At 64.0% G+C, this 55,629-nt stretch carries 56 protein-coding genes and 2 pseudogenes (2 of these 58 running past the window's edge); 25 read left to right on the top strand and 33 right to left on the bottom strand.

Annotation, left to right across the window (positions count from 1 at the left end; all coding sequences use genetic code 11):
- Positions 1–86, top strand: the 3' portion of a protein-coding gene (locus tag AB3X99_RS27420) for a nuclear transport factor 2 family protein (RefSeq protein ID WP_368618684.1). It extends 277 nt beyond the left edge of the window; only the last 86 of its 363 coding nucleotides appear in the window; the start codon falls outside the window, past its left edge; it ends in the stop codon at positions 84–86.
- A 66-nt stretch (positions 87–152) separates the two neighbouring features.
- Here AB3X99_RS27420 and AB3X99_RS27415 read toward each other — a convergent pair whose 3' ends face one another.
- Positions 153–860, bottom strand: coding sequence for an SDR family oxidoreductase (locus AB3X99_RS27415; protein ID WP_342948920.1), 708 nt, complete (start codon positions 858–860; stop codon positions 153–155).
- Positions 861–1,032: 172 nt separating this feature from the next.
- Entirely contained in the window at positions 1,033–1,995 is a 963-nt protein-coding gene (locus AB3X99_RS27410) for a GlxA family transcriptional regulator (RefSeq protein WP_368618683.1), read from the bottom strand.
- Positions 1,996–2,324: 329 nt separating this feature from the next.
- Here AB3X99_RS27410 and AB3X99_RS27405 point away from each other — a divergent pair, with 329 nt between their 5' ends.
- From AB3X99_RS27405 to AB3X99_RS27390, 4 genes are all read left to right on the top strand, one after another.
- Positions 2,325–2,984: a response regulator transcription factor gene (locus AB3X99_RS27405; RefSeq protein ID WP_069265964.1), complete on the top strand. Its 660-nt coding sequence runs from the start codon at positions 2,325–2,327 to the stop codon at positions 2,982–2,984.
- 206 nt (positions 2,985–3,190) lie between these two features.
- A complete protein-coding gene (locus AB3X99_RS27400) occupies positions 3,191–3,535 on the top strand; it encodes a response regulator (protein WP_176732913.1) in 345 nt (114 codons plus the stop codon).
- A gap of 201 nt (positions 3,536–3,736) precedes the next feature.
- Complete coding sequence (locus tag AB3X99_RS27395) at positions 3,737–4,711, top strand: LysR family transcriptional regulator (protein WP_368618682.1); 975 nt, start codon at positions 3,737–3,739, stop codon at positions 4,709–4,711.
- Positions 4,712–5,049: 338 nt separating this feature from the next.
- Positions 5,050–5,277 carry a hypothetical protein gene (locus AB3X99_RS27390; RefSeq protein ID WP_069265966.1) on the top strand — a complete coding sequence of 76 codons (228 nt, stop codon included), beginning with the start codon at positions 5,050–5,052 and terminating at the stop codon, positions 5,275–5,277.
- A 5-nt stretch (positions 5,278–5,282) separates the two neighbouring features.
- Here the strand turns inward: AB3X99_RS27390 and AB3X99_RS27385 are convergent, their stop codons facing one another.
- Positions 5,283–6,734 (bottom strand): PLP-dependent aminotransferase family protein, encoded by a 1,452-nt coding sequence (locus AB3X99_RS27385; protein ID WP_342948917.1) that lies wholly within the window; start codon positions 6,732–6,734, stop codon positions 5,283–5,285.
- A 435-nt stretch (positions 6,735–7,169) separates the two neighbouring features.
- On the opposite strand from AB3X99_RS27385, the gene AB3X99_RS27380 reads away from it, so the two are divergent.
- From AB3X99_RS27380 to AB3X99_RS27355, 6 genes are all read left to right on the top strand, one after another.
- The gene (locus AB3X99_RS27380) at positions 7,170–7,373 is read left to right on the top strand and encodes a DUF2970 domain-containing protein (protein ID WP_069263591.1); all 204 of its coding nucleotides are present in this window, start codon (positions 7,170–7,172) and stop codon (positions 7,371–7,373) included.
- Positions 7,374–7,561: 188 nt separating this feature from the next.
- The gene (locus AB3X99_RS27375) at positions 7,562–7,726 is read left to right on the top strand and encodes a hypothetical protein (protein WP_176732865.1); all 165 of its coding nucleotides are present in this window, start codon (positions 7,562–7,564) and stop codon (positions 7,724–7,726) included.
- Between the two features lie 184 nt (positions 7,727–7,910).
- The gene (locus AB3X99_RS27370; protein WP_069263593.1) at positions 7,911–8,222 is read left to right on the top strand and encodes a DUF485 domain-containing protein; all 312 of its coding nucleotides are present in this window, start codon (positions 7,911–7,913) and stop codon (positions 8,220–8,222) included.
- On the top strand, positions 8,219–9,889 hold the full coding sequence (gene actP / locus AB3X99_RS27365) for a cation/acetate symporter ActP (protein ID WP_368618681.1): 1,671 nt from the start codon (positions 8,219–8,221) through the stop codon (positions 9,887–9,889). The genes AB3X99_RS27370 and actP overlap by 4 nt, the downstream gene beginning before the upstream one ends.
- 23 nt (positions 9,890–9,912) lie before the next feature.
- Complete coding sequence (locus tag AB3X99_RS27360) at positions 9,913–10,467, top strand: cytochrome b (RefSeq protein WP_368618680.1); 555 nt, start codon at positions 9,913–9,915, stop codon at positions 10,465–10,467.
- 3 nt (positions 10,468–10,470) lie between these two features.
- Positions 10,471–11,514: an NAD(P)H-dependent flavin oxidoreductase gene (locus AB3X99_RS27355; protein ID WP_368618679.1), complete on the top strand. Its 1,044-nt coding sequence runs from the start codon at positions 10,471–10,473 to the stop codon at positions 11,512–11,514.
- 24 nt (positions 11,515–11,538) lie between these two features.
- On the opposite strand, the gene AB3X99_RS27350 is transcribed toward AB3X99_RS27355, so the two are convergent.
- Entirely contained in the window at positions 11,539–12,489 is a 951-nt protein-coding gene (locus tag AB3X99_RS27350; protein ID WP_368618678.1) for a LysR family transcriptional regulator, read from the bottom strand.
- Positions 12,490–12,590: 101 nt separating this feature from the next.
- Here AB3X99_RS27350 and AB3X99_RS27345 point away from each other — a divergent pair, with 101 nt between their 5' ends.
- From AB3X99_RS27345 to AB3X99_RS27335, 3 genes are all read left to right on the top strand, one after another.
- On the top strand, positions 12,591–13,268 hold the full coding sequence (locus AB3X99_RS27345; protein WP_368618677.1) for an MOSC domain-containing protein: 678 nt from the start codon (positions 12,591–12,593) through the stop codon (positions 13,266–13,268).
- Between the two features lie 1,158 nt (positions 13,269–14,426).
- A complete protein-coding gene (locus AB3X99_RS27340; RefSeq protein ID WP_368618676.1) occupies positions 14,427–14,879 on the top strand; it encodes a MarR family winged helix-turn-helix transcriptional regulator in 453 nt (150 codons plus the stop codon).
- Positions 14,880–14,893: 14 nt separating this feature from the next.
- A complete protein-coding gene (locus AB3X99_RS27335; RefSeq protein ID WP_368618675.1) occupies positions 14,894–16,117 on the top strand; it encodes an MFS transporter in 1,224 nt (407 codons plus the stop codon).
- Between the two features lie 42 nt (positions 16,118–16,159).
- On the opposite strand, the gene AB3X99_RS27330 is transcribed toward AB3X99_RS27335, so the two are convergent.
- Positions 16,160–17,515: an MFS transporter gene (locus AB3X99_RS27330; RefSeq protein WP_368618674.1), complete on the bottom strand. Its 1,356-nt coding sequence runs from the start codon at positions 17,513–17,515 to the stop codon at positions 16,160–16,162.
- A gap of 417 nt (positions 17,516–17,932) precedes the next feature.
- Here AB3X99_RS27330 and AB3X99_RS27325 point away from each other — a divergent pair, with 417 nt between their 5' ends.
- Both AB3X99_RS27325 and AB3X99_RS27320 read left to right on the top strand, forming a co-directional pair.
- A complete protein-coding gene (locus AB3X99_RS27325; RefSeq protein WP_368618673.1) occupies positions 17,933–19,492 on the top strand; it encodes a methyl-accepting chemotaxis protein in 1,560 nt (519 codons plus the stop codon).
- A 53-nt stretch (positions 19,493–19,545) separates the two neighbouring features.
- Positions 19,546–20,643 carry a lactonase family protein gene (locus AB3X99_RS27320; protein WP_368618672.1) on the top strand — a complete coding sequence of 366 codons (1,098 nt, stop codon included), beginning with the start codon at positions 19,546–19,548 and terminating at the stop codon, positions 20,641–20,643.
- Between the two features lie 25 nt (positions 20,644–20,668).
- Here the strand turns inward: AB3X99_RS27320 and AB3X99_RS27315 are convergent, their stop codons facing one another.
- The 13 genes from AB3X99_RS27315 to AB3X99_RS27255 all read right to left on the bottom strand — a co-directional run bounded on the left by AB3X99_RS27315 (position 20,669) and on the right by AB3X99_RS27255 (position 32,887).
- Positions 20,669–21,964, bottom strand: coding sequence for an MFS transporter (locus tag AB3X99_RS27315; RefSeq protein ID WP_069263616.1), 1,296 nt, complete (start codon positions 21,962–21,964; stop codon positions 20,669–20,671).
- Between the two features lie 134 nt (positions 21,965–22,098).
- Entirely contained in the window at positions 22,099–23,313 is a 1,215-nt protein-coding gene (locus AB3X99_RS27310) for an MFS transporter (protein WP_368618671.1), read from the bottom strand.
- Positions 23,310–24,101 (bottom strand): DeoR/GlpR family DNA-binding transcription regulator, encoded by a 792-nt coding sequence (locus tag AB3X99_RS27305; RefSeq protein ID WP_069263620.1) that lies wholly within the window; start codon positions 24,099–24,101, stop codon positions 23,310–23,312. The genes AB3X99_RS27310 and AB3X99_RS27305 overlap by 4 nt, the downstream gene beginning before the upstream one ends.
- A gap of 227 nt (positions 24,102–24,328) precedes the next feature.
- Positions 24,329–25,459, bottom strand: coding sequence for a patatin-like phospholipase family protein (locus AB3X99_RS27300; protein ID WP_342948903.1), 1,131 nt, complete (start codon positions 25,457–25,459; stop codon positions 24,329–24,331).
- 143 nt (positions 25,460–25,602) lie between these two features.
- Complete coding sequence (locus tag AB3X99_RS27295) at positions 25,603–26,316, bottom strand: GGDEF domain-containing protein (protein ID WP_368602602.1); 714 nt, start codon at positions 26,314–26,316, stop codon at positions 25,603–25,605.
- 49 nt (positions 26,317–26,365) lie between these two features.
- Complete coding sequence (locus tag AB3X99_RS27290) at positions 26,366–26,752, bottom strand: DUF1987 domain-containing protein (RefSeq protein ID WP_368618670.1); 387 nt, start codon at positions 26,750–26,752, stop codon at positions 26,366–26,368.
- A gap of 18 nt (positions 26,753–26,770) precedes the next feature.
- Complete coding sequence (locus AB3X99_RS27285) at positions 26,771–27,334, bottom strand: SiaB family protein kinase (protein WP_069263628.1); 564 nt, start codon at positions 27,332–27,334, stop codon at positions 26,771–26,773.
- Between the two features lie 14 nt (positions 27,335–27,348).
- Positions 27,349–28,581: a SpoIIE family protein phosphatase gene (locus tag AB3X99_RS27280; RefSeq protein ID WP_368618669.1), complete on the bottom strand. Its 1,233-nt coding sequence runs from the start codon at positions 28,579–28,581 to the stop codon at positions 27,349–27,351.
- Positions 28,582–28,758: 177 nt separating this feature from the next.
- Positions 28,759–29,067, bottom strand: coding sequence for a non-heme iron oxygenase ferredoxin subunit (locus tag AB3X99_RS27275; RefSeq protein WP_069263630.1), 309 nt, complete (start codon positions 29,065–29,067; stop codon positions 28,759–28,761).
- Positions 29,068–29,110: 43 nt separating this feature from the next.
- Entirely contained in the window at positions 29,111–30,181 is a 1,071-nt protein-coding gene (locus AB3X99_RS27270; RefSeq protein ID WP_368618668.1) for a fatty acid desaturase family protein, read from the bottom strand.
- Between the two features lie 140 nt (positions 30,182–30,321).
- Complete coding sequence (gene alr / locus AB3X99_RS27265; protein WP_368618667.1) at positions 30,322–31,443, bottom strand: alanine racemase; 1,122 nt, start codon at positions 31,441–31,443, stop codon at positions 30,322–30,324.
- Between the two features lie 134 nt (positions 31,444–31,577).
- Positions 31,578–31,937 carry an alpha/beta fold hydrolase gene (locus tag AB3X99_RS27260; RefSeq protein WP_368610299.1) on the bottom strand — a complete coding sequence of 120 codons (360 nt, stop codon included), beginning with the start codon at positions 31,935–31,937 and terminating at the stop codon, positions 31,578–31,580.
- Between the two features lie 56 nt (positions 31,938–31,993).
- A complete protein-coding gene (locus AB3X99_RS27255) occupies positions 31,994–32,887 on the bottom strand; it encodes a LysR family transcriptional regulator (protein WP_368618666.1) in 894 nt (297 codons plus the stop codon).
- A 102-nt stretch (positions 32,888–32,989) separates the two neighbouring features.
- On the opposite strand from AB3X99_RS27255, the gene AB3X99_RS27250 reads away from it, so the two are divergent.
- Positions 32,990–33,415: a VOC family protein gene (locus AB3X99_RS27250; RefSeq protein ID WP_069263638.1), complete on the top strand. Its 426-nt coding sequence runs from the start codon at positions 32,990–32,992 to the stop codon at positions 33,413–33,415.
- Between the two features lie 21 nt (positions 33,416–33,436).
- Here AB3X99_RS27250 and AB3X99_RS27245 read toward each other — a convergent pair whose 3' ends face one another.
- Positions 33,437–33,589: a hypothetical protein gene (locus tag AB3X99_RS27245; protein WP_342949108.1), complete on the bottom strand. Its 153-nt coding sequence runs from the start codon at positions 33,587–33,589 to the stop codon at positions 33,437–33,439.
- Here AB3X99_RS27245 and AB3X99_RS27240 point away from each other — a divergent pair.
- Positions 33,567–33,671: pseudogene (locus tag AB3X99_RS27240) on the top strand (choloylglycine hydrolase); the annotation flags it as partial. The gene AB3X99_RS27245 and the pseudogene AB3X99_RS27240 sit on opposite strands and share 23 nt — an antisense overlap.
- A 127-nt stretch (positions 33,672–33,798) precedes the next feature.
- Positions 33,799–34,281, top strand: coding sequence for a hypothetical protein (locus AB3X99_RS27235; protein ID WP_368618665.1), 483 nt, complete (start codon positions 33,799–33,801; stop codon positions 34,279–34,281).
- Between the two features lie 129 nt (positions 34,282–34,410).
- Here AB3X99_RS27235 and AB3X99_RS27230 read toward each other — a convergent pair whose 3' ends face one another.
- Positions 34,411–34,722 carry a hypothetical protein gene (locus tag AB3X99_RS27230; protein WP_342948895.1) on the bottom strand — a complete coding sequence of 104 codons (312 nt, stop codon included), beginning with the start codon at positions 34,720–34,722 and terminating at the stop codon, positions 34,411–34,413.
- A gap of 350 nt (positions 34,723–35,072) precedes the next feature.
- Here AB3X99_RS27230 and AB3X99_RS27225 point away from each other — a divergent pair, with 350 nt between their 5' ends.
- Positions 35,073–37,283 (top strand): TonB-dependent siderophore receptor, encoded by a 2,211-nt coding sequence (locus AB3X99_RS27225; protein WP_368618664.1) that lies wholly within the window; start codon positions 35,073–35,075, stop codon positions 37,281–37,283.
- A 63-nt stretch (positions 37,284–37,346) separates the two neighbouring features.
- On the opposite strand, the gene AB3X99_RS27220 is transcribed toward AB3X99_RS27225, so the two are convergent.
- From AB3X99_RS27220 to AB3X99_RS27175, 10 genes are all read right to left on the bottom strand, one after another.
- The gene (locus tag AB3X99_RS27220; protein ID WP_069263645.1) at positions 37,347–38,012 is read right to left on the bottom strand and encodes a DUF2278 family protein; all 666 of its coding nucleotides are present in this window, start codon (positions 38,010–38,012) and stop codon (positions 37,347–37,349) included.
- Positions 38,013–38,172: 160 nt separating this feature from the next.
- Positions 38,173–38,526 (bottom strand): RidA family protein, encoded by a 354-nt coding sequence (locus AB3X99_RS27215; protein WP_069263647.1) that lies wholly within the window; start codon positions 38,524–38,526, stop codon positions 38,173–38,175.
- Positions 38,527–38,581: 55 nt separating this feature from the next.
- Positions 38,582–39,763: an NAD(P)/FAD-dependent oxidoreductase gene (locus AB3X99_RS27210; RefSeq protein WP_368618663.1), complete on the bottom strand. Its 1,182-nt coding sequence runs from the start codon at positions 39,761–39,763 to the stop codon at positions 38,582–38,584.
- Positions 39,756–41,186, bottom strand: coding sequence for an FAD-dependent oxidoreductase (locus tag AB3X99_RS27205; protein ID WP_368618662.1), 1,431 nt, complete (start codon positions 41,184–41,186; stop codon positions 39,756–39,758). The genes AB3X99_RS27210 and AB3X99_RS27205 overlap by 8 nt, the downstream gene beginning before the upstream one ends.
- Complete coding sequence (locus tag AB3X99_RS27200) at positions 41,176–41,550, bottom strand: (2Fe-2S)-binding protein (protein ID WP_368618661.1); 375 nt, start codon at positions 41,548–41,550, stop codon at positions 41,176–41,178. Before AB3X99_RS27200 ends, AB3X99_RS27205 begins: the two co-directional genes overlap by 11 nt.
- 7 nt (positions 41,551–41,557) lie before the next feature.
- Complete coding sequence (locus AB3X99_RS27195; protein WP_368618660.1) at positions 41,558–42,700, bottom strand: NAD(P)/FAD-dependent oxidoreductase; 1,143 nt, start codon at positions 42,698–42,700, stop codon at positions 41,558–41,560.
- Positions 42,697–43,494: an ABC transporter permease gene (locus tag AB3X99_RS27190; protein WP_342948888.1), complete on the bottom strand. Its 798-nt coding sequence runs from the start codon at positions 43,492–43,494 to the stop codon at positions 42,697–42,699. The genes AB3X99_RS27195 and AB3X99_RS27190 overlap by 4 nt, the downstream gene beginning before the upstream one ends.
- A gap of 12 nt (positions 43,495–43,506) precedes the next feature.
- On the bottom strand, positions 43,507–44,379 hold the full coding sequence (locus tag AB3X99_RS27185; protein ID WP_368618659.1) for an ABC transporter permease: 873 nt from the start codon (positions 44,377–44,379) through the stop codon (positions 43,507–43,509).
- The gene (locus tag AB3X99_RS27180; RefSeq protein WP_368602571.1) at positions 44,366–45,436 is read right to left on the bottom strand and encodes an ABC transporter ATP-binding protein; all 1,071 of its coding nucleotides are present in this window, start codon (positions 45,434–45,436) and stop codon (positions 44,366–44,368) included. Before AB3X99_RS27180 ends, AB3X99_RS27185 begins: the two co-directional genes overlap by 14 nt.
- Before the next feature lie 49 nt (positions 45,437–45,485).
- On the bottom strand, positions 45,486–46,553 hold the full coding sequence (locus AB3X99_RS27175) for an ABC transporter substrate-binding protein (protein WP_368618658.1): 1,068 nt from the start codon (positions 46,551–46,553) through the stop codon (positions 45,486–45,488).
- A gap of 180 nt (positions 46,554–46,733) precedes the next feature.
- Between AB3X99_RS27175 and AB3X99_RS27170 the strand changes: the two genes are divergently transcribed.
- Positions 46,734–47,681, top strand: coding sequence for a LysR substrate-binding domain-containing protein (locus AB3X99_RS27170; protein ID WP_069263667.1), 948 nt, complete (start codon positions 46,734–46,736; stop codon positions 47,679–47,681).
- Positions 47,682–47,701: 20 nt separating this feature from the next.
- On the opposite strand, the gene AB3X99_RS27165 is transcribed toward AB3X99_RS27170, so the two are convergent.
- On the bottom strand, positions 47,702–48,631 hold the full coding sequence (locus AB3X99_RS27165; protein ID WP_368618657.1) for a LysR family transcriptional regulator: 930 nt from the start codon (positions 48,629–48,631) through the stop codon (positions 47,702–47,704).
- 127 nt (positions 48,632–48,758) lie between these two features.
- Here AB3X99_RS27165 and AB3X99_RS27160 point away from each other — a divergent pair, with 127 nt between their 5' ends.
- The 3 genes from AB3X99_RS27160 to AB3X99_RS27150 all read left to right on the top strand — a co-directional run bounded on the left by AB3X99_RS27160 (position 48,759) and on the right by AB3X99_RS27150 (position 52,479).
- A complete protein-coding gene (locus AB3X99_RS27160) occupies positions 48,759–49,709 on the top strand; it encodes a hydroxymethylglutaryl-CoA lyase (protein ID WP_368618656.1) in 951 nt (316 codons plus the stop codon).
- Positions 49,710–49,725: 16 nt separating this feature from the next.
- Positions 49,726–50,877, top strand: coding sequence for a CaiB/BaiF CoA transferase family protein (locus AB3X99_RS27155; protein WP_368618655.1), 1,152 nt, complete (start codon positions 49,726–49,728; stop codon positions 50,875–50,877).
- A 162-nt stretch (positions 50,878–51,039) separates the two neighbouring features.
- Entirely contained in the window at positions 51,040–52,479 is a 1,440-nt protein-coding gene (locus tag AB3X99_RS27150; protein WP_368618654.1) for an MFS transporter, read from the top strand.
- A gap of 49 nt (positions 52,480–52,528) precedes the next feature.
- Here AB3X99_RS27150 and AB3X99_RS27145 read toward each other — a convergent pair whose 3' ends face one another.
- Positions 52,529–52,948, bottom strand: coding sequence for a DUF2322 family protein (locus AB3X99_RS27145; RefSeq protein WP_083245219.1), 420 nt, complete (start codon positions 52,946–52,948; stop codon positions 52,529–52,531).
- 571 nt (positions 52,949–53,519) lie between these two features.
- Positions 53,520–54,178, bottom strand: a pseudogene (locus tag AB3X99_RS27140) (methyl-accepting chemotaxis protein); the annotation flags it as partial.
- Positions 54,179–55,436: 1,258 nt separating this feature from the next.
- Here AB3X99_RS27140 and AB3X99_RS27135 point away from each other — a divergent pair.
- On the top strand, positions 55,437–55,629 hold the 5' end (the start) of the coding sequence (locus tag AB3X99_RS27135) for a hypothetical protein (RefSeq protein ID WP_256094619.1). It continues 293 nt past the right edge of the window; 193 of the gene's 486 nt are visible here — the first part of the coding sequence; it begins with the start codon at positions 55,437–55,439; the stop codon falls past the right edge of the window.

Here is a 55,629-nt window from a genome sequence, read left to right as displayed (position 1 = left end):
GTTTCAATTACTACAATTATTTTTCGATCATGCGCCAGCGCGACAGATGGCTCGTCATCACGAAGACGCTGACCAACGTGCAATAAGCGGCCGCCACGCGCCCGCGCCCCGGCGAGCCATCGAGGCCGGGGGCGCGGACAATGCTCAACCGCTTAGTGACCTGCGCTCTGGCCGCCGTCCACGTGCAGGATCTCGCCGGTCACGAACGGTGCCGAGTCGAGATAGAGAATCGCATTGACGATGTCGCTCATTTCGCCCATGTGACCGACCGGATGCATCGCGCCGAGCGCGGCGTGCGTTTCGGGAGCGTGCATCGGCGACTTGATGATCCCAGGCGAAACCGCGTTGGCACGAATGCCCGCGCGCGCATATTCGATTGCGAGCGAGCGCGTTGCAGCGTTCAGGCCGCCCTTGGTGAGCGAGGCAAGAACGGACGGGACTTTGCTGTTCGCCTTGTCGGCAAGCGTGGTGGTGACGTTCACCACGTGGCCGCTGCCGTGCTTCTGCATCGCTTCGATCGCATATTGCGTGATGTGGAAGAAGCCGTTCAGGTTGACGTTCAGGATTGCGGCGTAGTCGTCGGCGGTGTACTGCGTGAAGGGCTTCGCAATGAAAATGCCCGCGTTGTTGACGAGCGTATCGACACGGCCGAAGTGCTCGATGGCGGCGTCCACCACGCGGCGAGCCGTGGCGGCGTCGCCGATGTCGCCGGCCACGGCGACATAGTCGGCCTCAGCGGCCGGCGTGATGGAGCGGGCCGTGGCGACCACGCGATGGCCCTGCGCGCGGAAGGCCTTGACGGTTTCGGCGCCGATGCCTTGCGATGCTCCGGTGACGATGACGACCTTGGAAGTGCTCATTGTGTGTCTCATAGTATGGGTAAGTCGGCCGGGTGGCCGTTCGAATCGATGGATCCGATGGAAAGCCACTGTAGGCGTATCCGTTGCGAGTGCGAACACACACCATGGACAAAGAGTCTTGCGCCGCGAGAACAAATCGCGGCGGGATGGCGATTGCGCCCGTGGCAATCACTCAGGCGGCGGCCTCGGTCGTGTGGGACTGTTGGCGGTATTGCCGGGGAGTGAGCTTGAGGCGCCGTTGAAACACCATGCGCATGTGCGCGGCGTTATGAAAGCCACAGTCGAACGCGACGGTTTTCATCGGCATGTTGCATTCCTCCAATAGCCGCTTTGCGGCACCGACACGGACCTGGTCCACGAATGCGGAAGGGGTCGTGTGGAGATACTTCGCGAAGATTCTCGATAACGTGCGCCGGCTCACGTAGACCGCCTCGGCGAGCTGCTCTATCGAAAGCACATCGGAAAGATGATCGTCGATATGGCGATGTACTTTTCCGATAATCGAACTTTCATCGCCTGGAGGCGCAACGTAAGGATGACGTTGGTAGGGCTCGCTTTGCAGATTGGCGCCAAGACGTCTTGCCACCTGTTCGGCGAGCTTCTGGCCCCAGTCTTGCGCGACGAGCGCGAGGCCAAGATCGAGCCCGGCGGTCGCGCCGGCAGAGGAAATCAGGCGTCCATCGCGGATCAGGTTTTTGTCGGGACGTACGCGGGCACGCGGGAATTCGCCGGCCATACGGCTCGCGTCGGTCCAGCGCGTGGCAATCTCCCTGCCATCGAGCAGACCGGCGCGCCCGAGCAGCCATGCGCCGTTGCAGACGCAGCCGTATCGCTTCGACTCGAGTGCGCGGCGCCGCAGCCAGTCCAGGAAATCCGGTTTCGGCCCGTCGTGCGTGGCGTGTGCGGAGCCTGTCACCAGCAGCACGTCGATGTTCGCGCGAAAGTCCCCATAGACCCACGGCACGCAAAGCTGCATCGCGTTCGAGCAGGCGACCGCGCCTGCGTGCTCGCCAACGAGGGGCACCTGATACTGGCGCGTCTCGCCGAGCAAACGGTTCGCTTCGCAGAACACGTCGAGCAGGCCTGCGATATCCATGGCCTGTACACCGTCAAGCACCACAATAGCGACTTTCATTTTGCACACCCAACCTGAGCAGTGATCCCGATAGCGCGATGGCCCACTGGAAAAAGGTTAGGCGTGCAGCGCCAGGCTGACCATTCTCCGAATGGCTGAAGCTGCATCTTGCCGGCATGTGGTCCCTCATACGCAGGGATGAGCCGCGTAGGTCCCAGGCGTGGTACGCGAAAAAGAGCGAGGCTGAAAAGTATGATTTATGTGGGTGCCTGCTTCAAAGGAAGTCATCGCCCACGGTGTGCAAGCGGTGGCGATAAGTCTTGCTATTGCTTACCATATGGCGAGCATCGGCACTTTTTCGCCATCACGAACTTTTCGAAGATCGAGCGATGAAACACGATAGCGTTGGGACGCGAAGTGAACAACTACCGGACTCGCTCGTGTACGTGATCGACGACGACGAGTCCATTCGTGGTGCGCTGACCAGTCTGCTCATGTCAGTGGGCATCGAGGTGCGGGCGTTCGAATCGGCTGACGAATTTCTCGCCGTGCAAATGCCGGACGTGCCGAGCTGCCTCATTCTCGACATCCGGTTACGCGGCGAGAGCGGCCTCACGCTTCAGCAGGAAGCCTTCAAGGAGAGCATTCGATTTCCCATCGTCTTCCTGACGGGACATGGCGATATCGGCATGACCGTCAAGGCGATGAAAGCGGGCGCTTTCGATTTCATGACGAAGCCATTCAAGGACCAGGATCTGCTCGACACGATCGCCGCCGCGCTCAAACGCGATGGCGAATTGCGGCGCCAGGCGAGGCTCGTCGCGGGTATTCGTCAAGCGTACGATTCGCTCACGGCGCGCGAGCGCGAAGTCATCGGTCTGGTCTCGGAAGGTCTGTTGAACAAGCAGATCGCGGACCTGCTGTGCCTGAGCGAGGTCACGGTCAAGATCCATCGGGCCCAGGCCATGCACAAACTCAATGCACGCTCCGTGGCCGAACTCATCAAGAAGTTGCAGCAGGTGCAGCCGGCTCCGCAGAGCGCCAGATAGGCATTTTGCATTCGCTGCGCCATGGCTGCCTGCGTCGGCGCACGGATCTCGCCCCGCTAATACGCACTGTCACAAGAATCATCCGATAGTGTGATTGCTGCCCCCTCGGCGCGCCTGTACTTTGCAGAAAGATTCTACCTTTCTGCCTCATTTCGATGGCCACCGGACCCCAGATAAAACCAGCGCGGCCGCCTGCGACGATCGGCATGGTGGACGACGATGAATCCGTCCGGATGGCGCTGTCCAGTTCGCTGCGTTCGGCAAGCTGGAACGTGATCGACTACGCATCCGCACACCATCTTCTGGACGATACGCGCCGCTCGACACTGAAACTCGTCGTCGCCGATATCCAGATGCCGGGCATGGACGGCTTTGCGCTGCTCGAGTCGATCAAGCGATGGAAGCGTCCCATCCCCGTCATTTTCGTGACGGCGTATGTGACCGAGGACGTGCGCGAGCGCGCAAAAAATAACGGCGCCGCCGGTTTCTTTTCGAAGCCCGTGGATGACGCAGGACTTCTCGCACGGATTAGTGAATTGCTGAAAAAGTGATGCGGCCGAACGCCTGAAATTCGGGCGCTGCCGGGCCTGGCGAAACGGCGGCTATGCCGGCCGCCCATGCAGGCCATCCGGATGTATTAGACGCGCACGCGGCTGCATAGGACATCACACCACATCGGACGATACCGTCGCGCGGCTTGCGCGCCTACGCTTTGAATCGTCGGGCAGGGCAAAACACTTGTGAGGTGCGAGATGGATCAGCTTTACATGTTGCGTGCATTCGTCGCCGCTGCGCGGTATCAGAGTTTCAGCAAGGCCGCCGAGTCATTGAATGTGACGACTGGGTCCGTGTCGAAAGCGATCGCAAAGCTCGAAGAATGCGTCCAGACGCGAGTCTTGCTCAGGACTACGCGGTCCGTTTCCTTGACGGACGCCGCGCAATCGTACTACCTGATTTGCTGCCGTCTGCTCGAAGAACTGGACGAAGCGAATCGGCGCATTGCGATGGAGCACGAGGTCAATGGCGGAAAGTTGCGGCTCGTCGTGCACCCCACACTGGTGAACGGCGCGTTTTCGCGGTTGATGCGGCGCTATCGCGCCATCGCTCCTCATGTGAGTCTGGTGGTTTCCGTTGAGGACCACGTCACGAATCTGTTCGACGGCCGTTTCGATATCGCCATTCTTCCGCCTCAGCTCGTCGAGCAGTCCACCGTGATTCGCCGCACGCTATTGCGCTCGCCACGCATTCTCGTAGCCGCGCCCGCGTATCTCGAGCAATACGGTGTGCCGGAATCCACTGCGGAGCTCCCCAACCATTTTCTGCTCGTCGATCCGGAAACGAGAAAGAAGAGTGCGGACTTCATCGAACTTCATGAGGGCGGCCGGAAAGTGAGTATTTCGCCCAATTCGTCGATGGAAGGCAACGACGTGCTGCTGCGCGCGGCAGCGCTCGACGGCACCGGCATTGCCACGCTGCCTGAAACCATGATTCGCGAAGATATCGATATGGGACATCTCGTGCACGTCCTGCCGGAATGCACGGCATCCGATAGCCGCGTTGAACTATGCCTTTTTTATGCTCACCGTGAACTGATCCCGGCACGGCTCAGAATGTTCGTCGACTTTTGCATCGAGTACTTTCGGGCGCCTGCGAAGGCGGGTACCGATGACGTCATACGCATACCGCAAACGATGAAGCGAAGTGAAGCTCTCGCGATGATGTCGTGACGGCTTGCCGCGAGAGGCAAACGAATTCGTTCTACGCCGAAGAGGTAGCGATGTCTTACGTATTGCACAACTGGATATTCGTTGGCAGTACTGCTTATGACGAATACACCTTCGTTCCCTGGCTCAACAGGAATGTCTATCGCCGCACGGTGGATTTGAGCCGTGTTTGTCTGCTGTGAGCGGCCGCGTGTTGTGCGCGAGCCGGATTCTCGATACTCCCATGGAATGGAAGGATCATTCCCGCGGTTGCAGGATTCTCTTGATTGGTGAAAGTGATTAATCTGGCCAGGCTGTTTCCCCGGAGGCGTCGCCTCCATCACCTTGCTAGAGAGATTGAAATGAAATTGCTTACTGCTGTCCTCTTCGCCTGTTCGCTGTCGGCCAGCTTCGCTGTCCACGCCGAATCCGTCGCTCCCGCGCAGACGGATGCTCAACAAACGGCCCAGACCAATACGTCCCGGGCGAATACGTATCAGGCGCCGCAGCGTCCGGCCAAGACGCAGGCACGGGACGCCAAGACCTGTGTGGGCCCGGCGAGTTTCTGCAACCTGTTCTTTGGCAGTTAAGGTCGCTATGGGTTGGTGCCGCGCGCATCGATCGAGCGCGATTGTGCACACACATCGGGATGAACGAGCAGTTCGCCCAGTGTGCGGATCGCTTCATCGATGCGCGCCGACCAGGGATGCCCGTAATTGAGCCGTATGCAGTTTTCGAATGCGCGTGACGCGGAAAAGAGCGGGCCGGGCGCGACACTGATCCCACGTTCGATCGCGAGACGATGGAGCGCCATGGCGTCGATGCGCTCGCGAAACGTGAGCCACAGAAAATAGCCGCCCTCGGGCCGCGTGTACTGTGTGCCTTCAGGCAGCCACCGGCGAATCGCCTCGATCATCGCATCGCGCTGCGTCTGCATGGCCAGCCGAATCTTCTTCAAATGACGCTCGTAGCCGCCATGCTCGAGGTAGTCGGCAATGCCGGCCTGGGCGGGAATGCTGGCCGAGATCGTCGTCATGAGCTTCAGGCGCTGCACGCGTTCCGCGAAGCGCCCAGCGCTCGCCCAGCCTACGCGATAACCCGGCGCCAGGTTCTTCGAGAACGAGCCGCAGTGCATGACGAGGCCACGCCGGTCGAACGCGATGGCCGGCGGCGGATAGTTCGGCGCGTAGTGCAACTCGCCGTACACATCGTCTTCGATGAGCGGGACCTCGTGTTTCGCGAGCAGCTCGACTAACGCTTCTTTCTTCGCCGCCGACAACGTGACGCCCGTGGGGTTCTGGAAATTCGTCATGAACCAGCAGGCACGGATGGGGTGCTTGTCCAGCGCTTGCGCCAGCGCGTCGAGGTCGAGCCCGGTGGCGGTATCCACGGGAATTTCGACTGCCCGCAGGCCGAGCCGTTCGATCGCCTGAAGCGCCGCGTAAAAGCCCGGCGATTCCACGGCGACGATATCGCCGGGCTGCGTGACCGCCATCAGGCAAAGATTGAGCGCTTCCAGCGCGCCGTTGGTGATGATGATGTCCTCGGCCGGCTGCGAGATGCCAACCCGCATGTAGCGCAGCGCAATTTGCCGCCGCAGGTTCTCGTTGCCGGGCGGCAGATCGACCACCGTGCTCCACGGGCTCACGCTGCGCGCGGCCTGGCCGAGCGATTTCGCCAGGCGCGACAGCGGAAACAGCAACGGGGAAGGGAAGGCGGAGCCGAGCGGCACGATACCGGGACGCTTGGCGGCGTCGAGCACCGAGAACACCAGCTCGCTGATATCGACGGTGGCGGACTCGCCCGTCGTTGCGCGCGAGTCCGTCTTGTTGGGCTTCGAGAGCGGCGCGACGTAGTAGCCCGAACGTTCTTCGGCGCGCACGAGGCCCCACTGCTCGAGCACGTAGTAGGCACGCGCGGCCGTGGACTGACTGACACCGTGCTGCGCAATGATTTGCCGCAGCGACGGCATGCGCGAGCCCGGCTTCAGGTTGCCGGAGCGAATCTCGGCGGCCATGCTTTGCGCGAGGCGTTCGTAGCGTGTCATGCGTGCCGGTTCTTCCAAAGAGGTCATGGGTGGACTCGTGCTTCGAGCGATTTTCTCATGGTGCGCACGACCGCGAATCCGATCTGCTACGGTCAATTATGCGTCGACTGCTTCTATACGCGCTTGCTGCGAGGGCGGATCATTGCGGCCAGTGCGCATCGCAGTCCGGGTCTGTTCTCCCGGGATGCGCCGGGATAACTGCGCGAGTGCCTGGATCATCACCTAAACCCGCAGAGCTTGCGGCTCTTTTTGCCTGTAGCGTGGCAAGCCTTTCGCCCCGGTGCGTGAGTACCGGGGCGTTTCTTTGTCGGGTTCTACCGGCGCGTGAATCGGCTGCGTCGCTCGAATCGTTCGCAACTGCTGCTTTTTTTGGTAACGCGCAAGGTTGAAGATCAGGCTATCCGATCCACCTGATCGACGTAACCGGAGTCAATGATGGAACTCGTTCGAATGATGCGCATGGTTCTGTGGAGCTTTTTCGGCGTGCGCAAGAGCGCGTCGCACGAAGCCGATTTGGCCAGCGTGAACTTCAAGTGGCTGCCGTTCGTGGCGGTCGCGCTGGCCGCGATGATCGGGGCTTGCATACTGGGCGTCGTGCTGCTGGTCGCGCATTCTACGGGAACCGCACAAGGCTTCTGAGCATGCGGTGTTGCCGAAAACATGGGGCGGCGGCGAAGCATCGTGAGACGCGAGATTGTTCGGCGTTTCATAACGGTGATTTCGTCGGCGCCGCGTTGATCTTTGTGGTGCCGCGCGTAATCTGACTATCAAGAGGCGCTGCATATCACGCGACGCGATTCGCCCAGTTTTCAGGCAAGGAGTATGAGATGGATATCCTCAATCTCGCCCGACAATCCGGCATGACGGTTGTGCTCGACGCACGCATCGGCCAGCAGGAATACCACTCCGTTCACAGCAGCGTGGCCGCGCTGGAACGGTTTGCCGCGCTGCTCGAGGCGCACAGGCAAGCCGAATCTGGCAAGCGCGTCTGATTGAATCGTGATGGCAAGCGCCACGCTTCACTCAAACAGATTGCAGCCATCACGAAACATCATTTGATGAGATTTTTGGTTCGACCTATTGTGAAGTTCACGAGAAGCGGCGGCCCCCAGTGGATCAACGGCGATATCACGGGAGAGGGCATGTCGGACACCTTCCATGGACGGAGACAATCGGATGAACCCCACGACCCTGCATGGGATTCGTAGCAATCCCCTGTTCGCCACGCTGGTCAAACGCCGGCGCAGATACATTGCCTGGCTGACGGCCATCACGCTGATTCCCTATTGCGCGTTCATTGTGCTCGTCGGATTCGCCCCCGCTTTGCTGGCCATCCGGCTTTCCGCAGACAGTATCGTCAATATCGGCTGGCCGATCGGCGTCGCGCTGATCGTCGGCAGTTGGTGTCTCACGGGCTTGTACGTTCGCCGGGCCAATGGCGAATTCGACGCGCTCACCGCCGAGATCCTGGCGGGAGCGAAACCATGAGGCGCGCTGGTCTTGCTCTTGTCTTCCCGCTCCTGCTGGGTGTCGCGACGCACGCGGCGGCTGCGGGGGTTCTGCACGGCGTCGAACAGCGTCCCCTCAATCTCACGGCGATCGCGATGTTCCTCGTCTTCGCCGTGGCGACGCTGGGCATCACGTACTGGGCGGCGTCGCGCACCCGTTCGATGGACGACTTCTACACCGCCGGGGGCGGCATCACCGGATTCCAGAACGGCATGGCGCTGGCCGGCGACTATATGTCGGCGGCGGCGTTGCTGGGCGTGACCAGCATGATCTTTTTCCACGGCTACGACGGCGTGATCTACGCGATCAGCTTTTTCGTCGCGTGGCCGCTGCTGCTGTTCCTGTTCGCGGAGCGCATCCGGAATCTGGGCCGCGTGACGATTGCCGACATCGCATCGTACCGGCTAGACCAGAACCGGATCCGCACGATGACCGCCTTCGGTTCGTTGACCGTCGTCTGCTTTTACCTGGTTGTCCAGATGGTCGGTGCGGGGCAGTTGATCCAGTTGCTGTTCGGCCTTCCCTATAACGACGCGATTATCGTGGTCGGCCTGCTGATGGTGGTCTATGTGACCTTCGGCGGCATGGTGGCCACCACGTGGGTGCAGATCATCAAGGCCGCGTTGATGCTGTTCGGCGGCACATTGCTGGCCGTTCTCGCACTGTACCGGTTTGGCTTTTCGCTGAACGCGCTGTTCGAGCAGGCGGTCGCCGCGCACAGGAACGGCACGCACATTCTGCTGCCGAGCGGGCAGGTGTCCGATCCCATTGCGCTGATTTCGCTCGCGATCGGCCTGGTGTTCGGCACGGCGGGGCTGCCGCACATCCTCATGCGCTTTTTTACCGTGCCGGATGCGAAAGAAGCGCGCAAGTCGGTGTTCGTTGCCACGGGCTTCATCGGCTTCTTTTATCTGGTCATCATGGTGCTCGGCGTGGCGGCGATCGCGATTGTCGGCAGCAACCCGTCGTTCTATGTGGGCGGCCTGACGGGCGGCAAGCTAATCGGCGGCAGCAACATGCCAGTCATGCATCTCGCTCAGGCGCTCGGCGGCAATCTGCTGCTCGGTTTCCTCTCGGCCGTTGCGTTCGCGACCATCCTCGCTGTCGTGTCCGGGCTCACGATGGCGGGTACTTCCGCCATCTCGCATGACCTCTACGTGATGGTGCTCAAGAAGAACCGGGCCGATCCCGCGAGCGAGCGGCGGGTCTCCAGAATCGCATCGGTGTGCATAGGCGTGGTGTCGGTGCTGCTGGGCATCGTGTTCAAGGATCAGAACATCGCCTTCCTCGTCGCACTGACTTTCGGCGTCGCCGCCTCGGTAAATTTTCCGGTTCTCGCGCTTTCGATGTACTGGAATGGGCTGACGACGCGCGGCGCGCTCACCGGCGGCATCGCGGGCCTCGTGAGCGCCGTCACGCTCGTCATTCTGTCGCCCGCCATCTGGGTCACGGTGCTGGGCCATGCGAAGGCGATCTTCCCCTACGACTATCCCGCCATCGTGTCGATGAGCATCGCGTTCCTGTGCGCCTGGCTGGGTTCCGTTACGGACCGCAGCCAGCGCGCGCAGCGCGAGCGGGACGACTTCGGCGAACAGGCCATCCGCGCGCAGACCGGCTTCGGCGCGTCCGGAGCGGTGAGCCACTAGAGAACGCCAACAAGGAGACAATCATGCAAATGCGTGACAACGGTCTGGGCTTTTCGCCCATCACGATCGCGCTGCACTGGGTCGTGGCAGCGCTGCTGTTGTCGATCGCCGGATGCGGCATCGCGCTCATGTTTACCGCGGACGACGCGCAACGACTGAGTCTCGTGCGTACGCAGAATCTGCTGGGGGCCGTGCTGTTCGTCGTGTCGATCTACCGGCTCTGGGCGCGGCTTTCTTCGTATCATCCGCTGCCCGTGGGCACGCCGAACCCCGTCGAGGTGATCGTCAGCCGCTCCGTCGCGGTGGGCCTCGCGCTCGCCGTGGTGCTTCTGCCGGTTGCCGTATGGCTTTCCCGGGCGGCAGCCGGTGTCGCCGTCGAGTTGCCGTGGGGATTGGCGATCCCCACGCTCATCGAGCCCAGCGTAGCGGTGCAACGGGTCGTGGATATTCTCTTCGATATCGGGGCGACGGCGTTTCTGCTGGGCTTCGCTTTGCATCTGTTCGGAGCACTGAAGAATCATTTCGCTCTGGGAAATGACGCCCTCAAGCGGATGCTTGGCAAACACGTGGAGCTTTGAGCGATGAGCGAATTCAAATCGGTATCGGTATTCGGCGGGAACGTAGTCACGCGACTGTGCGGTGTCCGCTATCCCGTCTTTCTCGGCGGCATGGCGGCGATCTCCGGCCCGAAGCTCGTTGCCGCGGTGGCAAATGCCGGCGGCATGGGGACGCTTGGCGGGCTGCGTTTGCCGCCGCTAGCGCTGCGTAGATGGATACGGGAAACGCGGGAGCAGACGGACAGGCCCTTCGGCGTGAATCTCGTGCCGAAGTTTGGCGGCCCGACCGTGTTCGAAGCGCAGTTCCAGGTCGTATTGCAGGAGCGGCCGCGCATGCTCTCGTTGTTCTACGCCGAAGACTATGCGGCAGACATGATCCCTTGTGCCAAGGATGCAGGCATGATCGTCATGGTTCAGGTGGGGTCTGTTGCGCTCGCCCGGCAGGCGATCCGGAACGGCGCGGATATCGTCGTCGCACAGGGCAGCGAAAGCGGCGGCCACCTCAACCGGGGGACGATCGGCGTCATGTCGCTGTTGCCCGCGATCTGCGAGGTCGCGCAGGGGCGTCCCGTGCTGGCGGCTGGGGGCATCACGACGCGCGATGATGTCCGGGCTGCGATGCTGCTTGGCGCGTCAGGGGTGCTCGTGGGCACCGCGTTCGTTGCGACCGACGAATCGAATGCGCACCCGCTATACAAGCAAAAGATCGTCGAGGCCAGCGTGGACGACATCGAGTATCGCACCGGGTATTCGTTCGGCTGGCCGTACGGCACGCCCCATTGTGTGATTCCCAATCGCGACAAATGGAACCTGCTGCGCTTCGTTGGCGGCGGTGCACGCATGATCGACAAACCGCGCATGGCGCAGAAGCTTTCGCTCTATGCGGGGCAGGGCGTAAGCAAGATCGACAGCGTGGTGCCGGCGGCCGAGCGCGTGGCGGAACTGGTGGCGGGTCTGCCGGCGTCGACGGTTGCGGCGAATGCCCAGGCGATGCTCGATGGCCTGGCATACGGCGCAAGCCGTGCATTGCCGCAAGTGGAGTCGGCCGAGTGCCGCGCCGCATTCTGACCCTGGTGCGTTCGACGGCGGTGCTCAGGCCGCTGCCGTCGAACGCCGCGTGCTCTTGCGATTCGGCGTATTCGTGCGCTTCGCTTTCGTGTCGTCACTGGAAAGCGCGAGCTGGTCGCGCGCGAGCGCGACAAACGCGCTCAATGCCGGTGTCGCGAGCGTGTCGTTGCGGCGGATGAAGACCGTCTTGACGTTGGCGAACTCGCGCGGGAGCGCGTGAAGGGCGATCGCCTGGCGCGCTGCATAGTTTTGCGCAACGGCCTTTGGCAACAACGTCACGCCCATGCCTGCGGCCACGCATGAGAGGATGCCGTCGAGCGTGCCCAGTTCGAGCACCTGGTTGGGCACGAGCCCGACCTGATAGAACCAGTGTTCGAGCGTGGAGCGATAGAAGCAGCCCGTGCGGAAGACCAGCACCGTCTGCTGCGGCATGACGTGAATGAGTTCGCCGAGCGAGGCGAACTCGCAACTGCTCACGAGGACGAGCTCCTCCTGGAAGACCTCGTCTTGCGCAAGTACCGGATTCTGGTGCAGACCGCCGACGAATGCGCCGTCGAGGCGATGGCTTTCGACGGCCTTGATCAGTTCGGCGGTCGTGCCGGTGAGCAGTGACAAGTGGACCTGAGGATACTTCTCGCGGTATCTGGCCAGCACCTGGGGCAGGCGTATCGCAGCGGTCGTCTCCATCGAGCCGAGCCTCAGCGTGCCTGCCGGCGTTGCGGTATCGAGCAGCGCGTTGCGGCTCTCTTCAGTGAGCTGGAGGATGCGCTGGGCGTAGCCCAGAAACGTTTGCCCGGCCGAAGTGAGGACCACGCCGCTCTTCTGCCGGATAAACAGTGGCTGACCGAGTTCGGCTTCGAGTTCCTTGACGCGCATCGTGACGTTGGACTGCACGGTGTGCACTTTCTCGGCCGCCGCTGTGAAGCTGCCGTGCTCCGCCACCGCACAGAAAATCTTCAGCTGACGCATCTCCATGGCGAATTCCAGGAATCACAATTAATGATGGATTTCATCACTTTCCATCACTTTACTGGATTGAACGGCGCGAGCACAGTGTCGTAAACGCGAACGGGGGGATGCACGTGGAGATGGTGTCGAGTACGAACATCGAGTGCCTGTTCGCCGGCGGGATGGGTTATCTGGACCACGAAGGGCAGCGCAGCGGCATTTTCAAACGGCCCATGGCCGGACCGGCTCGCGTGGAAGTGCACGGGATTGTCGGCGACGAGCATGGCGATCCGCGCATCCACGGCGGCCCGGAAAAGGCCGTTCATCACTACGCGGCTGAGAATTACGTCCGCATCGCGGAGGCATTCGCGGAGTGCGTCGCGGCCCTGGTGCCCGGCAGTCTCGGCGAGAACATCTCGGCTCGGGGGCTGTCCGAACGCAACGTGCACATCGGCGATATCTACGAGGTCGGCGGCGCCATACTGCAGGTCTCGCAACCGCGCAGCCCGTGCTGGAAGATTAATCATCGCTTCGGCGTCGAGCGCATGTCGATGCATATCGCCGAGGGGCGAATCACCGGGTGGTATTACCGAGTCCTGTGCCCCGGCATGATTGCGCCAGGCGACGCTATCACGCTCGTCGACCGGCAAACGGAGCGCTTCTCCATCGACGAGTTCTGGAAGGTGCAGTTGTCGCATCGCCCGTCCATCGATGCGCTGGTCGAGCTGATCGCCGTTCCGGGCCTTGCGCCTGACTGGAAGCGGCGCCTGGGTGAACGGGAAAAGTGGCTGCGTGCGCGCCGGTGATGGGGACAACTAAGGCTGTTGAAACTCTTCGGTATTAGAGCAGGCTCCGGCGGGCGTTCCGTCCGTAAATTGACTAATCGGTACGATTGGCAAACTGCGCATAAAGTCTGTCGAACCCGGTCAAGGAGGATCCGAGACTGGTCGACATGCTCCGATGCGAGATGTGTTTGAGGTAGGCGTTGACGCCCTCTGGTGAGCGCGCACGCGCCAGGGCATCGGCACAGATGTGGCAGGCGCCGCACCGGCGGCGCCCACCACGTCAATCGAAGACTGCGAATCCTGTGTGTCGCCTTATTTCAGGAGGCGTTTCCTGCATTTCCGGCTCGTTACTTCTGCTTCAGTCTGGCCGGCGTCCTGCTCCCGGCGCCTTGGCAGTTTTCGGTTCTGCGTCCAACGCTCAGTTTGTTCCTGATTTTGCCTCGCGGGTATTCCGCCCCTAGCGCTTTGACCGTTGCCCTGTCTGCGCCTCGTAACCGGTCGATGGGGTGAAACTCATGCGCAAAGGTCCCACAAAGCTTTGCCACCATAAGAAGGATGGAGACTGCGACTGCCGCGATTGTCTTTGCATTCAACCACGTTTTAACCCTGCTTTTCTTTCCCGCCTTCCTGGTGTGCTTATCCGCTTTCTTCCAGTTCTTGAGGATCTTTCTGATCTTTCGCTCTTTCATTTCTGGCTCCGAAGAGACACCCGGAGCCAACTGAGCTTTTAGTACATACCTTAAGAGTCGATCTTTTATTTGCTGCAACTGCCACTGAAGACCTCCTTGCTCAGCTTGCACGACGCCGGAAATTGGACGCCGGTTGCGTTGATGGGATTTGTGGTATTGCAGCAAGAACTACCGGAATCTGCGCGGTAGAAACCTGTCCGCTACCACATCCTAAAAGTAGCACGGTTTGGTTTGCGAATCGGGTGTTTTCGGCGCGATCGGCGCTCGACGTATCGTCGACAAGCCCGTCCGTTTCGGGCAACTCGACGCGGCTACCTTGGCGGTCTTGAGTCCTGCAAATAGCCAACAGTAGTCCGGCCGACTCAATTGCTTCGCGACAGACTCAATTGTTTCGCATCACGTCGATGATACGTTCGGGCGTACTTTCCACGTCACTGGAGATGTGAAGGTTATCTTTGCAGTTTACCTTCACATCACCTAGAATGCAGGGATGACCGAACGCGCCCAAACTCCCCCTCCCGACCTTGCCGCGGCACTTGCCGGCGACCTGCGCGCACTGGTCGGGCAGTTGCGCCGCCGTTTCCGCGAGCAGGCGATCCTCGGCGACTTCACGCCTTCCCAGATGGCCGTGCTGCAGCGACTCGAGCGCGGGGGGCCGTCCACGGTGTCGAGCCTCGCGCGCGCGGAGGGCATGCGCCCGCAGTCCATGGGGACGCTCATCGCGCCGCTCGAGGCGGCGGGCCATATCAGCGGCGCACCCGACCCGAACGACGGGCGCCAAACGCTCTGGTCGCTCACCGACGCCTTTCGCGAGTGGCTCAAGGAGGGGCGGGCGGCGCGCCAGGACTGGCTCTCGCGCAGGATAGAAGCGCGCCTTTCCAGCGCGGAGCAGGAGCAGCTCGCCGCCGCGGTCGAACTGCTCAAGCGGCTCGTGGCCGACTAACGCGAGGCGGTCACATGGGCGCTCCAGCATCCGGATTCTTTCGTTCGCTCAGGACTTACAACTATCGCGTGTGGTCCGCTGGCGCGCTCGTCTCGAACGTCGGCACGTGGATGCAGCGCACGGCGCAAGACTGGCTCGTGCTCACCGGGCTCACGCATCACAGCGCGGCGGCGGTCGGTATCGTGATGGGCTTGCAGTTCGGCCCTCAAATGCTGTTCATGCCCTGGTCGGGCTTCGCCGCCGACCACTTCGACCAGCGCAAGCTGCTCATGGTCACGCAGGCGCTGCTCGGCACGCTGGCCATTGCACTGGGCGTGCTCACGGCAACGGGGCTCGTGCAGCTTTGGCACGTGTACGTGTTCGCGTTCCTGTTCGGCTGCACGACGGCATTCGATGCCCCGGTGCGGCAAACCTTCGTTTCGGAGCTGGTGGGCGACGCCGATCTCTCCAACGCCGTCGCGCTCAATTCCACCTCTTTCAACGCCGCGCGCATGATCGGCCCGGCCGTGGCGGGACTCGTCATTGCGTCGGTGGGCGTGGGCTGGGCCTTCCTGCTCAACGGCCTGTCGTTCGTCGCCGTACTGGTTTCGCTTACGCGTTTGCGCGTGGACGAACTGCGTTCGGCAAGACGTACGCAACCCGCGAAGGGCGGGATTGCCGCGGGGTTCCACTACGTGTGGGCGCGTCCGGACCTGCGGGCCATTCTCGTCATGCTGTTTTTGATCGGCACCTTCGGGCTGAATTTTCCGATCTTCATCTCGACGATGGCCGTGAACGTCTTTCACGCCGACGCGGGACACTATGGACTCCTGTCTTCGATGATGGCGGTGGGCACCATGAGCGGCGCCTTCTTCGGAGCGGGGCGCAGCCATCCGCGTTTCATCTCGCTGCTGTTCGCAGCGGCGGCGTTCGGAGTGGGTTGCGTGCTGGCTTCTGTTGCGCCGGGCTACTGGTGGTTCGGCGGCGCGCTCGTGATGATCGGCATCGCGGCGCTCACGTTCACCACCGAAACCAACAGCCTCATGCAGCTTTCCACCGAGCCCGGCATGCGTGGCCGCGTGCTGGCAATCCGCCTCGCTGTGGCGCTGGGCGGCACGCCCATCGGCGCGCCGATCGTGGGGTGGGTCGCCGACCATTGGGGCCCGCGCTGGGCCTTGCTGGTGGGCGCGGCTTCGGGCTTCGCGGCGGCGGTCGTCGCGGCCCGCACGCTCGCGCGGCAAGCCCACGAGAAGCCGTAGCGCGCCGCACGGTTACCCACAAGCACGCGCAATCACGCACTATCAGGCGGGCTTCAACTCCACGCGCTTGATGTCCTTCACGATCACGAGATAGCTGATCACCGTAACGATCGCGTTGATGCCGACAAAGGCGAGCGCGCCGTTGAACGAGCCGGTTTCCGCCACGAGATAGCCGATCACGATCGGCGTGACGATGCCGGCCACATTGCCGAACATGTTGAAGATCGAGCCCGAGAGGCCGATGGCTTCGCGCGGCGCGGTATCGGCGATCACGGCCCAGCCGAGCGCGCCCAGACCCTTGCCGAAGAACGCGAGCGACATGAGCGCGACCACGATCCAGTCGCTGTTCACGTAGTTGCAGCCGACGATGCACGACGAGAGCACCATGCCCCCGACGATCGGCACCTTGCGCGCCATGGTGAGCGAGCGGCCCGAGCGGATCAGGGCGTCCGAAGCCACGCCGCCCAGCACCCCGCCCAGGAAGCCGCAGATCGCCGGCAGCGAAGCAATGAGCCCAGCCTTCAGGATGGTCATGTGGCGCGCCTGCACGAGGTAGATCGGGAACCACGTGAGGAAGAAGTACGTGAGCACGTTGATGCAGTACTGCGCGAGATAGACGCCTAGCAGCATGCGATTGCCGAGCAGCTGGCGGATGACCGCCCAGTTCGCGCCCTTGCGTTCCTTGCGCTCGCCGCGCGCTGCGCGTTGATGCCCGTTCACGATGCCGCCGCCCGCCTCGATGTATTCGAGTTCCTGCTGGTTCACGCCCGGATGATCGGCCGGATTCTTCATGAAGCGGATCCACGCGAAGGCGAGCACGAGGCCGCCCACGCCCATCACGATATAAACGTGATGCCAGCCATACGCATGCGTGAGCCACGCCATGAGCGGCGTGAACACGACGGCTGCGAAATACTGCGCCGAATTGAAAATCGCCGACGCCGTGCCGCGCTCTTTCGCCGGGAACCAGCTCGCCACGACTTTCGCGTTGGCGGGGAAGGCGGGCGCTTCGGCCGCGCCCATCGCGAAGCGCAGCGCGAAAAGGCCCGCAATCGCTGCGCCCGCGCTGCCGAGCAGGCCAATCGAGCTTTGCAGCAGCGTGAAGAGCGACCACAGGAAGATGCTGCCCGCGTACACTCTGCGCGCGCCGAAGCGGTCGAGCACCCAACCCGCGGGCACCTGCGCGAGCACATAGGCCCAGCTGAACGCCGAGAAGATGTAGCCCATGTGGATGGCGTCGAGCCCGAACTCGGTTCGCATGGCCGAACCCGTGACCGAGAGCGTGGCGCGGTCAGCGTAATTGAGCGTGGTGATGATGAAGATCAGCGAGAGGATCAGGTAGCGCACCCTGGTGCGCCTGGCGACATCGGACTGCGTGGCGGTGCGGCTCAACGACATGTGGATCGACCTCTCTCGTGCGCGAGAGGCAGGCCGTTGCGCTCACGCCGCGGCCTGCCTCTGCTGTCTCCGGACGGCGCGCCTCGTGCACGCCGCATCTACTTACGCAAGAACGCGCCTGACTCGCGTCAAGCGCGTTCTGTTTGTGGACCTGATTCGCTGCTTGTTCAGTCAGTTGTCAGAAAGTTGTTTGACATCGTGACTGGTTGTCTGAGCTAATCGTACAACGCCCGGGAAGCCGATGCAACCGGACCGCATGCCTCTTGAGTCGGCCTCAGGGTAAACTCGAATTTCAGGATAGTCCCGCGATTATGGATGATGCGGCCAAGTTGTTGGACAACATGGCGATTGGCCCCTCAAGACTCCGGCATTTGAGCCGTAAAGAAGAACACCATGGAAACCGGGGATTGAAGCAACATGCGCAACACGACGGTACGAGCCAGCCTCCTTGCAGTGCTGGTGATTTTTGGCGTGATGATCCTGATTGGCGGCTTCGCGGGCGTGTTCTCGCTCAGGGAGTCGAACGCCAGCGCCCAACGCCTGCATGAAATTGCGCGTCAGACCATTCTGGTCAACGACGCCTACAAGGACACCACACGCACGCGTTCGGCGCTCGTGCGCGGCTACAGCGCGCTCAAGGAACGCAACGACACGGCGACGCGCGACTCCGCGCTGAAGAGCGCGGCCCACAGCTTCGAGATTTCGACGAGCGAGACGCAGGCCTTCGCCAATGCGCCGGCTTTCGACGGCATGGACGCGGACCTCAAGCGGCAGTTGCTCGAGTCGGCGGCGCAACTCTCGAACACGCTCACGCGCGCCACCGACGCGCTGCGCAACGGCGACACGGCCGCGTACGTGGCAGTGAACGACACCGACATCACCGCCGCGGGCGCAGCCTATTCGGTGAACGTGGAGAAGTTCCAGAAGCTCGCCAACGCGCTCGCCGAGGCGACGCTCGACGAAGGCAACGCGCGCTATGGATGGATCGTCACGCTCGTGGGCGTGGGCGTGGCCATCGCGCTGGCGCTCGTCGTCGTCACGCATTTTGCTTTGCAGCGCATCGTGTCGCGCCCGCTGGCCGACGCCGCGGCGGTGCTCGATCGCATTGCCTCGAATGATCTCACCGTGCGCGTGCCCGAAGCAGGCCGCAACGAAATCGGCGTGCTGTTCGCGGCCATGCGACGGATGCAGGCGGGGCTCTCGCACACCGTGGCCGGCGTGCGCGACAGTTGCGACGCGATTCACACGGCCGCGCGCGAGATCGCGGCGGGCAATCTCGATCTGTCGAGCCGCACGGAAGAACAGTCCGCCTCGCTCGAAGAAACGGCCGCGAGCATGGAGGAGCTGACCTCCACGGTGAAGCAGAACTCCGTGAACGCATCCGAGGCCAGCACGCTCGCCACGGGCGCGGCCGAACTCGCGCAGCGCGGCGGCGACGTGGTGGGACGCGCCGTGCAGACCATGCAGGACATCAGCGCCAGCTCGCAGAAGATTGCCGAGATCACGAGCATGATCGACAGCATCGCGTTCCAGACCAATATTCTCGCGCTCAACGCCGCCGTGGAATCGGCGCGCGCGGGCGAGCAGGGACGCGGCTTCGCCGTGGTCGCGGGCGAAGTGCGCACGCTCGCGCAGCGCAGTGCAGGCGCCGCGCGCGAGATCAAGGAGCTGATCGGCGCTTCGATGGAAGACGTGCGCAACGGCAACGCGCTCGTCGCGCAGGCAGGCGAGGCGATGAGCGAGATCGTCAACTCGGTGCGCAATGTCGCCACCATCATGGCCGAGATCACGACGGCCACCGCCGAACAGAGCACGGGCATCCAGCAGGTGGGCATGGCTGTGAGCCAGATGGATCAGGTCACGCAGCAGAACGCCGCGCTCGTCGAGCAGGCCGCTGCCGCCGCAAGCGCGCTCGAGCATCAGGCGCAATCGATGAAGGAAGCAGTTTCGGTGTTTCGCGTCGGCGCGCTTGCGTGAGGAAAGCAGCGCGTGAGACCAGTCAATAGAACTAACAAAGCAGAAAGGACGACATGAAGAAGAAGGCAATCTTGCGCAGCGTGGTGGGTGCTGTTTTCGGGCTCGCGGCATCGGCGGCCGTGCATGCGGCTAGCTACGTGTATGTGTCGAACGCCGACAGCCAGGACATTTCGGTGTTTCGCCTCGATGCGCAAAACGGCGCATTGGCGACGGTCGAGACCGTGCCCGTGGGCGGCACGGTGATGCCGATGGCGTTCTCGCCCGACCATCATCACCTGTATGCAGCGCTGCGCTCGAAGCCGTATCGCGTGGTGAGCTTCGCCGTGAATCCTCTCGACGGCCGTCTCGTCGAACTCGGCCGCGCGCCGCTCGCGGAGAGCATGGCCTATGTTTCCACCGACGGTACGGGTCGCTATCTGCTTTCCGCTTCGTACGGCGGCAATTTGCTGGCGGTGAACCCCATCGGCGAAAACGGTGTGGTGGGCGACGTGCTGCAAACCGTGAAGACGGGCCCGATGGCGCACATCATTCGCACCTCGCCGGACAACCGCTACGCATTTGCCTCGGTGCTCGGCGCCGACGCATGGCTGCGCCTGAAATTCGACGCCTCGACGGGCGCGCTCACCGAAGACGCGAAGCCCGCTTACTCGCTGCCGAAGGATTCCGGTCCCCGTCACTTCCAGTTTTCGCCGGACCAGCGCTTCGTCTATCTGATCGACGAACTCGACGGCAAGCTGCACGTGCTCGCCTTCAACGCGGCGAACAATACAGTCAAGCCGATCCAGACGATCTCGATCCTGCCCGCCGGTTTCTCCGGCGACAAGCCGTGGGGCGCCGATGTCCACCTCACGCCCGATGGCCGCCACCTGTACATCTCGGAGCGCACGTCGAGCACGCTGGGTGCGTACCGCGTGAACCAGCAAACGGGCAAGCTCACGCGCATCGGCACGTACGCCACCGAGAAGCAGCCGCGCGGCTTCAATATCGATCCGTCGGGCCAGTATCTGCTTGCCGTGGGCCAACTCTCGCCCACGCTGAGCGCGTACCGCATCGATGTGAAGAGCGGTGCGCTGCATGAGCTTGGCAAGTACCCGGTGGGCAAGGGTGCGAACTGGGTCGAAGTGGTGGATTTCGACGGTTCGAACGACTAAGCAATAAGGTGCGACTTCGGTCGCCTTACTCCTGGCGGCTCTCAGCCGCGAAGCGCATTGCCTTCACGTTGCGCGGCTCGGCTCGCGCTTCATCGAGACCTTCGATCGAGCGCAGCCGCGCGGGCGCCGAGAACACGATGATCGCGAGCTGAAGGGCGAATCCGCACGCCGCGCCTACGAGGCAGCTCGTCATGCCAAGGCGCGTGCTCAGGAACGCGCCGAGCAGGGCGCCGAGCGGACGCGCGCCGAACGTCGCCATCATGATGACCGACGAGACGCGCGCGATCAGATCGCGAGGCGTAACGACCTGGCGCAACGCCGTGGTCGAGATGGTCCAGACAATCGGCCCGAAGCCGAACAAAAAGAAAGCCAGGAACACGGTGGCGCGCGAATGCGTGAGGGCGGTGCTCGCCATCAACAGGGAGGCAAGCGCGGCGCTCGTCGGGCCGAGCAGGATTTGCCGTCCGAACACCAGGCGCTTTGCGATGATCTTGTAGAGAAACGCGCCGCCCACCATCCCGAAGCCATACACGCCGAGTGCAACGCCTACTGCCGATGGCGCGAACGCGAGCCGGTGTATCGCGTACCACGCGAACACGGCAAGCAGCAGATACCACGACGTGTTGAAGACGAAGGCCGTCGCCACGATGGGCCGCAGATGCGTGCTGCGAGCGATGAACTGCACGCCGTCGAAGAGTTCGTGTGCGAGCGCGCGACGCGAACGCGGACGCGGCGCCTCGGCGGGCAGCCGTGCGAGACACCATGCGCTGGCGAGTGACAGGACGAACGCCGCGAGAAACGCGAACACGCCCGACGCCCAGCCCGCAAAAATGCCGCCCACGGAAGGCCCCGCCGTATAGGCGATGCTGCGTGCGATTTCGAGCCGCCGGTTGGCGGCGAGCAGGTCGCCCGTTTCGACCATGGCTGCGACGAGCGAGGGCGCGGTTACGCTGAATACCACCGTGCCGGTCGCGATGGCGAAGCCCAGCGTGCCGAGCGTATAGAGCGAAAGCATGCGCGCATGGAACAACGCGAACAGGACGAAGAGGGCGGCGGCGCGCAGCAGTTCGGTTGCGATCATGAGCGGCCTGCGCCTGCTGCGATCGGCGATGAGACCGGCGGGCAGCGAGAGTAGCAGGAACGGCAGGGTATTGATGGCCTGGAGCGACGCGCTTTGCTGCGCCGTAGCGCCCAATGCCACCACGGCGACGATCGGGATGACCGCAATGGCCATCTGCTCGCTCAATTGCGCCGCGAGACTCGCGTGCGAGAGATTGACGACGACACGCTGTGGCGTCGCGCTACCGGTTGTGATGCCCATTATCGATGTCCCGAAGATCGATCCGGCGTGGGCCGGATGCGGTGGTTTGAGCTTCGGGATCGAGTCTACGCAGGGCGCCTGGGTGGAGATATCCGGATCTTGTGGTGATATTCGATGCGCCGGGCGAAGGCAGCTCAGTCCGCCTCGATACGATCGGCGTCGCGCGAATCTTTGCGCACCGGCGCATGCGTTGCCGATTCGCCGCGCGACGCATCGACATCGCGAACCGCACGACTACCCGCAAAGCACACCGCGAGCGTCGCGAGCACCAGCACCGCGAGCGCGAGCTGCAGCCCCACCAGCCCCGCACCGAAGCCGATGATCGGCGGTCCCACGAGAAAGCCCGCATAACCCGCAGTCGCCGCCATCGACACGCCGGTCACGGGCGGATCGGTCGTACGCCCGGCCGCGCTGAAGATCACCGGCACCACGTTGGCGAGCCCAATGCCGACGCAGATGAACCCTGCCACTGCTGTGGCGAGCGCCGGCGCAGCGAGCACGGCGGCAAGGCCCGCAGCCGAAAGCACGCCGCCCAGCGCGACTACGCGCACCGCGCCCAGCCGCCGTACGAACGCGTCGCCCACCACGCGGCAGGCCGCCATCGCGAACGCGAACGACGTATAGCCGATGCCCGCGCTATCCGCATGAGCGGGCAAGGCGGTGCGCAGGTACACGGCGCTCCAGTCGGCAATGGCGCCCTCGGTCATCATGCACAGGAACGCGAGCGCGGCGAGCTTGACGACGCCCGCCTGCGGCAGCGCGAAGCCGCCGCCCGACGCAGCCTCCGGGCGCGTGCCTACGTCGCGCAGCGAGAACAGCGCCGCGCCGACGATCAGCACAGCGATGGGAATGGCGGGCAGCGCAAGCCCGCTCAGCACACCGAATCCTGCTTTCTGCAGCACCGTGCCAACGGCCGCGCCCGCCAGACCGCCCGCGCTCCAGGCCGCGTGAAACGACGACATGATAGGCGCATGCCAGATTTTTTCGATTGCGCTGGCATGGCCGTTCATGGAAACGTCGAGCGCGCCATTGAGCGCGCCGAGCAGCAGCAACGCGGCGCACAGCAGCGCCGCGTTGGGCGCGAGCGCAGGCAAGGGAAACGCGGCGACGAACAGCACGCCGAGCAGGGCGGTCGCGCGGCCACTGCCGAACTTCGGCGCGAGACGCCCCGCAAGCGGCATGGCGACGATGGCGCCGAGCGCGAAGGCAAACAGAGCGACGCCAAGCAGGGAGTCGCCAAGGAGCAGCTTGTCCTTCACACGCGGCACCTCGACGGCCCACGCGCCAATGCCGAAGCCGTTCGCCAGAAAGACCGCCGTGGTGGCGTAGCGTTCGCGCAGGGGCCTCATCGCGCTACCGTCACGTCGCCGCATGCGGCTTTCAGCTGTTTCAGATGGAGCTTCGGCACATCAGCATCGACGACCAGATAGTCGAGCGAGGCGCACGGCGCGATGACGAAGGGCGCGGATGTCATGAGCTTTTCCGTGGTGACTGCTGCCGCGATCTGGCCGCTTGCCGCGACCATCGCGCGCTTCATTTCGGCATCCTCTGCATCGAAGGCCGCGATGCCTTCGGACGGATCGAGCGCGCACGCGCCGAGAAAGCAGAGATCGGCCCTGATCTGCTGAATCTGCACGAGCGCCGTCGCACCCAGCGCGCCCGCGGCCTGTGCGCTCACACGCCCGCCGATCAGAATGACTTCGATGCCCGGGCGCTCGAGCAGGCGCACGCAAGCCTGGGGCGAAGTGGTGACGACCGTGAGGCCGGCGTTCTCGGGCAGGGCCGCAGCGATCTCGACGTTCGTGGAGCCCGCGTCGAGCAGGATCACCTGGTTCGGCTTGACGAGTGCGGCGGCGGCGCGCGCAAGGCGCGCCTTGGCGGGCAGTTGCTCGCGCATGCGCACGGAGGCGGGTTTGTTGGCGGGCGAGATGAGCAGCGCTCCGCCATACACGCGCTTGCAATGCCCCGCTTCGGCGAGGTCGCGCAAATGGCGCCGGATCGTGTGCTCCGAGGTGTCGAACTGCGCGGCGAGTTCGGTGGCCAGCACGCGGCCCTCGGCGCGCAGTGTTTCGAGGATCAGGCGCTCGCGCTCGTCGGGGAGCAGGCCTTCACTGGCCTCCAGCCGTGTTCGTTGCATGGGTTTCGGTTCCCGCTTGCTCGTTGGCTTGCTCGTCAAATCGAGCAAAAACGAGCATAAAGTATCGTAAACGGGAAATGGATGCAACCGACAGCGGAGTGTGCGGCGCGCATCGCTTCACGCACCCGATCAGGGGGGGTCGGCAGGATATATATCTCGGGCTCGGCGCAACGCGGAAAACCACGCCAGAGTGGGGCGATATGGGCTTCGTGCTCTATCGCTTTCTTTTATTCTTCGTCCGCGCTGTAGACGCTGAGTCCTTCTATCGGGTCCATCGGGGCATCCCAGGGTCTTGCGTCGATCGCGCGCATGGCGGCTTCGTAGCCCGCGCGTCGGCGCGCGGCAATGCCGGACGGCGTGAAGTCGATGTCCTTCAACTGGTCGTCGCCGTCGAGTCGTGGCGCCGCGAGCTTGATGAGCCGCATGGTGGTCTCACAGCCCCATGCCGCCAGCTCCTTCACATCGAGTGCGTCGCGCTCGTCAGCGGGCACGCGCTTCGCCAGTTCGCGGATCACGTGGCGCAAGCGGTGGATCTGCTGCTGGCGCGCGATATGGCTTTCGGTGCGGCTCGCGTATTGAATGTCCTTTTGCCGTTCTGCGATCTGCCAGATGCTTTGCGGTTCGGGGCCCGCTGGATTCCACACCTGCACCGAGAAGATCACCGAGCTGTGGCGCGGCTTGTCGTCCAGCACGACCTCGACCGGCGTGTTGGAGTAGATGCCGCCGTCCCAATACGGCTCGCCGTCGATGCGCACCGCCGGGAACGCGGGCGGCAGTGCGCCCGAGCTCATGACGTGTTCGACATTCAGGCGCTGGTCGCGCGAATCGAAATAGCGCATCGCGCCCGTGCGGGCGTTTACCGCGCCCACGGTAAGGCGCGGGTGCCCGGCGTTCAGCAATTCGAAGTCGACCAGGGAAACGAGCGTGTCGCGCAGCGGGGCGATCCTGTAATAAGACGCGCGATCGACGCCGAGATGTGCGAGCGGACCGAACCACGATACCGGGTTGGGCTGAAAGAACCCGGCAATGCCGCCGCCGATGATCATCAGCTTTGCAAACGTCTTGTCCCAGCCGGGCGCGAAGCCAGGCCACGTTGCTGCCACGTCGAGGCGGGTGCGGTCCGTGACGCGATGCCAGAATTCGTCCAGACGCTCGAAGCGGTGCTCGGGAGCGTTTCCGACGATCAATGCAGCGTTGATGGCGCCAATGGAAGTGCCGATCACCCAGTCGACATGGATGCCGGCTTCGTGCATCGCCTCATACACGCCGAGTTGATAGGCGCCCAATGCGCCGCCACCCTGCAACACGAGTACGACTTGCCCTGGCAATGCCAGGCTTGCCGGCTGCTTCGCTGTCATCGATCGCCTCGCTGTTTTGCTCGACCGACGCGCGTTTTCGTGACCTGCATTCTTCATACGCGTCGCCGTTTTCTCCGCACCATTGTAGTGGCGTTCGGAAAAGACGAGCGTTGCGTGGCAACGGCCCAACTGGCCGCCGTCCCTCAACCCGCCGAGGCGATTTGCCCTTCGAACGTCACGCAGTTGCGGCCGCCGCGCTTGGCGGTGTACAACGCGGAATCGGCGAGTCCGTATGCCGTGTCGAAATCGGTGCCGGCCGGATTGTCGCTTACACCGAAACTGGCGGTGATGGCGCGACACACCGGCGCCGGGAACGCGTGATTCGCAATCGCTTCGCGCATACGCTCGGCGAGTTGCAAGGCATCGGCGATGTCGAAGCCCGGCAAGACGACCGTGAACTCTTCGCCGCCCACGCGTCCGATGATGCCGGTCTCGCCGAGAATGCGGCGCAGGCAGTTCACGATGCCCGAGATCACGCTGTCGCCGGCCGGGTGCCCGAAGTCGTCGTTGACCTTCTTGAAGTCGTCGATGTCGAGCAGGATCATCACCGCCCGATTCGCGCGCAGCGCCTTCACCGTGCGTTCGATCACGGCGCTGCGATTGAGCACGCCGGTCAGCGCGTCGTGCGTCGCGCGATATTGCAGTTGCTGCGTGAGCGCCTGCATTTCGCGCTCGGCGCGATCGCTGCGCCCGATCAGGCGGCGCGTTTCGCGCATCAGGCGCTCGTAGTGATGGATCAGCTCGATGAGCGCCTCGCGATGACTGTGCGCGTACGCCTCCGGAGCCTCGGCAATCATCCGGGCCCGCTCCAGCGCCTCGCTTTCGCTGCGGAACAGGTCGAGGTAGTGATCCTTCATTGCGTCCCGCAAGCCAGTCGTTTCCACGCGCGTCGTCCTCAAAGCATCCTCACGTTGCAACCGGGCAATCATTGAACTTGATTGCGGTGAAGTCGGTTTGCAGTTCCTCGCCGAATTCGAGGATCGTTTCGTCTTCTTCGTCGCGATACCAGTTCACCTGCACCTGGTTGCCCGCCGCCGCGGCGCGATCCAGGGCGTCGAACACGCTGAACAGCATTTTCGTGCTCGAGCTGTTGAAGTAGGTGAGCGTGACCTCGACCGTGATCGCGGCGTTTTTGCAATCCTTGAGCCAGAGATTGAGCCGCTCGATGATCGGCGCATAAAACGCGGCGGCATTCTCGGGATACGATTCGCCTCGCAGTGACAGCACGTTTTCGTCGAAGCGGAAGTCGATTTCCGGCGACGTTGCCGTGGCGGCGATAAAAAGGTTTTCCATTATGTACGCGTGCCCTGGTCAGATGATGGTCTTGAGGCAAAACAGTGTGGTGCCCGTATCGTCTTCGCGTGGATGAAACGCGAATTCGAGCGGCGCACTGGCGTCGCGCGCCATCGTCAGAAAACCCAGTCCCGCGCCTTTGCTATCGGCAGGCGTGTCGGCGCGCAGCGACATCTTGTAGGCCTGCTTGATTTCTTCGATCGACATGTTGCGCAGCGGCTCCAGCTTCTTGCGCAAGTCGTCCACGGCCGCCGTGGCGATGGGATTCACGCATACCATGAGGTGGCGCTCGCCTTCGGCGGAAATGCACATCGCGCCTTCGCGTATTGCGCCGCCCTGGCCTTGATCTTCCGATAGCGCCTCGCACGAGTAGTGCACGATATTGTGCGAAAGCTCGATGAACGAGGAGAAGATCTTTCTGCGCGTGGACGAGCTCAGTCCCGCCACTTCCAGTTGCAGCTTGACGACCTCGCTCATCGCCGCGACGATGCTGTGCGAGAAATAGCCTTTGTGATAGAAGAGCAAACTGCGCTTCTGTGCGATTTCGAAGAAGCAGCAGTTTTGATCCAGAATTCCAGACATATTGGTGAACTACCTCAAACTCGTGCGAAGAAAAGCGTGACATCGTCACGGCGCGCTTGCGAGCCTTGCCATTCGGCAAAGGTTTCGAGCAAGCGTGCGCAGATGAAAGAAGAAGCGTGCTCGCGCTCGGCGAGAATCCGGTCGAGCGTTCGGCGTTTGCCGAAGGCGATTTTTCGCGGACCGCCAATCTGATCGGTCAAGCCATCCGTGGAAACGAACAGCAGGCTGCCGTGCGGTAGGGCGACGGCGTGCTGGGTCCACGTGTAATCGGCGAGGCTGTCGACATAGCCCACGCCCATGCGGTCGCCGGCAATGCTTTCGAACTGTTCCGCGTCCGCACGCAAGACATGCAGTGCGACCCGGGCGCCCGCAAAGTGCAGCACCTGGCTGGCGGCGTCGAACCAGAAGAACGCGGCGTCCAGACCGTCGTTGGACTGCGGGGCGTCGCCCGCGCCGTTGATTTGCCCGAGCAGGCCCTTCACATTGCGATTGACGGCTGCCAGCAGCGCGGAGGGGTTGCGCGGGCCGATCTGCTCGAGGGCCTGCGAGAGCGACGCCGAGGCGAGCAAGGTCATGAACGCACCGGGCACGCCGTGTCCCGTGCAATCGGCCACCGCGCCGAACCAGCCGTCGGCGAACGCAGCGAAATGGTAGAAGTCGCCGCCCACCACGTCGCGCGGTTCCCAGACGAGCGCGGCATCGGGCAACATGGTCGCAAGCGTCTCGCGCGAGGCGCGCAGCATGGCTTGCTGGATCACGCTCGCATACTCAATGCTCTGCATGATCTGCCGATTCTTTTCCGCCTGCATCTCCGCGACGATGGACAGCAGGCGCAAGCCGTTGCCCACGCCAGCGAAGCGGCCTTCGCGCGTCACGATGAAACCGTCGACCAGCGCCTTTTCGCCGACTTCAACGGTTTTGAACGTGAGCGCCTCGATGCTCATGGCCGCGTCGACGATCAATGGTTCCTTGTCCATGAACGCGATGCAGCTCTTCTTGTCGTATAGCTCGCGATGAAACGGCTTGCTCATTTGCGACATGAAAATATCGCGGTTGATGAGCCCGATGGGGCGATCGTTTTCGATCACCGCGAGACTGGCCATGTCGCGCCTCGAATAGAAAATCTCCATGACGAGAGAATTCGAATCCGAAGCGTCGATGGCGGGCACTTCCAGAGCCAGTTCTCCGGCGCTGCGCGGGCCTACGGGAAGACCCGGACGACGAAACTGCGCGAGCGCGGGGTGCATGACTATCCATTCCGATTAATATGGAGAATCAGCACGCTAATGGCTATTTATGACATTCTCGTTACATGGACGAGAGTAAGCGCCTAAGTTGGCTTGTTTAATACACCATAATGATCGGCGAGTGCCACGCTAACGTTTGCGCGTTTTTTTCGCTTCCCTTTGCAAGGTTTCGGTGCATCACACTTCAATATAAATTCGTCCGTCTTCGACCCTGGCCGGGTACGTGGCGAGCTTCTCACATACCGGTGCACAAAGCGGTTTGCCGTCGCGCACGTCGAAGCGGCCATTGTGCTTCGGACATTCGATCACATGGCCCATGACGAGCCCGTCGCTCAGGTGCACATGTTCATGTGTGCAGAGCCCGTCGCTCGCGTAGACCTGATCTTCCACGCGGTAGATCGCAAAGGTGCGTCCGCCGTGGTCGAAGCGCATGACGTCTTCGTCTTCGATATCGTCGAGTGCGGCTGCGTCGATCCATTGGGCCATGAAGTGTCTCCAGATTGATATTGAACGTTGTGTGCGCAACGGCTCAGGCTTCGGCGTGGCCCGGTACCGGGCGCGCCACGTGATAGTAGGGGTCGCGTGTTTGCCGCACGAGCGCGGGAATGATTTCCGCGTAGGCGGCAAGGCTGCTGCGATAAGGCGGCGGCATGTCCGTTTTCACGACTTCGTGCAGGCGCGGCAGCGCGTGAAAAGGAACCATCGGAAACATGTGATGCTCGACGTGATAATTCATGTTCCAGTAGAGAAAGCGGAATACGGGATTCATCATCACCGTGCGGCAGTTGCGCCGGTGGTCGAGCACGTTCTCGGGCATGCCGGCGTGCTGCGTGAGGCCGAAGTAGAGATAAAGCCACGCGCCGTAGAGGCTCGGCAGGCCGATATAAAGCAGCGGCAGGATGGTGCGAAAGCCGATGCAGGCGCCAATCGCGATTGCGTACACGAGCAGGCTCAGGCGCGCTTCGCGAATGGCCTTGGGCCATTCGGAGGCGGGCACGAAGCTTTGTTCTTCCGCGCCGAGGCGTCCGCACGCAGCGGAGATCATGCGCGGCAACTCGCGCGAGGCGTGCTTGAGCGCGAAGATGTTGAGGGCGAGCGAGAGCCAGTCGGTAGGGCGCGGCGCGGCGATCTCGGGATCGCGGCCCACCACCAGCGTGTCGGTGTGATGGCGCGCGTGGCTCCAGCGCCAGATCGTCGCGCAGCGGAATACCTGGAACGAAGCGATCTGATAGAGCGCGTCGTTCATCCAGCGCGTTTTGAATGCGGTGCCGTGACCCGCTTCGTGCCAGCGCGAATCGGCGGGACTGCAATAGAGCGTGCCGTAGAGGAGAAACGCGGGTACGGCCCACCACGAATGCGCGTGCCAGAGGAACCCGGCGAGCACGCCGCTCGCGACGATGGCCGCATACCAGATCACGGTGTCGCGTATGGCGCGCGCGTCGCTGCGCTGCATCAACTGCTTCATCACGGGGCGCGGCACGGCGCACCGGTACCAGTCCGCGTTGACGAGGCCCGCTGCGCGCGCGCGTTCGCCTGCACCGCCGATGAGCCGGTAGTCCCCATGATGCGGCGCGTAGGCGTGAGTCTCCTGGTCGGCCACGAGTGTCTCCTTGAAGTGTTGGCAGCGCGCGGCGTGCGGCGTGCGGTGCGCTGCGCGTGTCAACACAAAAATAGGTGACGCAAGGCCGGGGCTCAACCGGAAGTTTGACGAAATTTCGTCAGCGAGCTTTTTCGGCGGCGTCAGGCTGCTACGCGCTCGCCGCTCGTTCGCGCTGCGCGGGACGTATCCGCGCCGTCGGCCACGACCACCGGCACGCGCAGCGCGAGTGCACACATCAGCTCATAGCCGATGGTGCCCGACGCTTCGGCCACCTCGTCGACGCGCACGTGGTCGCCCCACAGTTCGACGCTCGAACCGATTCCCGCTTGCGGGCACGGCGTGAGATCGACCGTCAGCATGTCCATCGACACCCGACCCACCACGCGCGTGCGTACGCCATCCACGGCAATCGGCGTGCCGGTGGGCGCGTGGCGCGGATACCCGTCCGCATAGCCGCACGCCACCACGCCGACGCGCATGGGCCGGTCGACCTCGAAGGTGCGGCCATAGCCGATGGTTTCCTGCGGCGCGAGCGTTTGCACGCCGATGATGCGGCTCGTGAGCGTCATGGCCGCGCGCAGGCCGAAGCCTTGCACGTGCCGCGCCACGCCCGTGGGCGACGCGCCATAAAGGATCGTGCCGGGGCGCACCCAGTCGCGATGCGCGCGCGGGTGCCAGAGCACGCCTGCCGAATTCGACACCGACTGCTCGCCAGGAAGGTCTTGCACCACCGCGTCGAAGGTGTCGAGCTGCCAGTCGATGTGGCCGTCGTCGGCGTTCGCGAAGTGCGTCATGAGGCCGATCGCGCCGATCGACGGAATCGCGCGTGCGCGCTCCCACGCGGCGCGATACGCATGGGGACGGAAACCCAGGCGGTTCATCCCCGAGTTCATCTTCAGCTGGATATCGATGGGATGCTGCGGCTTCGCTGCCGTGAGCAGATCGAGTTGCTCGTCGCAATGCACGGCCACAGTGAGCCGGTACGTTGCGGCCAGCTCGATGTCGGCGGGTTCGAACACGCCTTCGAGCAGCAGCAGGGGTTTGGTCCAGCCCAGTTCGCGCACGCGCACGGCTTCATCGAGGTCGAGCAGGGCGATGCCGTCGGCGCCCGCGAGCGCCGGATAGATGCGCTCGATGCCGTGTCCGTACGCATTGGCCTTGATCACGGCGAAGGCGCGCGAGCCGGCGGCACTTTGTTTCGCCAGCTGCAGGTTGTGACGGATGGCGTCGGGTTGAATGCGGGCGACGATGGGGCGCGGCATAGGCGTTCCTGTGGGTTGGACGGCGACGGTCTAGTGGTTTGTGCAATCGTATTGATTTTCGTCCAGTTATATTTAATGTATTTTTCGACGAATTTGGTTGAAACGACTGTCGCTCGTCCCCGCCATGCATCCGGTCAGTCCGCCATCAAATGGGTATCCACGAGCGGCGCCAACGCTTGTGCGTGGACGCTCGCGAGATCGTGCTCGCCGCCGCGCACCACGTGCAGCGCGGAATTGGCGAGCAGGGCGTTGAGCCGCTCGCCCACGGCGACGGGACTCAAGGGATCGTTGTCGCCCCAAAGCAGCAGGGCCGGCTGGGTGATGCTGGCGATCTGGTTCGAAAGGTCCGTATGGAACGAGACGAACCACTCCGGGAAGGCGCTCGTGTCGCTCGCGCGCCAGTTTTGCGCGCCGAGCGCCGCGGTGTCGATGCCGCCGGACGTGACCGACGTCATCGCCGTACGCGCGGCGCTCGAGAAGCCGCAATTCGTCACGCATCTCGGGGGCGCTCACGTGTGTTTCTCCGGTGGGCCTGCAAGGCATGATGGGTTCATTGCGGCTCGTCCGCTGGCTGTTGCTCGCGGGCGCGCGATTCGAGTAGCTGGATCAGCAGGCGCGCTGGGTCGCTCAGCGTGCCCGGCGCGCGATGCACGAGGCCGACGTCGCGGTGGAACGTGTGCTGCCCGAGATCGATTGCGCGCACTTTGGCAGGCCAGCGCCGCCACGCCGACGTTTGCGGCACCAGCGCGACGCCCACGCCGTTCGCAACGAGGCCGACGATGGCTTCCAGTTCGTCGAGTTCGCTCAGGTCCTGCACGGTGTAGTGCATGCGGCGCAGGAAGCGGTCTACCTGGCGTCCGCCAAACGATGCCCGATCGTAGCGGATGAAGGGTTGCGTCGCCAGCAGTTCGGCCCAGTCGTGGCCTTTCACATGGCGCGGCACGATGAGCCGGAACGGCTCGCGCGCGAGCGTGGTCCAGCGCAAATCGCTTTGCAGTGCGAAGGGTGGCCGGATGATGGCCGCCATGTCGATTTCGCCCGCATCCACGAGATTGTGAAGCTCCATCGAAACGCCGGGGATCACACGCGTGCGGCAGCCGGCACAGCGGCGGTGGAATTCGCCAAGCGCCTCCGGCACCAGCGCGCGCTGCACGGAAGCGATTGCGCCGAGCGTGACGCGCTCTGTCGCCGCGGGACCCGCCGCGCTCGAACTCAGGTTTTCATAGAGCCTGATGACTTCCTGCGCCTGGGCGAGGATCTGCTGGCCCATCGCGTTCAGACGCGCGTTGCGCCCCTCTCGGTCGAACAGCGCGAAGCCCAGCTCCGCCTCGAGGCGCTGCATTTGTGCGCTCACGGCGGCCTGGGTCAGGCCGATCTTCTGTCCGGCCGCAGCGAACGTACCTTCTCTCGCCACCGCAACGAGGGTTCTGAGTTCGCGTATCATTCATCAATAATATTTGTGAATCAGAAAATTATATATTGATTTTGTTTTTGATTTGGCCTGTCTACCATGGCGGGATCGCTTTCGACGACAGTGGAGACACGCATGTCGCTTTCCCCCTTTCACCTCGCCATTCCCGTTTATGACCTCGCCGCCGCGCGCGACTTCTACGGCCGCGTATTCGGGCTGGCAGAGGGGCGCTCCAGCGCGCAGTGGGTCGACTTCGACTTCTTCGGCCACCAGCTCGTGATTCACGAGCACCCGAAAACGGCTTCGCAGGACCATGCGCACACGAACCCCGTGGACGGCCACGACGTACCGGTGCCGCATTTCGGCGTCGTGCTGAGCTGGAGCGACTGGGAGGCGCTGGCCGAGCGCCTCAAGACCTTCGGCGTGAAGTTCGTGATCGAACCTTACGTGCGCTTCAAGGGGCAGGTGGGCGAGCAAGCCACGATGTTCTTCCTCGACCCGTGCGGCAACGCGCTCGAATTCAAGGCCTTCAAGGACATCGGCCAGCTGTTCGCCAAATAAGCGTGAATGGCCGCGAGGCGATCAAGGTGCCGGCGCAGGCATGAACTTGAACGACGGCGTCGCCACGACATTGCCCGCCACCTCGCCTGAATACATCTGGCCCGAATCGATCGTGAGCTTCATCACGGGCGCGCCGGGTTTGAGATCGAGCTTGCTCAGCGTGGCGAGCGTCATGAGCCTCATGCGTTAGGTGAGCGTGCCGCTCGGCATCACCACGCCTAACATGCCGAATCTATCGTCGACGATCTGGCGCACGGATTCTTAATCGTGGATTAATGCAAAGGCACCGGCGCGTTTTAAGCGAATTTTAATTCTCGCTCGACATAGTAAAAGACGCCTCCCGGCGCACACCGCGCGTGGAGGCTCGAACAATGGAGGATGAGATGCGTTTTCGCACTGCTATGGCGGCGGCCGCACTGGTGTGCGCACCGGCCCTCGCATTGGCGGCCCAGCCGCTTTTCGTCAACGTCGACGGCCACCTCGTTCCGGCTCAAGGCGAGACCCATGTGGTCCAGACCTCTGCTGGCCCGGTCAAGATCAGCACGTGGAGCTGGCATAGCCCGTACGGCGCCAGTAGCATTCAGGTTCAGAGCAGCAGCGGCGGACCGCCGCCCGCGTGGGCGCTGCAGCAGATGCGCGCGATGACCATGCAGATGTGGGCCATGCAGGCCCAGATGCAGCAGTTCCAGCAGGCGGCATTCAGCGGTGAATTCGCGATGCCCACACCGATGCCTGTGCTGTTCGCGGTGCCCGCATGGGCAATGCCGGGGCCTGTGATCGTCGTCTATCCGGGGCATGCGCCAGCGCCTGCATCGGGACAACCGCCAGCGGTCGCACCGCCACACGCGCCGGCTGTGAAAGCGTAAGCACGCGCATCAGTAGAGAGCCGCCAGTTCATTCTGGCGGCCGGCAAATATAATCAGGAAAGCTGAATATCGTAAGAGTGCAAGCGTGCTGGGCTGAACAGGCGCAAGCATACATCGCGTGAACAGGCGCTAGGGCTGCTGCCAGTGGAAACGATCGCCGCGCAAGCGGGCGCCGTCGCCGTTATCGTCGAGCTTTTTATCGCCGCCCGGGAGCGCTTCGAAATACGACTTGTCGTCTTTCTGGGGCCCCGTATGCAACGCGGCGCGCGAAATGCCCGGCGGGATGGACGAGGGCGAGGCGGGAGGCCAATGTAGCGTGGCAGGCGCCACGCTCTGGGGAGAGGGCAGATCCGTGTTTTCGTTCGCTGCGGCGAAGCCCATGGCCCATGCGGCCGGGACCGAAGCCAGAACGATCAGCACGGGGAACGTAGCGTGTCTCATACGCGGTCACCACGTGAATGCACTGACTGGGTCTGTATTTTATGACGCGACTTAGCGTATTTCCAGGCGCGGGCATTACGCACAGCAGCAAGCCGGGCGCGAGCGCGCTACGTTCGTACTTCGGTCCAATTCAGACGATTTTCGGTGATTCTTGCGCAAAATGGACATGGTCGGGCCGCCTGGCGTCCGTTTTAAGCACTATTTCGAGGGAATCCCTCAAATCCGACGAATGAGTCGCGGGTTCTAGGAAAAGTCGTACGGGTTTGTTAATATCGCCCGCCAGTGAAAATGAGAATGCTTCTCATTGAAGTATCCGGCCAGCACTGGCGAGACGACCCTTCCAAAACGACATGAACAACCGAGAACACGCGCGGCAAGCGCGACGCACGCTGCCGCGACCGTTGCATATTGCGGCCTGGCTTACTTTCGCGACGGCTCAGGCCGCTGTCGCCCAAACATCGACGCAGGACAGCGCCGCGGCAAGCACAACCCAGAAGGTACTGCCTCGAGCCGCCATAACCGGTACGGCCGGCACGGAGCAGGCGCTGCCCGCCGTGAAGGTGAGCGCAAGCCAGGTCGCCGATTCGCCGCTGAACCTGAACACGCCGGTGAACAGCGGCGCGCTCGGCATGCGCTCGCAGCTCGACACGCCGTTCTCGACCACGGTCGTGACGGGCGAGAATCTGGCCGAGCGCCAGGTCTACAAGCTCGGCGATGTGTTTGCCGGCGACGCCTCGGTCAGCAACAACAGCAACGCCTATAACGCGTGGGCCACCTACATCACCATTCGCGGTTTGCCGGTGGACTGGCAAAACGGCTTTCGCATCGACGGCAATCCGTTCATCTCGTACGGCATCACCATGCCCTACGAGCAACTGGAGCGCGTGGAACTGCTCAAGGGCCTGGGCGGCTTCATGTACGGGTTCGCGCAGCCGGGCGGCCTCGTCAACTACGTGACGAAGCGGCCGGAAAAGGACCCGGTCACGAGCCTCGACGTGGGCTATCGCATGGACGGCGTGCTGAGCACGCACGTCGACCTGAGCCGCCGATTCGGCCCGGACGACATGTTCGGCGCGCGCCTGAATTACACGAAGGAAGCGGGCAAGACCTATAACGCCGGCGATATCAACCGCAACTCGGTTTCGCTCGCACTCGACGGCCAGCTCACGCGCGACCTGCAGGTATGGTTCAACGCGCTCTACCAGACGATCCGTTCCAGCGGCCAGACGCCCGCGATCTACACGGGCAGCTACACGGCGTCGAGCCTGCCCGCGGTGATCAGCGGCGGCAGCAACCTGCTCGGCGGCACCGACCAGCACATCAACACCAACCTGCAGCTCTACACGGCGGGCGTGCGCTACCAGATCACGCCCGACTGGTCGTTCACCACCTCGGGCAGCTACAGCAAGTCGGCGCGCGACCGCAACGAGAGTACACTCACGCTGCTCAACCAGGCAGGCGACTACACCGACGCGCGCTGGAACGGCGACGAAGCCCATCAGGACGTTTACTGGCAGGGCATGTTCGAAGGCAAGGTGAAGACCGGGCCGTTCACGCATCAACTCGTGATTGGCGGCGCATACCAGCACCAGACCAACAACTACGCGTTGAACTCGATCTATACGGTGCTCGGTAACGGCAATCTGTATCAGCCCAACCCGTGGCGCTTCTATTCGGGCGGCGGGCTCGAAACCTACCGTACGAGCGACATCACGCAGGCTTCGGCGTTCGTGAGCGACACGATGCAGATCACGAGCCGCTGGTCGGTGCTCGCTGGCCTGCGTTACACGAACTATAGTCAGAACAACTACGCAACCACGGGCGAAAAGACGTCCCAGTACAGCCAGAACGGCGTGCTCACGCCGACCTTCGCGCTGATGTACAAGCTCGAGCCGAACACGACGCTGTACGCGAGCTACGTCGAGGCGCTGGAGCAGGGCGCGATCGTGGACAGCATCTACGCGAACGGCGGCGCGATGCTGCGTCCGCTGCGCTCGCGTCAGTATGAAATTGGCATCAAGAGCGAACACGAGCGCTGGAGCGCAACGGCGGCCCTGTTCCGCATCGAGCGCGGCGCGGCCTACGCGAACGCCGACAACGTCTACGTGCAGGACGGCAATTCGATTTACGAAGGTGTCGAGGCGGCCGGGAGCGTGCGGCTCGGCCGAAGCTGGCAGGTCGCAGGCAGCGTCACGCTGCTCGACACGTGGTACGCGAAGGGACAGTCGTACAACGGCAATCGTGTGGCTGGCGCGCCGACCTTCGTCGCCGCGGGCCGCGTGACTTACGACGTGCCTTACGTGCAAGGCCTGCAGCTTGGCGCGGATGCGAAGTTCACGGGCAGCACGCAGGTGCGCCCAGCCAACAATCTCGAAACGGGCGGCTACATGCTCGTGAACGTGGGCGCGAACTACTTCACCCGCATTGGTGGCCACGACGTGACGCTGCGCGCGGCCATCGACAACATCACGAATCGCCGTTACTGGATGTTCCAGTATTCCGATTACATCGCACCGGGCGATCCGCGCACGGTCAGCCTCAACGCGAAGATCGACTTCTAAACGGTCGATTCGCTTCAACGAGCGGGCGCATGGCGGGATTCCGGCATGCGCCCGCTTGCCGTTTTACGAAATCGGCTGCGAATCTGGCGTGGGGTTGCCGAGATTGTCGGTGGGCACGTATTGCTGATCGAACGCCGCCACATACAAGGCCCATTCGGGGTCGCCCAGGTCCACGAGCAGCGCGCCGTCCTGCCAGATGTCGTTGTGGTCGTTCGCGTCGTTGCCTGCCTTGTGGATGAACTCGCCCTTCGAACCCTGGTTCATGTGGACGTCGTGGATGCCGTCGCCTTCGCTGTAGAAGCGGCCGAACACGTAGACGTCGAGCGACGATTGTTGCGCGCGCAACAGCAGGCGTTGCAGCGAGGCGACGGGCTCCACCTGGTCGGAGCCGTCCATCACGTCGCTGTTGCGCCACGCGCCCGTATTGGCGAGAAAGTCGCTGCGCTCAAAGTCGATGGCCGGCAGCGCTTCGGTGCCCGTGAGATCGGTCGAGCCTTCGGCCGCGCCCTCCAGCGTGGTCAGCACGTTGTGGTTGAAGTCGAACACGAGCTTGTACTTGAGCAGGTCATCCGCGTCCGTGGTGCCGACGTTCACAGCGATGTCCCAGCGCGTGCCGTTGACCGTCACACCGAAGTGCAGGTGATACTGGACTTCGTGTGGCCGCCGCGTGGCCTTCAACTGCGGCGCGGAAACAATTTTCGCCTTGACGTAGCCGTAAGGAAGGGCCATCGCGCGCTCCTCTAAGTTCGGGTGGGTTCGCCATTGTGCCGCGCGAACGTGAACTTGCGCTTACAGCGTGCGCGCGATGCCGTGCCCCCGTCGCTTTACGGTTGCTCGACTGCGGCTGTCGACGCGCTTTCACGGCGGCGCCGGCAGCTTCACACGGCGCTTAGGCCAGCGCCACGACCGCGATCTCCACGAGCAGTTGCGGCGAAGCCAGTTGCGCCTGCACTGTCGCGCGTGTGGGCGCGCAACCTTCGGGCACCCACGCGTCCCACACCTCGTTCATGCCGGCGAAGTCGCGCGCGATATCCGCAAGCCAGACCTGCGCGGAGACGAGCCGCGTCTTGTCGATGCCGGCCTTGGCGAGAAAGCCATCGATTTTCGCGAGCACGGCAGCGGTCTGGACCTTCACGTCGGGCGACGGATCGGCCGACGTCTGGCCGCCCACGAACACGAGCCCGGCGGCTTTCACGACTCGGCTCATGCGCTGATTGGTTTCGATACGAACAATATCGTTCATGTGTCTGCAAGCTCCTTCGCCGTAATGGCGAGACAGGGTGAGGGAATCGAAGGCGTCAGTGCGCGGCGACGCCGGCTAGCGGCGCCTGCACCGCGGGGCGCTCGAAGCGGTCGATCGCGAACGCATCGAGCGAGAGCGAAGGCGTGCCGTCGAGCACGAGTTCGGAAACGAGCTTCCCGCACGCGGGCCCGAGTTGAAAGCCGCTGCCGCAATAGCCGAACGAGTAGTACAGATTCGCGGCACGCCGGCTCGCCGAAATGATCGGCAGCGAGTCGGCCGTGAACGCTTCCACACCGGCCCATGCCCGGTTCACGCCCAGATGGCGCAGATGCGGAAACAGCTCGACGACGGTCTGTGCGCTTTTCACGAGCCGCATGAAATCGACTTCGCCGTGCCGCCCCGGCAGATCTGCGATGCCGATCAGCTTGCCGCCGATCACCACAGTGCCGTTGTCGAACTGCTTGAACGAAAGCGGCCGTCCGGTTGCGCCGAGCGTCGCGCGGCAGAAGGGCGCCACGCGGTGCGTAACCATCAGCATCAGACCCTCGGGATAAACGGGCACAGGCTCGCCGGCCTGGCGCGCCAGTTCGCCCGACCACGCGCCCGCCGTGACGAGCAGCTTGCGCGCGGCAAAGGCGCCGCGCGGGGTTTGCGCGATCCAGCGCTCGCCGCGCGGCTCGATGTGCGTGACCGCCGTGCCTTCGTAGAAGCGCGCGCTGTGCTTTTGCGCGGCGAGGCGAAACGCCGTGGTGGTGCGAAAGGGCAGCGCATAGCCGTCGCGTTCGACCCAGATGCCGCCCGTCACGTGCTTCGCCAGTGCCGGTTCGAGTTCGAGCACCGTTTCGCGGTCGATCAGCTTTTCGTGCGTGAAACCGTGCGATTCGAGCAGCGCGACGCGCTCGCGGCACTCTTCCAGTTCGGCTTCGGTCTCGGCAATCTTCAGTTGTCCGGAAGGAACGAAACCGCCGTTGTCGCCGACGCTGTCGGGCAGCGCGTGCCAGATTTCGCGCGACATGAGCGCAAGCGGAATCTCGGCGAGCGGGCGGCCGAGCGTGCGCACACCGCCCGCGTTCACGCCCGACGAATGTCGGCCCACGTAGTCGGCTTCGAGAACGATCACGCTCGCGCCGCGCCGCGCCATGTGAAAGGCGCTGCTCGAACCGTGCAGGCCGCCGCCGATCACGAGCACATCCGCTTCCTGCACGGCGCTCGCAGGGGGAGTACGGGCGTCATTCACCGGCGAGTTCTCCGAGCGTGAGCGGCTTGATCGGCGGGCGGATGCGGTAGTAGCCCACCTCGGCTGGCGGCACCTTGCGCGCCTCGGCGATCACTTCGGTCACGGTAAGGCCGCACATGCGGCCCTGGCACGGACCCATGCCGCAGCGGCCGAACGACTTCGCCTGGTTCGGGCCGAGGCAGCCGAGGCCGACGAAGCCGCGCAACTCGCCCGCCGTCACTTCTTCGCAGCGGCAGACGATGGTGCTGTCGGCGGGGATGCGGTTTGCGTCACGCGGGCGGTAGAGGCTGTCGAGGAACGGGCGGATGCGCATCACGCGCTCGAGTTCCGCGCGATGGGGGGCCGCCTCGCGATCGCGCGTGGCTGAATGGATCGAGCCTAGCTGTGCGGCGGCGGCGAGCGCCGCAAGCATGCCCTGCTGCGCCGCGGCCTGGGCTCCGCCGATGCCCGCGCCGTCGCCGGCCACGAAGATGCCGGGCACATCGAGTTCGCCCCATGCATCCGTTTGCGGTGTGAAGCAAAGCTGCCCGCTGTCCCAGCGATGCGTAGCGCGCAGCGCCTGCGTGAACTGCGTGTTGGGCACCACGCCCTGGTGCAGCAGGATCACATCGGCCTCGACCCGGTGCGCGCGGCCTTGCGACGTGAACGTGAGTGCAGCGGCGCGCTGCACGCCGTCGCTGCCCTGGCGGCCTTCCACGGCGAGGTCGTCGGCGGCCTCGAAAATGGGAACCTTGGCCTCGCGCAGCGTGCGGATCAGATGCAGGCCTTTGCTCAGGAACGGCCAAGAGCGCAGCGCGGCAAGCAGGTGGCGTTTCGCGCGCCAGCGGTCTTCGTGGCGCGTGGTGTCGACGAGCGCGCGAATCGGCACGCCTGCCTGGACGTATTGCCAGCCGAGCAGGTAGAGCAGCGGCCCGCAGCCCGCGAGCACGGGCGGCGAGGCGGGCACTTCGCCCGCGCTCTTGAGCAGGATCTGCGCGGCGCCCGCCGTGAGCACGCCGGGCAGGGTCCAGCCCGGAATGGGAAACGGCCGCTCCAGCGCGCCGCTCGCGAGAATCACACGCTTTGCCTGGAAGCTACCGACCTTGCCGTCCTTGAGGTAGTGAACGGCATGTTCGCGCGTGACCTGCCAGACGGAGGCACGGGCGACATGCTGCGCGCCGGAGCGCGCGAACGCCTGGACGATGGCATCGCCCGCCGCGTAGTCGGGGCCCAGTATCTCCTTGCGGCGCGCGTCGGCGCGGCCTATCGCGCGATAGATCTGGCCGCCCACGGCGTCCTGCTCATCGATCAGGACCACTGAGAGTCCGGCGTGCGCCGAACGGGTGGCCGCACTCATCCCGGCGGGACCGGCGCCGATCACGACGACGTCGACGGCTTGCGCATTGAAAACAGTCTTGGCATCGCCTTGATAATCACCGGGCATGAGCGTTCTCCTCGAGCGTGTCGGCATTTGCGCCGGGTTCGGGCGGCAGGTCCCGCGCGCCTTCCTGCGAGCGGATCTGCATGCCCGCGCGCACCGGCACCATGCAGCTCTGGCGGCTCGGCACGCCGTCGATCTCCACGAGGCATTCGAAACACGCGCCCATCATGCAGAACGGCGCGCGCGGCGCAGCCGAAACGGGCGTCGCGCGAAAGCGCGATACGCCCGCGGCGAGCAGCGCGGCAGCGACGGAGCGGTCGGCGGGCACGGACAGCGGCTGGCCGTTGAACCAGATATCGACGCGCGTTTCGGCGTCGGAGAGTGTCTTGAACAGCGGCGCGGGCGCCTGGGGAGATTGGGCTGTCATGGCGGGATTAGTGAGCGAGGATCGGTTCGGCAGCCGCGTCGGTCGCGAAGCGGCGCGCGGAGAAAGCGGGCAGTTCGGCGGGCATCGGGCCGCCCGTGATCCACGGCGCGATGCGCAGCGCGTGGGCCGCGGCGAGCGTCACGCCGCTATGGCAGGTGACGACGAAGGCACCCGGATGCGCCTCGGACTGGTCGTAGATCGGAAAGCCATCGGGGCTGTACACGCGCAGCGCGGCCCACATGCGTACGAGCCGCACATGGGCGAGCATGGGAAACGCGCGCACGCCGCGCGCCGCGATCTGGCGCAGGATCGGCGTGGTGGTGAAGTCGTTGAAGCCGGCTTCTTCCATCGAGTCGCCGAACTGCACCGTGCCTTCGTCGGTCTGCCGCACATTGATGGTCGGATAGCGCAGAAACGGCTCGACGCGCTCGCTCACGAGTACCTGGCCGCGATTGGGCGCAACGGGGGCATTGAGGCCCACGTGCGGGGCGAGCGCACGGTTGCCGAGGCCGGCCGCGAGCACGACGCGTGCAGCGTGATACACGCCGCGCCGCCCTTGCACGCTGAACCCGCCCGGCCCGGCGGCAATACGCTCGGCGCGCTCGCCCGAGACGAGCCGTACGCCGCGCCGCTGCATGGCGACGTGCAGCGCGCGCAGCAGTTTGAGCGGGTTGACGTGGCCGTCCATCGGCGTATAGCTCGCGCCAACGACCGCGGGCCCGATGCCGGGCAGCCGCTCGCGCAGTTCGGAATGATTTAGCAGTTCGAACGGATAACCGCCGATCTCGGCCTGCAGGGTGGACAGCCGTTTGTGGCGCTCGGCGAGTTCTTCGTCCGAGAAGCAGATATGAAAACCGCCAGGCTGACGCAGCGCGACGTCCACGCGCGCCTCGTCGGCGAGGCTTTGCGCGAGCAGCGGCCAGCGCTGCGCCGAGCTGCGCGACCAGCGCGCGTAGGGCGAAAGGCCGTAACCCTTGCCCTGAATCCAGACGAGGCCGAAGTTGCCGCGCGAGGCGCGAAAGCCGCCGTCGTCCTCGTCGAGCACCGTCACGCGTGCGCCTTCGCGGGCGAGCCCGTAGGCCACGGCGGAGCCGACGAGGCCGCCGCCGATCACGAGCACGTCGGGGCTCGCGGTGGAGTTTTGTGTCATCGGGCTTCTCCGATCAGGATGCGGTCCAGCCCGACCATGCGATCGAGCAGCAGCATCAGCAGGATCGTGCCGACGATCAGCACCGCCGACACCGAGGTGACGAGCGGATCGATCGTCTGCGCGATCTGGTTGTACATGGCGACGGGCAGCGTGGTGGTGCCTGGCGTCGCGACGAAAATGGTCATGGTGAGCTCGTCGAAGCTCTGGATGAACGACAGCACCCAGCCGCCCGCCACGCCCGTGCGGATCATCGGCAGTACTACGCGGCGGAATGCCGTGAAGCGGCTCGCACCGCAGGAAAGCGCCGCGCGCTCGGCGTCGCGGTCGAGGCCGACCGCCGAAGAAAGCGCGAGACGCAGCGCATACGGCAGCACGATCACCACGTGGGCGGCGACGAGCGCCCAGAACGAGCCGTTCAGGTTCAGCAGCGAGAGAAAGCGCAGGAATGCGATGCCGAGCACCACGGCAGGAATCATCATCGGCGAGAGGAAAAAACTCACCAGCGCGCCGCGGCCCGGAAAACGGTAGCGCGCGATGGCGAGTGCGGCAGGCACCGCGAGCGCCACGCCGATGGTGGCCGCGGCGAACGCGAGGCGCACCGAGAGCCAGAAAGCCGAGACGATGTCGCCGTTCAGCCAGATCGCGCGAAACCAGCGCAGCGAGGCGCCGTCAAACGGCATGGAGATATAGCCCTTGTCCGTGAAGGCCACGAGCAGCACCACGACGATCGGCGCGAGCATGAAGGCGAGAAAGAGCGCGTTGAATGCGAGCCCAAGGAATCCGTTGCGTTTCATTGCGGAGCCCCTTCAGTCGAAGATGTGCTTGAAACGGCGTTCGGCGAGACGGCTGCAGCCCATCACGATCGCCACGTTGGCGATCAGCAGCAGCACGGCAATGCTCGCGCCCAACGGCCAGTTCAGGGTGCCGAGGAACTCGTCGTAGGCGGCCGTGGCGACGACCTTCAGACGTCGTCCGCCGATCAGCGCGGGCGTGGCGAATGCGGAGGCCGAAAGCGCGAACACGATGATCGAACCCGAGAGCACGCCCGGCATGATCTGCGGCAGGATCACGCGGCGGAACACGCGCAGTGGCGAGGCGCCGAGCGAGCGCCCGGCCCATTCCACCTGCGGATCGAGCTTTTGCAGCGTCGCCCAGACCGACATCACCATGAACGGCACGAGCACGTGTGTGAGCGCGATGATGGTGCCCGTCATGGTAAAGACGAGGCGAATGGGCTCGTCAGTGATGTGGAGTGCCTGCAGCGCGTTGTTGAGCACGCCGTTATTGCCCAGCAGGATTTGCCAGCCGAGCGTTCGCACCACCACCGAGATCAGCAGCGGCCCGAGTACGATCAGCAGGCAAACCGACTGCCAGGGTCTGCGCATGCGCGCGAGCACCAGCGTTTCGGGCACGCCCAGCACGACGGAAAGCAGCGTGACGGCGAATGCGAGTCCGGCAGTGCGCAGAAAGATTTCGCCGTAGTAGGGATCGCTCAGGATCTCCAGGTAATTGGTGACGGTCCAGCCGCGTTGCACACCCGCGATGTCGCTGAAAACATGAAACGAGAGCACGAAGGTGAGCAGGAGCGGCACCAGCAGCAGCGCGAGAAAAAGCAGCAGCGCAGGGGCGGAGAGCAGCCACGGCGCGGCGCCCGCGCGCGAGTCGTCAAGCGTTGCCATGGGTGCCCTCCCGCGTGAGCACGCGCAGATCGTCGTCGGTCCAGGCGAGTCCCACTTCGTGGCCTTCCTCGGGCGGCGGTGCGCCGTGGTTGGGCTGTGCGACGTGGAGCTTGCCGAGTGAGGTTTCCACCGCGAGCAGCCATTGATTGCCGACGAACACGCGCGTCGTCACACGCCCTCTGAGGCGCGCGTCGCCGTTGGCCAGATGCACTTTTTCGGGGCGGATGTACACGTTCACGGCGCCCGCCACCTCGCGGCCTTCATGGGGCACGTGCAACATCGTTCCGCCGACCTCGACCTCGGCGCAGCGCGGATTGCGGCGCAGCACTTCGCCAGCGAGCGTGTTGGTGCGGCCAAGGAAGGTGGAAGCGAAGGGTGTGGCCGGGCGCTCGTAAGCGTCGAACGGCGTGCTCAACTGCGCGATGGTGCCGCGGTGCATGACGGCGATACGGTCGCTCATCGTCATCGCTTCCACCTGGTCGTGCGTGACGAGCAGGGTCGTGATGCCAAGGCGTTTCTGGATCGCGCGCAGCTCGATATGCATCTCTTCGCGTAGCTTGGCGTCGAGGTTCGACATCGGCTCGTCGAGCAGCAAGAGTTCGGGCTGCATCGCAAGGGCGCGGGCGATCGCCACGCGCTGGCGCTGGCCGCCCGACAGCTCCTTCGGGTAGCGCGCGTCGAGCCCGCGCAGACGCACGAGTTCGAGCGCCTCGGCAATGCGCTCCGCGCGTTGCGCACGCTTCATCTTCTGCATCTCGAGACCGAAGCCCACGTTGCCGGCCACGGTCATGTGCGGAAAGAGCGCATAGCTTTGGAACACCACGCCGATGCCGCGCTTCTCCGGCCGTTCGTTTGTGATGTCGCGGCCGTCCAGCATGATGCGGCCGGTGCTCGGCGTAACGAAGCCCGCGATCATCTGCAGCGTGGTCGTCTTGCCGCAACCCGAGGGACCGAGCAGCGAAAGAAACTCGCCGCGCTCGACCGAGAGGTCGAGCTGCTCGATCGCCGTGAAGTCGCCGTAGCGCTTCGAGATGCCTTGCAGGGTGAGGAAGCTCATGAGCGTCGGTCCTCGCTGTGCGTTGGGTGCGGGGCGGAGAGCGCGCGCATCAGCGCTCGACCGAACGGTTCCAGCGCTCGGTCCACTCGGTGCGATGCTCGTTGATGGTGGTCCAGTCCATCGCCGTGAGCTTCGCGATCTGGTCAGGACCGTAAGGCACGCGCGCGGCCACTTCAGGCGTGAGCTTGACGTTCTTGTTGACGGGGCCGAGGCCGATGTCCGCCGCCTGCTGCGCCTGCACCTCGGGGCTCAACAGGAACTGGATGAACTGCTGCGAGAGCTGCGGCTGGGCGTTCTGGGCAATGGAGCACGCGGCCACCTGCAGCGCCACGCCGCCTTCCTTCGGGTAGGTGAACTTGAGCGGGAAGCCGGTGTTTTGCAGTGCCACCGCGCGGCCGCTGCCGTAAGGCGCGATGATCACGTCGCCGGACTGCATGAGGCCGTCCATTTCGCCGGGCGTGGGTGCCCACGAAAGCACGTTGGGCGCGACCTGCTTCGTCATGGCCTTGAAGCCGGGGTCGATGTCCTTCTCGCCGCCGCCGTTCAGGCGCGCGAGCATCACGAGCGTATGCAGGCCGTAAGTGTTGGTGATGGGCGGCACGCCGAGCTTGCCCTTCACGCGCGCGTCTTCGAGCGACTTCCACGAATCGGGCGCGGGCAGGCCGAGCTTTTTGAACGCCTGTTCGTTATAGCCGATGCCGGTCGCCACCATGCCCACGCCCACGGCGGTCGGGCCGATGTGCGCGAGCGGATAGAGGTCCTTCATGACCGGGGCGTCGTCGAGCTTGCCGCACAGGCCGAGTTGCATCGCCTGATACATCGGGCCGTCGTCCATCACGGCGACGTTGATCTGCTCGTGGCCCTTTTGCGCCTGGAGCTTGGCGAGCGTGTCGCTCGAATTGCCCGCTACGTACACGATCTTGACGTCATGCGCCTTTTCGAACGCCGGGATGATCTTCTGACGATAGAGCTGCTCGTTGGAGCCGCCGACGTTGGCGACATACAGCGTGGTTTCGGCCTGGGCGAGCGAGGCCGCGGCGAGCGTGCCGGCGACGGCAAGTGCGACGAATGCGGCTTTGGGAGGGAAGGTTGAACGACGGCGCATCGCGGCTCTCATGACGACGATCTCCATTCGAATGTGGGGAGCGGCGAACCGGACAGTGCGCCGATGCATCGCAGTCTGTGCCGGGCTGGCCATATCGTCCAATACGAATAAAATGCCAACCTATACGGGAATGATATGGACCAGGGTTAGGCCCTGGCGCACGAATCAGGGTTAAGCCCAGGAGAGATCACCTTGAATCTGAAGCACGTCGAGGCGTTTCGCGCGGTGATGGTGTCAGGCTCGATGACGGCCGCCGCGAAGGCGCTCTACACCTCCCAGCCCAACGTGAGCCGCCTGATCGGGCAACTGGAGCGCGAGACCGGGCTTACGCTGTTTCAGCGCGTGGGCATCCGCCTGATTCCCACGAGCGAGGGCAATGCGTTTTTTCGCGAAGTCGAGCGCGCGTACGTGGGCCTGCAGGGACTCAGTAACGCCGCCGCGCAAATCCGCAATCTCGGCAGCGGGCGTTTGCGCATTGCCGCCATGCCTTCCGCAGGGCTCACGCTCGTGCCACACGCCATCGACAAGTTTCGCCGCCTCTTTCCGGGCGTGACGGTCTCGCTGCACGTGAATACGTCGGGCACGGTGAACCACTGGACCGGCTCGCAGTTCTGCGATCTGGGTGTGGCGGTGTACATCAGCGAAGCGTCGAACTGCGAGGTCGAACTGCTTTCGAAGGTTGCGGCCGTCTGCGTGATGCCTGCCACGCATGCGCTCGCGAAAAAGGCCACGATCCGGCCTGCCGACCTGGAAGGTGAATCGTTCATCTCGCTGTGCCACGGCGACGGCACGCGTACGCAAATGGACGAAGTGTTCCAGCGTGCGGGCGTAGAGCGCGTGCTCGCCATCGAGGCCCAGTACACGGCGATCTGCTGCGAGATGGTCCGCTGCGGCATGGGCGTGACGCTCGCGCATCCCATCGTCGCGCGCGATTTCGCGGGGCCGGACATCGCGATCCGGCCGTTCTCGCCGGCGGTGCTGTTCCCCACATACCTGCTGTTTCCGCCGAATCGGCCGCGCGAGCGTCTCGTGGCCGAATTCGTCGAGGTGCTTCGCGAGCACCACGACGGTTTGATTGCGCAGATGAAAACCGCCGATCGCGAGCCCGCGCGCAAACGCGCGAAGAAAGCGGCGGCTTGACGGCGGCTTGAGGCGCGCGCTCAGGCGTTGCTCTTCGCGCCGCGCTTCTTCTGCGCCGCGCGTTCCACGAGATGTTCGACCATGCGCTGCGCCGCGGGCTGAAGCGTGTCGAACGCACGAAAGCAGACGATGAAACGCCGCCGCGCCCAGGCGTCGGTGAGGGGAATGGTGTGCACGTCCATGATGCGCCGGTAGGTGTTGCTCACCTCCTGGGGCACGACGCTGATGCCGAGATTGGCGGCCACCACGCGAAACGCAGCGTCGAGCGTCGAGACCACCGCGCGATAGGCGACCGTGCGCCCGCCGCGCGCCGCCGACTGCCGCAGCATCGTATGCACGGCCGTGGAGGTCGGCAGGCCCACGTGCTCGTAATCGAGTGTTTCCTCGAAGGCAATCGTACGGCGTTTCGCGAGCGGGTGCTCGGGATGCACGGCGAGCACCAGCCGGTCTTCGCGCCAGGGGCGCGATTGCAGCCCCCCGAGATCAACGTTGTCCCAGCACACGCCTAGCGAGGCCGCGCCGTCGCGCACACGTTCCACGAGTTCGTGCGAGGTACGCTCTTCCACGTTCACGCGAATGTTCTTGTAGGCAGGCAAGCGCATGAACGACGCGAGATCGTCGAGCAGGGCCTCGGCGATCGCGGAGGCCGAGGCGCACACGCTCACGCTGCCCGAGAGGCCGCTGCCGAGCGCGGCGACGTCGCTGGCCGCGCGCTCGAGCGTGAAGATCACGCTGCGCGCGTGTTCGAGCAGAGCGACGCCTGCCGCTGTGGGTTGCACGCCGCGGCGCGAGCGTGTGAGCAGCGGCACGCCGAATTCGCTTTCGAGCTGGGCGATGCGCTTGCTGATGGCCGAGGGCTCGATGTGTTCCTCGCGCGCCGCGCGCCCCATGTTGCCGTACTCGCACACGCTCACGAGAAGGCGAAGGGTCTTGAGGTCGATGTCGTGCACGGTGTCTCCTGACTGCGTTCTGTATGTTTCCAGATTGGAATCCTAAAGCTTCCAAAATACCGCTTTATGTATTTTGCGGAATGCCTAAAGTTAGCACATCGCTGGAGACAACAACGGAGACACCCTCATGCCCCCATTACCTCAGTGGGCCCGGACGCGCGCCGTCATACGCGAAGTCGGCCTGCGCGACGGCCTGCAGAGCATCCAGACGGTGCTGCCGACCGAACACAAGATCGAATGGATCCGCGCCGCGCACGAAGCCGGCCAGCGCGAGATCGAGGTGGGTTCGTTCGTGCCCGCGCGCCTCCTGCCGCAACTCGCGGATACGGCGGAACTCGTCGCTTACGCAAAGACGCTGCCGGACCTCTTCGTCTCGGTGCTGGTGCCGAACCTGAAGGGCGCCGAGCGAGCGCTGGACGCGCAAGCGGACCTGCTGCTCGTGCCCCTTTCCGCGAGTGTGGCGCATAGCCTCTCGAACCTGCGCAAGACGCCCGATGAAGTCGTGGCCGAAGTGGCGCGCATCCGCGCCGCGCGCGACGCGAGCGGCGCGAAGACGCTGATCGAAGGCGGCCTCGGCACGGCGTTCGGCTGCACGCTGCAAGGGCGCGTCGAACCCGCCGAGGTGCTGCGCTGCATGCAGGCGCTGCTCGACGCGGGCGCGGACCGCGTGAGCCTCGCCGACACCGTGGGCTACGCCAATCCCGCCGCCGTGCGCGAACTCTTCGAGGCCGCGCGCGAGATCGCGGGCGAGCGGCTGTGCTGCGCGCATTTTCACGACACGCGCGGCCTCGCGCTCGCCAACGTCTATGCGGCGCTGGAGGCGGGCGTCACGCGCTTCGACGCCACGCTCGGCGGCATCGGCGGCTGTCCGCATGCGCCGGGCGCGAGCGGCAATGCATCGAGCGAAGACCTCGCGTTCATGCTCGCCGACATGGGCATCGATACCGGCATCGACATCGAACGGCTGCTGGCGCTGCGCACGCGCGTGGCCCAGTGGCTGACGGGCGAAACGCTGCACGGCACGCTCTGGCGCGCCGGCCTGCCGAAGACCTTTGGCGCAATTGCACAGCACGTCTGACTAGTTTGAGATCCTTATGAATACGCAAAACCGTTTGCCGCTCGAAGGCGTGCGCGTCGTCGAATTCACGCACATGGTCATGGGCCCAACCTGCGGGATGATCCTCGCGGACCTGGGCGCTGAAGTCATCAAGATCGAACCGCCCGGCGGCGACAAGACGCGCAATTTGCCGGGCCTCGGCATCGGCTTTTTCCGCTCGTTCAACCGCAACAAGAAGAGCGTGGTGCTCGACATCAACACCGAGTCGGGCCGTGCGGCAGCCGTCGAGCTGATCGGCGAGTGCGACGTGATGCTCGAAAACTTCCGGCCCGGCCTCATGGAAAAGCTCGGGCTCGATTACGCCACGCTCTCGCAGCAGTATCCGCGCCTCATTTACGTCTCGCACAAGGGCTTTTTGCCGGGCCCCTATGAAAAGCGTCTCGCGCTCGACGAGGTCGTGCAGATGATGGGCGGCCTCTCGTACATGACCGGGCCTGCGGGGCGGCCGCTGCGCGCGGGGACATCGGTGAACGACATCATGGGTGGCATGTTCGGTGCGATCGGCGTGCTGGCCGCGCTGCGCGAGCGCGACGCGACCGGGCGCGGCCAGGAGGTGCAGAGCGCGTTGTTCGAGAACTGCGTGTTCCTGAGCGCGCAGCACATGCAGCAGTACGCCATGACGCACGAAGCGCCGCCGCCCATGCCTTCGCGCGTGTCGGCGTGGAGCGTGTACGACGTGTTCACGCTTGCCGAAGGCGAACAGCTCTTCATCGGCGCGGTGAGCGACAAGCAGTTCGTGACGCTGTGCGACGTGATCGGCTGCCCGCAGCTCGCCGACGAGCCGCACTTCGCGAACAACGCGCTGCGCGTGGCGGTGCGGCCCGAACTGCTCGAGCGTCTCGGCGCCGTGCTCGCCACGCAGCAGGTGGGCGAACTCATGCCGCGTCTCGAAGCGGCCGGCATTCCGTACGCGCCGATCGTGCGCCCCGACCAGTTGCTCGACGACCCGCACCTCAAGGCGAGCGGCGGACTCGTGCCGATGCAGACCGACGACGGCGGCATGACCGAAGTCGTACTGCTGCCGCTCATGATGGGCGGTCGCCGTCCCGGCGTGCGTCAGCCGCTAGCAAAGGTGGGCGAGCATACCGAAGCGGTGCTGGCGGGCCTGAAGTCACACGCAGCGCCCTGAGCGAGCGGCAGACGAAGTAGAAGTAGTAGGTTCGCAGTTCCCCCGCCGGTCTGCCATACGGTTGCGCGTGCCACGAGCCGGCAGAAGCTCGCACGCGCCGCACGCTCGCGGACCGGCTTTCACAAGAATGACGCCCGGCGAGGCGTCGTCACGGAGACAAGCATGCAACGAACCCTCGGCGCGGACGCCCCGCTCGACGCCGTCACGGCCCCACCCACAGGCAATCGCGCAGCGGCAGCGCTTTCCGCGCGGCTCGACCGCCTGCCCGCCACGCGCCAGCTCTGGATGCTGGTCATGCTGATCTCGCTGGGTGGCTTCTTCGAGGTCTACGATCTCATCTTCACGGGCTATATCGCCCCAGGCATGGCAAAGAGCGGCATGCTGCAAACCACCACGCATGCATTCTTCGGCTTCAACGGCATCGGGGCCTTCGTCGCCGCGACCTTCGCGGGGCTTTTCGTCGGCACCTTCTGCTTCGGCTGGTTGCCCGACCGATTCGGACGACGAAGCGTCTTCACCTTCTCACTGCTCTGGTATTCGGTGGGCTCGGTGGCGATGGCGTTTCAGCATACCTCGCAGGGGCTGATCATGTGGCGCTTCATCACCGGCATCGGCGTGGGCATCGAGATCGTCACCATCGACAGCTATGTCACGGAGCTGGTCCCGCAGCAGATGCGCGGCCGCGCCATGGCGCTGAATCAGGCGATCATGTTTGCGGCGGCGCCCATTTCGGCGCTGCTGTCGTGGTGGCTCGTGCCGCAGGCGCCGCTCGGTCTCGACGGCTGGCGCTGGGTCGTGCTCGCCGGTTCGCTCGGTGCGGCGATCGTGTGGTTTGTGCGCCGCGCCGTGCCGGAGAGTCCGCGATGGCTCGTCACGCACGGGCAAACCGAGGCGGCTGAACGTGTGATTGCGCAGATGGAGCAACGCGCCGTGCGCGAAAGCGGCAAGCCCTTGCCGGAGCCTTCGCCGACGCTCGTGCTGCCGGCGCACCGGCGCGCTTCGCTCGCGGAACTCTGGAAGCCGCCGTATCGGGCGCGCCTCATCATGCTGATCGCGTTCAACCTGTGCCAGGCCGTGGGCTATTACGGCTTCGCGAACTGGGTGCCCACGCTCCTGATCGGGCAGGGCGTGACCGTCACCAAGAGCCTGCTCTATGCGGTCGTGATCGCCATTGCGCTGCCGTGCGGGCCGCTGCTCGCGATGCTTGTGGCCGATCGCATCGAGCGCAAGTGGCTCATCGTCGGTTCGGCCTTTGCGGTGATCGTGTTCGGCTTGCTGTTCTCGCAGGCGCGCGGACCGCTCGCGCTGATTTCGCTCGGTGTCCTTATCAGTCTGGCGGGGCAGACCATATCTGTGTGCTATCACGCTTATCAGGCTGAGCTCTTCCCCACTGCGGTGCGGTGCAGCGCTAACGGCATCGTTTATTCCGCGAGCCGCGTGGGCGCGATGATGTCGGGTTTCATCATCGCCGCGTTGCTGCGCGATTTTGGCGTGAGCGGTGTGTTCGCCGGCATCACCGTGTGCATGCTCGCGGTGATGATTTCGATCGGCAGATTCGGGCCGCGCACGAATGGCGTTCGGCTGGAAGAACTTTCGGCTTGAGTTGCCAGGGAAGGAGGCGCGCCGGCTGGCACGCCTGCGAAGGCAACGCTCAGGCTGCGGCGATCACGTCGATGCGCAGCGTCGGGCCGCCTGCTGCGATTTCCAGCAGACGATCGACGTTCGGGTGTGCGCCCGGACGGTTGCGCGCGTCGGCGGTGTGCTCGGCGAACACGGCGAGGCCATGCTCGGCGGCGTTGGAGTCGAGCGTGCCGAAAGCTTCGCGCAGATAGTGGTAGACCGCGAGTGAGCCCTGCTTGCCGGGCTTGTTTTCGATGCTCGCGGCGATGTTGCCCTGAGCGTCCACGAGATCGATGCGCTCGATGCCGTCGATGCCCGGCAGCAGTGCGAGATTGTCCTTGAAGACGGCGCCCGGTTGAATTGCCTGAATCACTGAAAACACTCCGTTGGTTGGAAAAATGGCTTTTGTGGAGCCGTATCTTAGCTGATCGGGGCGGGCACCGCCGCGCATCAGGCGGCGTTCGCGCTCTGTAGCACGCTTTCGATCGCGGTGGCCACGCCCAGCACGTGCGCGTCGCTTTCGGCGAGCCCCGACGCGCTCAAGCCACGGTGCCTTGCTGCGCGGCGCGCACGGCAGCGACACCGCGCAGCCGTCGAGGAAACTCACCACCGAGGGATTGCGCAGCCCGAGCGCGTTCGTTGCCACGGAGTGCGCCGAATCGGCTTCGAGCGCCGCGATGACGGGTGGCACGATGGGCACGGTCGCCGTGAGGAAGGCAGTAAAGTTCGCGAGCGCGGCGCGCGCCTGTGACATCGCGGCGGCGCTCGCCGATCCACCCAGGCGGATGCAGGGGAGCACGTGCGCGGAGTGGCGCTGAGCATGTGCTTGGAGCCGGCTGCGGTGCGTCGCGTAGGCCTCGATCGGCGAGAAGCCGATGCAATTGATGGCGGGCAGCGCCCCCAGCTGTGGCAGGTGCAGCGAGGCAACCTGCATACCCGCTCGCGAGAGGGCGCATGAGCGTGGCTTCTCAGGCGGGGGCGACATGCGCGTCCATACCCTTCGGTCACGTAGCTCGAAAGTACTACGAGGCGCACGCCTTTGGACACCGAAGGGCGCGCGCGCGACCCGCATTTTCAGCCGTGACCAACAGCGGATATCGAAGCGCGCATTCGGAGCCATCGGGCATCATGCCCAGGTCGCGTGGGTCTGTCGTAAAGCCTTTCACAATCTTGCGCAGCTTGCTCGCCTGGTCTTCCAGAGAGATGGCGGCTGCCGCGGCTTGCTCGACCAACGCGGCATTCTGCCGGGTAACGCCGTCCATTTTGGGATCGCCTGATTCACTTGCTCGATGCCGCGACTCTGCTCCTCCGAAGCATTGGCGATTTCATCGACAATGTCACACACGCGCTGGATGGACACGCTGATTTGGTCCATCGCACTACCGTTACTGACAACCAGTTCGTTACCCGTTCGCACACGCTCGACAGAAGTGCCAATCAGATCCTTGATCTCCTTTGCCGCCGTGCTCGAGCGCCGTGCCAGCGAGCGGACTTCCGAGGCCACCACGGAGAATCCGCGGCCGTTTTCGCCCGCACGTGCAGCCTCAACTGCGGCGTTCAAGGCGAGGATATTGGTTTGAGATGCAATGCCTTCAATCAAGCTGGTGATTTTGGCAATCTTGATCGCGCTATCGCTAACGCCGTTCATGGTCTCAACAACTTCCGCAACCAGGTGGCTTCCTGCCAGAGTCGCGTCGCGCGCCGTGGACGCCATCTTTCTACCCATTTCAATGTGGGCCGCCATGGCGCGTCATTCAAAATGTGCCTCGAATGAATGGTCAACATCGGATCCGGTCATGCGCGAGTATATATCGTCGGCAACGGACATGAACTATCCCTAGACATCAAGCTTTTTGTAGGTCGGGCGCCAATGTAAGCGAGCCGCTAGCTAACGCCCCCATATGAATTGCACCGCCGGTCATAAATTCTGAGTCTGTCGCGCGATCGGGGGGCGGTGCAAGTCCGCTGCACTGAAGGCGCAGCGAGCCACATCGACCCTGAGCCGGTCGCACACCGGCGGAAGGCGTCCGGGATGCGTCGGGATGACAGGCATCCGATGCGGTGGGCGCCGTTGGCTATACGGGAGTTCGGCTATCCCGGAGGCAACGCACCTCGCAGTCGCGCAACTCATTTCGACGATTACCTCGCCTTCATTCAAGTAGAACCACCCGGCTGCACTTTCTGAGATTCGCGATGGGATCCCGGTCTACGTTTGAGCACTTGCTGCGAAGCGCAAAGCTAGTGCCATCCCGCTCCGAGTACCTGCGGGTGTACAAGGCGCCCCAAACCGGCAACAGCCTATCCTGCGATACCGAATTTTCCGTGCGCTATTTGTCGTTCGGCGTCAACGTTTTGCGCGGAGCGTTCTGCAACCGCGTGTACGCCTGTTCAGGCCCTGCACTATTCTGCACAAGCGACTGACTAAGCCGCTGTGCAGAGGTCTACTCTCGGCCGTCATTGAAATGCGTATGCCCATGCGTAGGGGCCGCGCAACCCGTGCGCGAAGATTTCGGCTCAGTGGTCAACGCCCTGCGTGAAGCGTGCGTACTGTTGTGCGTATGTCGCGCGAGTGAACGTTCACAGGACTTCCTCGATGGTGTGTGTAGCAAGCTGGCTGGCGAGCAACACGCGATGGAATTGACCGACATCATCAGTGTTCGATCTGCTGCGTTTTCGCGTCTCCTGATCTTCCCGTGTCGATGCACTTATGTTGTGTATGCGCGATCGATGTGTGCGCGTGATCCGTGGCGATGGGGCGCGGAGAGAGCCTGACTTGGCCGGAGCAAACCGGGGTGCGTCGCGCGAGGGTGTTGCAAGTGTGTGACAGTGCGAAAAAGTGCATTGTTCTCAGCGGTTCCCATTGCTTCCCATGCGTTCCGATATGGGCTCGCGCGCAAAAAGATGGGGTTGACGCGTGCGCTTACAGTGCGCAGGATGGTGTGAAGATCATTCGTAACGGCGTGTGTGAAGGTGTGTGCAGGAGGATGTTAATGCCTGTCGCGAAGGTTTATACGAAGTCGCAATGGGAAGCGTTTGCCAGCGCACTTGATGCGCTTCCTGAAAGGCCCGAGACCGAACGCCTGGTCTCGATGAGCGATGCCATGAAGGACATGCGTGCACGTGTGCGCGCGG

The organism is Paraburkholderia sp. BR10882 (genome assembly GCF_040948855.1).
Lineage (GTDB): Bacteria > Pseudomonadota > Gammaproteobacteria > Burkholderiales > Burkholderiaceae > Paraburkholderia > Paraburkholderia nodosa_A.
This window is presented reverse-complemented; position numbering and strand designations above follow the sequence as displayed.

Bases quoted from the DNA above. Each gene is read 5' to 3' on its own strand.
- AB3X99_RS27415 (WP_342948920.1), bottom strand. From the start codon at position 860: ATGAGCACTTCCAAGGTCGTCATCGTCACCGGAGCATCGCAAGGCATC.
- AB3X99_RS27410 (WP_368618683.1), bottom strand. From the start codon at position 1,995: ATGAAAGTCGCTATTGTGGTGCTTGACGGTGTACAGGCCATGGATATC.
- AB3X99_RS27405 (WP_069265964.1), top strand. From the start codon at position 2,325: ATGAAACACGATAGCGTTGGGACGCGAAGTGAACAACTACCGGACTCG.
- AB3X99_RS27400 (WP_176732913.1), top strand. From the start codon at position 3,191: ATGGTGGACGACGATGAATCCGTCCGGATGGCGCTGTCCAGTTCGCTG.
- AB3X99_RS27395 (WP_368618682.1), top strand. From the start codon at position 3,737: ATGGATCAGCTTTACATGTTGCGTGCATTCGTCGCCGCTGCGCGGTAT.
- AB3X99_RS27390 (WP_069265966.1), top strand. From the start codon at position 5,050: ATGAAATTGCTTACTGCTGTCCTCTTCGCCTGTTCGCTGTCGGCCAGC.
- AB3X99_RS27385 (WP_342948917.1), bottom strand. From the start codon at position 6,734: ATGACACGCTACGAACGCCTCGCGCAAAGCATGGCCGCCGAGATTCGC.
- AB3X99_RS27380 (WP_069263591.1), top strand. From the start codon at position 7,170: ATGGAACTCGTTCGAATGATGCGCATGGTTCTGTGGAGCTTTTTCGGC.
- AB3X99_RS27375 (WP_176732865.1), top strand. From the start codon at position 7,562: ATGGATATCCTCAATCTCGCCCGACAATCCGGCATGACGGTTGTGCTC.
- AB3X99_RS27370 (WP_069263593.1), top strand. From the start codon at position 7,911: ATGAACCCCACGACCCTGCATGGGATTCGTAGCAATCCCCTGTTCGCC.
- actP (WP_368618681.1), top strand. From the start codon at position 8,219: ATGAGGCGCGCTGGTCTTGCTCTTGTCTTCCCGCTCCTGCTGGGTGTC.
- AB3X99_RS27360 (WP_368618680.1), top strand. From the start codon at position 9,913: ATGCAAATGCGTGACAACGGTCTGGGCTTTTCGCCCATCACGATCGCG.
- AB3X99_RS27355 (WP_368618679.1), top strand. From the start codon at position 10,471: ATGAGCGAATTCAAATCGGTATCGGTATTCGGCGGGAACGTAGTCACG.
- AB3X99_RS27350 (WP_368618678.1), bottom strand. From the start codon at position 12,489: ATGGAGATGCGTCAGCTGAAGATTTTCTGTGCGGTGGCGGAGCACGGC.
- AB3X99_RS27345 (WP_368618677.1), top strand. From the start codon at position 12,591: ATGCACGTGGAGATGGTGTCGAGTACGAACATCGAGTGCCTGTTCGCC.
- AB3X99_RS27340 (WP_368618676.1), top strand. From the start codon at position 14,427: ATGACCGAACGCGCCCAAACTCCCCCTCCCGACCTTGCCGCGGCACTT.
- AB3X99_RS27335 (WP_368618675.1), top strand. From the start codon at position 14,894: ATGGGCGCTCCAGCATCCGGATTCTTTCGTTCGCTCAGGACTTACAAC.
- AB3X99_RS27330 (WP_368618674.1), bottom strand. From the start codon at position 17,515: ATGTCGTTGAGCCGCACCGCCACGCAGTCCGATGTCGCCAGGCGCACC.
- AB3X99_RS27325 (WP_368618673.1), top strand. From the start codon at position 17,933: ATGCGCAACACGACGGTACGAGCCAGCCTCCTTGCAGTGCTGGTGATT.
- AB3X99_RS27320 (WP_368618672.1), top strand. From the start codon at position 19,546: ATGAAGAAGAAGGCAATCTTGCGCAGCGTGGTGGGTGCTGTTTTCGGG.
- AB3X99_RS27315 (WP_069263616.1), bottom strand. From the start codon at position 21,964: ATGGGCATCACAACCGGTAGCGCGACGCCACAGCGTGTCGTCGTCAAT.
- AB3X99_RS27310 (WP_368618671.1), bottom strand. From the start codon at position 23,313: ATGAGGCCCCTGCGCGAACGCTACGCCACCACGGCGGTCTTTCTGGCG.
- AB3X99_RS27305 (WP_069263620.1), bottom strand. From the start codon at position 24,101: ATGCAACGAACACGGCTGGAGGCCAGTGAAGGCCTGCTCCCCGACGAG.
- AB3X99_RS27300 (WP_342948903.1), bottom strand. From the start codon at position 25,459: ATGACAGCGAAGCAGCCGGCAAGCCTGGCATTGCCAGGGCAAGTCGTA.
- AB3X99_RS27295 (WP_368602602.1), bottom strand. From the start codon at position 26,316: ATGAAGGATCACTACCTCGACCTGTTCCGCAGCGAAAGCGAGGCGCTG.
- AB3X99_RS27290 (WP_368618670.1), bottom strand. From the start codon at position 26,752: ATGGAAAACCTTTTTATCGCCGCCACGGCAACGTCGCCGGAAATCGAC.
- AB3X99_RS27285 (WP_069263628.1), bottom strand. From the start codon at position 27,334: ATGTCTGGAATTCTGGATCAAAACTGCTGCTTCTTCGAAATCGCACAG.
- AB3X99_RS27280 (WP_368618669.1), bottom strand. From the start codon at position 28,581: ATGCACCCCGCGCTCGCGCAGTTTCGTCGTCCGGGTCTTCCCGTAGGC.
- AB3X99_RS27275 (WP_069263630.1), bottom strand. From the start codon at position 29,067: ATGGCCCAATGGATCGACGCAGCCGCACTCGACGATATCGAAGACGAA.
- alr (WP_368618667.1), bottom strand. From the start codon at position 31,443: ATGCCGCGCCCCATCGTCGCCCGCATTCAACCCGACGCCATCCGTCAC.
- AB3X99_RS27255 (WP_368618666.1), bottom strand. From the start codon at position 32,887: ATGATACGCGAACTCAGAACCCTCGTTGCGGTGGCGAGAGAAGGTACG.
- AB3X99_RS27250 (WP_069263638.1), top strand. From the start codon at position 32,990: ATGTCGCTTTCCCCCTTTCACCTCGCCATTCCCGTTTATGACCTCGCC.
- AB3X99_RS27245 (WP_342949108.1), bottom strand. From the start codon at position 33,589: ATGACGCTCGCCACGCTGAGCAAGCTCGATCTCAAACCCGGCGCGCCC.
- AB3X99_RS27235 (WP_368618665.1), top strand. From the start codon at position 33,799: ATGCGTTTTCGCACTGCTATGGCGGCGGCCGCACTGGTGTGCGCACCG.
- AB3X99_RS27230 (WP_342948895.1), bottom strand. From the start codon at position 34,722: ATGAGACACGCTACGTTCCCCGTGCTGATCGTTCTGGCTTCGGTCCCG.
- AB3X99_RS27225 (WP_368618664.1), top strand. From the start codon at position 35,073: ATGAACAACCGAGAACACGCGCGGCAAGCGCGACGCACGCTGCCGCGA.
- AB3X99_RS27220 (WP_069263645.1), bottom strand. From the start codon at position 38,012: ATGGCCCTTCCTTACGGCTACGTCAAGGCGAAAATTGTTTCCGCGCCG.
- AB3X99_RS27215 (WP_069263647.1), bottom strand. From the start codon at position 38,526: ATGAACGATATTGTTCGTATCGAAACCAATCAGCGCATGAGCCGAGTC.
- AB3X99_RS27205 (WP_368618662.1), bottom strand. From the start codon at position 41,186: ATGCCCGGTGATTATCAAGGCGATGCCAAGACTGTTTTCAATGCGCAA.
- AB3X99_RS27200 (WP_368618661.1), bottom strand. From the start codon at position 41,550: ATGACAGCCCAATCTCCCCAGGCGCCCGCGCCGCTGTTCAAGACACTC.
- AB3X99_RS27195 (WP_368618660.1), bottom strand. From the start codon at position 42,700: ATGACACAAAACTCCACCGCGAGCCCCGACGTGCTCGTGATCGGCGGC.
- AB3X99_RS27190 (WP_342948888.1), bottom strand. From the start codon at position 43,494: ATGAAACGCAACGGATTCCTTGGGCTCGCATTCAACGCGCTCTTTCTC.
- AB3X99_RS27185 (WP_368618659.1), bottom strand. From the start codon at position 44,379: ATGGCAACGCTTGACGACTCGCGCGCGGGCGCCGCGCCGTGGCTGCTC.
- AB3X99_RS27180 (WP_368602571.1), bottom strand. From the start codon at position 45,436: ATGAGCTTCCTCACCCTGCAAGGCATCTCGAAGCGCTACGGCGACTTC.
- AB3X99_RS27175 (WP_368618658.1), bottom strand. From the start codon at position 46,553: ATGAGAGCCGCGATGCGCCGTCGTTCAACCTTCCCTCCCAAAGCCGCA.
- AB3X99_RS27160 (WP_368618656.1), top strand. From the start codon at position 48,759: ATGCCCCCATTACCTCAGTGGGCCCGGACGCGCGCCGTCATACGCGAA.
- AB3X99_RS27155 (WP_368618655.1), top strand. From the start codon at position 49,726: ATGAATACGCAAAACCGTTTGCCGCTCGAAGGCGTGCGCGTCGTCGAA.
- AB3X99_RS27150 (WP_368618654.1), top strand. From the start codon at position 51,040: ATGCAACGAACCCTCGGCGCGGACGCCCCGCTCGACGCCGTCACGGCC.
- AB3X99_RS27145 (WP_083245219.1), bottom strand. From the start codon at position 52,948: ATGCGCGGCGGTGCCCGCCCCGATCAGCTAAGATACGGCTCCACAAAA.